The sequence below is a fragment of the Rugamonas sp. FW305-51 genome, from assembly GCF_058786935.1.
On sequence record NZ_JBYSZG010000038.1, the window covers coordinates 11,016 to 57,677 of the forward strand.

At 64.5% G+C, this 46,662-nt stretch carries 47 protein-coding genes; 37 read left to right on the forward strand and 10 right to left on the reverse strand.

From position 1 onward, the window contains the following. Positions 1-104: 104 nt before the first annotated feature. The 5 genes from cphA to AC3WOS_RS21640 all read left to right on the forward strand — a co-directional run bounded on the left by cphA (position 105) and on the right by AC3WOS_RS21640 (position 13,001). Positions 105-2,675 carry a cyanophycin synthetase gene (gene cphA, locus AC3WOS_RS21620; RefSeq protein WP_492718426.1) on the forward strand — a complete coding sequence of 857 codons (2,571 nt, stop codon included), beginning with the start codon at positions 105-107 and terminating at the stop codon, positions 2,673-2,675. A gap of 566 nt (positions 2,676-3,241) precedes the next feature. Continuing rightward, complete coding sequence (locus AC3WOS_RS21625) at positions 3,242-3,895, forward strand: phage tail protein (protein ID WP_492718428.1); 654 nt, start codon at positions 3,242-3,244, stop codon at positions 3,893-3,895. A 142-nt stretch (positions 3,896-4,037) separates the two neighbouring features. After that, positions 4,038-10,205 carry an Ig-like domain-containing protein gene (locus tag AC3WOS_RS21630; protein WP_492718429.1) on the forward strand — a complete coding sequence of 2,056 codons (6,168 nt, stop codon included), beginning with the start codon at positions 4,038-4,040 and terminating at the stop codon, positions 10,203-10,205. A gap of 119 nt (positions 10,206-10,324) precedes the next feature. Continuing rightward, the gene (locus AC3WOS_RS21635; RefSeq protein ID WP_492718430.1) at positions 10,325-11,791 is read left to right on the forward strand and encodes a catalase; all 1,467 of its coding nucleotides are present in this window, start codon (positions 10,325-10,327) and stop codon (positions 11,789-11,791) included. Between the two features lie 136 nt (positions 11,792-11,927). Then, a complete protein-coding gene (locus AC3WOS_RS21640; protein WP_492718502.1) occupies positions 11,928-13,001 on the forward strand; it encodes a patatin-like phospholipase family protein in 1,074 nt (357 codons plus the stop codon). A gap of 24 nt (positions 13,002-13,025) precedes the next feature. Here the strand turns inward: AC3WOS_RS21640 and AC3WOS_RS21645 are convergent, their stop codons facing one another. Further along, the gene (locus tag AC3WOS_RS21645) at positions 13,026-13,916 is read right to left on the reverse strand and encodes a LysR family transcriptional regulator (protein WP_492718432.1); all 891 of its coding nucleotides are present in this window, start codon (positions 13,914-13,916) and stop codon (positions 13,026-13,028) included. Between the two features lie 99 nt (positions 13,917-14,015). Between AC3WOS_RS21645 and scpC the strand changes: the two genes are divergently transcribed. From scpC to pqqD, 14 genes are all read left to right on the forward strand, one after another. Beyond that, the gene (gene scpC / locus AC3WOS_RS21650) at positions 14,016-15,506 is read left to right on the forward strand and encodes a succinyl-CoA:acetate CoA-transferase ScpC (RefSeq protein WP_492718433.1); all 1,491 of its coding nucleotides are present in this window, start codon (positions 14,016-14,018) and stop codon (positions 15,504-15,506) included. A 177-nt stretch (positions 15,507-15,683) separates the two neighbouring features. After that, positions 15,684-16,805 (forward strand): M14 family metallopeptidase, encoded by a 1,122-nt coding sequence (locus AC3WOS_RS21655; protein WP_492718435.1) that lies wholly within the window; start codon positions 15,684-15,686, stop codon positions 16,803-16,805. 2 nt (positions 16,806-16,807) lie between these two features. Continuing rightward, positions 16,808-17,278 (forward strand): CYTH domain-containing protein, encoded by a 471-nt coding sequence (locus AC3WOS_RS21660; RefSeq protein ID WP_492718436.1) that lies wholly within the window; start codon positions 16,808-16,810, stop codon positions 17,276-17,278. A gap of 23 nt (positions 17,279-17,301) precedes the next feature. Then, positions 17,302-17,595, forward strand: coding sequence for a hypothetical protein (locus tag AC3WOS_RS21665; RefSeq protein WP_492718437.1), 294 nt, complete (start codon positions 17,302-17,304; stop codon positions 17,593-17,595). Positions 17,596-17,703: 108 nt separating this feature from the next. Then, complete coding sequence (locus tag AC3WOS_RS21670) at positions 17,704-18,174, forward strand: GNAT family N-acetyltransferase (protein WP_492718438.1); 471 nt, start codon at positions 17,704-17,706, stop codon at positions 18,172-18,174. 28 nt (positions 18,175-18,202) lie between these two features. Next, entirely contained in the window at positions 18,203-18,760 is a 558-nt protein-coding gene (locus AC3WOS_RS21675) for a GNAT family N-acetyltransferase (protein ID WP_492718439.1), read from the forward strand. A 172-nt stretch (positions 18,761-18,932) separates the two neighbouring features. Then, positions 18,933-19,226: a hypothetical protein gene (locus AC3WOS_RS21680; RefSeq protein WP_492718440.1), complete on the forward strand. Its 294-nt coding sequence runs from the start codon at positions 18,933-18,935 to the stop codon at positions 19,224-19,226. A 67-nt stretch (positions 19,227-19,293) separates the two neighbouring features. After that, complete coding sequence (locus AC3WOS_RS21685; RefSeq protein WP_492718441.1) at positions 19,294-20,145, forward strand: aldo/keto reductase; 852 nt, start codon at positions 19,294-19,296, stop codon at positions 20,143-20,145. Between the two features lie 155 nt (positions 20,146-20,300). Next, complete coding sequence (gene pqqE / locus AC3WOS_RS21690) at positions 20,301-21,446, forward strand: pyrroloquinoline quinone biosynthesis protein PqqE (protein ID WP_492718442.1); 1,146 nt, start codon at positions 20,301-20,303, stop codon at positions 21,444-21,446. 103 nt (positions 21,447-21,549) lie between these two features. Beyond that, positions 21,550-22,059 (forward strand): urate hydroxylase PuuD, encoded by a 510-nt coding sequence (locus tag AC3WOS_RS21695; RefSeq protein ID WP_492718443.1) that lies wholly within the window; start codon positions 21,550-21,552, stop codon positions 22,057-22,059. Then, complete coding sequence (gene serC, locus AC3WOS_RS21700; RefSeq protein WP_492718444.1) at positions 22,056-23,141, forward strand: 3-phosphoserine/phosphohydroxythreonine transaminase; 1,086 nt, start codon at positions 22,056-22,058, stop codon at positions 23,139-23,141. Before AC3WOS_RS21695 ends, serC begins: the two co-directional genes overlap by 4 nt. Then, on the forward strand, positions 23,138-23,902 hold the full coding sequence (locus tag AC3WOS_RS21705) for a dihydroorotate dehydrogenase (protein WP_492718445.1): 765 nt from the start codon (positions 23,138-23,140) through the stop codon (positions 23,900-23,902). The genes serC and AC3WOS_RS21705 overlap by 4 nt, the downstream gene beginning before the upstream one ends. 107 nt (positions 23,903-24,009) lie before the next feature. Then, positions 24,010-24,084, forward strand: a complete 75-nt coding sequence (pqqA, locus tag AC3WOS_RS21710; RefSeq protein WP_182155479.1) for a pyrroloquinoline quinone precursor peptide PqqA — start codon at positions 24,010-24,012, stop codon at positions 24,082-24,084. Positions 24,085-24,152: 68 nt separating this feature from the next. Continuing rightward, on the forward strand, positions 24,153-24,428 hold the full coding sequence (gene pqqD, locus AC3WOS_RS21715) for a pyrroloquinoline quinone biosynthesis peptide chaperone PqqD (protein WP_492718446.1): 276 nt from the start codon (positions 24,153-24,155) through the stop codon (positions 24,426-24,428). Between the two features lie 2 nt (positions 24,429-24,430). Here the strand turns inward: pqqD and AC3WOS_RS21720 are convergent, their stop codons facing one another. Both AC3WOS_RS21720 and AC3WOS_RS21725 read right to left on the reverse strand, forming a co-directional pair. After that, entirely contained in the window at positions 24,431-25,078 is a 648-nt protein-coding gene (locus AC3WOS_RS21720; protein ID WP_492718448.1) for a response regulator, read from the reverse strand. A 21-nt stretch (positions 25,079-25,099) separates the two neighbouring features. Further along, on the reverse strand, positions 25,100-26,515 hold the full coding sequence (locus AC3WOS_RS21725; protein ID WP_492718450.1) for an ATP-binding protein: 1,416 nt from the start codon (positions 26,513-26,515) through the stop codon (positions 25,100-25,102). 243 nt (positions 26,516-26,758) lie between these two features. Here AC3WOS_RS21725 and AC3WOS_RS21730 point away from each other — a divergent pair, with 243 nt between their 5' ends. From AC3WOS_RS21730 to AC3WOS_RS21740, 3 genes are read left to right on the forward strand one after another with little or no spacing between them, the layout of a single operon-like run. Further along, complete coding sequence (locus tag AC3WOS_RS21730; protein WP_492718452.1) at positions 26,759-27,202, forward strand: hypothetical protein; 444 nt, start codon at positions 26,759-26,761, stop codon at positions 27,200-27,202. 30 nt (positions 27,203-27,232) lie between these two features. Then, positions 27,233-27,463, forward strand: coding sequence for an addiction module protein (locus AC3WOS_RS21735; protein WP_492718454.1), 231 nt, complete (start codon positions 27,233-27,235; stop codon positions 27,461-27,463). Beyond that, positions 27,460-27,762 carry a type II toxin-antitoxin system RelE/ParE family toxin gene (locus AC3WOS_RS21740; RefSeq protein WP_492718456.1) on the forward strand — a complete coding sequence of 101 codons (303 nt, stop codon included), beginning with the start codon at positions 27,460-27,462 and terminating at the stop codon, positions 27,760-27,762. The genes AC3WOS_RS21735 and AC3WOS_RS21740 overlap by 4 nt, the downstream gene beginning before the upstream one ends. A gap of 161 nt (positions 27,763-27,923) precedes the next feature. Here the strand turns inward: AC3WOS_RS21740 and AC3WOS_RS21745 are convergent, their stop codons facing one another. After that, positions 27,924-29,192, reverse strand: a complete 1,269-nt coding sequence (locus tag AC3WOS_RS21745; RefSeq protein ID WP_492718458.1) for a DUF2863 family protein — start codon at positions 29,190-29,192, stop codon at positions 27,924-27,926. A gap of 208 nt (positions 29,193-29,400) precedes the next feature. On the opposite strand from AC3WOS_RS21745, the gene AC3WOS_RS21750 reads away from it, so the two are divergent. Next, positions 29,401-30,072, forward strand: coding sequence for an RNA polymerase sigma factor (locus AC3WOS_RS21750; protein ID WP_492718460.1), 672 nt, complete (start codon positions 29,401-29,403; stop codon positions 30,070-30,072). Between the two features lie 72 nt (positions 30,073-30,144). Continuing rightward, positions 30,145-30,720, forward strand: a complete 576-nt coding sequence (locus AC3WOS_RS21755) for a ferritin-like domain-containing protein (RefSeq protein ID WP_492718462.1) — start codon at positions 30,145-30,147, stop codon at positions 30,718-30,720. A 167-nt stretch (positions 30,721-30,887) separates the two neighbouring features. Here AC3WOS_RS21755 and acnA read toward each other — a convergent pair whose 3' ends face one another. The 4 genes from acnA to AC3WOS_RS21775 all read right to left on the reverse strand — a co-directional run bounded on the left by acnA (position 30,888) and on the right by AC3WOS_RS21775 (position 36,292). Then, positions 30,888-33,599 carry an aconitate hydratase AcnA gene (gene acnA, locus AC3WOS_RS21760; RefSeq protein ID WP_492718464.1) on the reverse strand — a complete coding sequence of 904 codons (2,712 nt, stop codon included), beginning with the start codon at positions 33,597-33,599 and terminating at the stop codon, positions 30,888-30,890. A 114-nt stretch (positions 33,600-33,713) separates the two neighbouring features. Further along, positions 33,714-34,187, reverse strand: coding sequence for a hypothetical protein (locus AC3WOS_RS21765; protein ID WP_492718466.1), 474 nt, complete (start codon positions 34,185-34,187; stop codon positions 33,714-33,716). Between the two features lie 2 nt (positions 34,188-34,189). Then, entirely contained in the window at positions 34,190-35,191 is a 1,002-nt protein-coding gene (locus AC3WOS_RS21770; RefSeq protein ID WP_492718468.1) for an HpcH/HpaI aldolase/citrate lyase family protein, read from the reverse strand. 111 nt (positions 35,192-35,302) lie between these two features. Continuing rightward, entirely contained in the window at positions 35,303-36,292 is a 990-nt protein-coding gene (locus AC3WOS_RS21775; protein ID WP_492718470.1) for a malate dehydrogenase, read from the reverse strand. 336 nt (positions 36,293-36,628) lie between these two features. On the opposite strand from AC3WOS_RS21775, the gene AC3WOS_RS21780 reads away from it, so the two are divergent. From AC3WOS_RS21780 to AC3WOS_RS21840, 13 genes are all read left to right on the forward strand, one after another. Beyond that, a complete protein-coding gene (locus tag AC3WOS_RS21780) occupies positions 36,629-37,438 on the forward strand; it encodes a GntR family transcriptional regulator (RefSeq protein ID WP_492718472.1) in 810 nt (269 codons plus the stop codon). A gap of 231 nt (positions 37,439-37,669) precedes the next feature. Then, positions 37,670-38,092, forward strand: coding sequence for a succinate dehydrogenase, cytochrome b556 subunit (gene sdhC, locus AC3WOS_RS21785; protein ID WP_492718474.1), 423 nt, complete (start codon positions 37,670-37,672; stop codon positions 38,090-38,092). Further along, a complete protein-coding gene (gene sdhD, locus AC3WOS_RS21790) occupies positions 38,092-38,457 on the forward strand; it encodes a succinate dehydrogenase, hydrophobic membrane anchor protein (RefSeq protein WP_492718476.1) in 366 nt (121 codons plus the stop codon). The genes sdhC and sdhD overlap by 1 nt, the downstream gene beginning before the upstream one ends. 2 nt (positions 38,458-38,459) lie before the next feature. Then, positions 38,460-40,238: a succinate dehydrogenase flavoprotein subunit gene (gene sdhA / locus AC3WOS_RS21795; protein ID WP_492718478.1), complete on the forward strand. Its 1,779-nt coding sequence runs from the start codon at positions 38,460-38,462 to the stop codon at positions 40,236-40,238. Positions 40,239-40,248: 10 nt separating this feature from the next. Further along, positions 40,249-40,959: a succinate dehydrogenase iron-sulfur subunit gene (locus tag AC3WOS_RS21800; RefSeq protein ID WP_492718480.1), complete on the forward strand. Its 711-nt coding sequence runs from the start codon at positions 40,249-40,251 to the stop codon at positions 40,957-40,959. A 76-nt stretch (positions 40,960-41,035) separates the two neighbouring features. Further along, positions 41,036-41,317 carry an FAD assembly factor SdhE gene (locus AC3WOS_RS21805; RefSeq protein ID WP_492718482.1) on the forward strand — a complete coding sequence of 94 codons (282 nt, stop codon included), beginning with the start codon at positions 41,036-41,038 and terminating at the stop codon, positions 41,315-41,317. 105 nt (positions 41,318-41,422) lie between these two features. Beyond that, positions 41,423-42,727, forward strand: a complete 1,305-nt coding sequence (gltA, locus tag AC3WOS_RS21810) for a citrate synthase (RefSeq protein ID WP_492718484.1) — start codon at positions 41,423-41,425, stop codon at positions 42,725-42,727. A gap of 190 nt (positions 42,728-42,917) precedes the next feature. Next, on the forward strand, positions 42,918-43,175 hold the full coding sequence (locus tag AC3WOS_RS21815) for a CopG family ribbon-helix-helix protein (RefSeq protein ID WP_492718486.1): 258 nt from the start codon (positions 42,918-42,920) through the stop codon (positions 43,173-43,175). Further along, positions 43,163-43,450: a type II toxin-antitoxin system RelE/ParE family toxin gene (locus tag AC3WOS_RS21820; RefSeq protein WP_492718488.1), complete on the forward strand. Its 288-nt coding sequence runs from the start codon at positions 43,163-43,165 to the stop codon at positions 43,448-43,450. Before AC3WOS_RS21815 ends, AC3WOS_RS21820 begins: the two co-directional genes overlap by 13 nt. A gap of 202 nt (positions 43,451-43,652) precedes the next feature. Then, positions 43,653-44,075 (forward strand): hypothetical protein, encoded by a 423-nt coding sequence (locus AC3WOS_RS21825; protein WP_492718490.1) that lies wholly within the window; start codon positions 43,653-43,655, stop codon positions 44,073-44,075. Between the two features lie 100 nt (positions 44,076-44,175). Further along, on the forward strand, positions 44,176-44,688 hold the full coding sequence (locus AC3WOS_RS21830; RefSeq protein ID WP_492718492.1) for a hypothetical protein: 513 nt from the start codon (positions 44,176-44,178) through the stop codon (positions 44,686-44,688). Positions 44,689-44,766: 78 nt separating this feature from the next. Continuing rightward, a complete protein-coding gene (locus AC3WOS_RS21835) occupies positions 44,767-45,273 on the forward strand; it encodes a hypothetical protein (RefSeq protein ID WP_492718494.1) in 507 nt (168 codons plus the stop codon). 79 nt (positions 45,274-45,352) lie between these two features. Then, positions 45,353-45,970 (forward strand): hypothetical protein, encoded by a 618-nt coding sequence (locus tag AC3WOS_RS21840; protein ID WP_492718496.1) that lies wholly within the window; start codon positions 45,353-45,355, stop codon positions 45,968-45,970. Positions 45,971-45,973: 3 nt separating this feature from the next. Here AC3WOS_RS21840 and AC3WOS_RS21845 read toward each other — a convergent pair whose 3' ends face one another. Together AC3WOS_RS21845 and AC3WOS_RS21850 are read right to left on the reverse strand one after the other, a co-directional pair. Continuing rightward, positions 45,974-46,393: a type II toxin-antitoxin system RelE/ParE family toxin gene (locus AC3WOS_RS21845; protein WP_492718498.1), complete on the reverse strand. Its 420-nt coding sequence runs from the start codon at positions 46,391-46,393 to the stop codon at positions 45,974-45,976. Then, positions 46,393-46,662: type II toxin-antitoxin system ParD family antitoxin (locus tag AC3WOS_RS21850; RefSeq protein WP_492718500.1), on the reverse strand; the 270-nt coding region annotated here is incomplete at its 5' end. The genes AC3WOS_RS21845 and AC3WOS_RS21850, both read right to left, overlap by 1 nt.

A 46,662-nucleotide genomic window follows, 5' to 3' on the forward strand; every position in this document is an offset into this window, starting at 1 on the left:
GCCCAGGCGCCGCCGGCCGGCACCAGCGATGGTGTCGGCCATCCGGAAGCGGGCCTTCCGGAGCCAGGCGCCACGACGAAAAACACGACAGGATAAGCAGATTTATGGAAGTCATACGCACCCGCGCGCTGCGCGGCCCCAATCTTTGGAGTCATCACACGGCGGTTGAGGCCATCGTATCCTGCACCCCCGAAGAGCAGAACATCGAGTTGATGTCCGGTTTCGAAGCCCGCCTGCGGACCCGCTTCCCGGCCCTCAGCGCGCTGCAGCCCACCGGCCACACGGACGCCGTGCCCATGGCCCACGTGCTGGAACTGGCGGCCCTGTGCCTGCAGGCGCAGGCCGGCTGCCCCGTCACCTTCAGCCGCACCACGCAGACGCTGGAGCCGGGCATCTACCAGACCGTGGTCGAATACACGGAAGAGGCGGTGGGCCGGCTGTCGCTGGAGCTGGCCGTCAACCTGATCAACGCGGCCGTGGCCGACACCCCGTTCGACCTGACGGGCGCGCTGGCCGAGCTGCGCGACCTGGACGAGGACGTGCGCCTGGGCCCCAGCACGGGCGCCATCGTGGCCGCCGCCGTGGCGCGCGACATCCCGTTCCGCCGCCTGACCGAAGGCAGCATGGTCATGTTCGGCTGGGGCAGCCGCCAGCGCCGCATCCAGGCCGCGGAAATGGACAGCACCAGCGCCATCGCCGAATCGATCGCGCAGGACAAGGAACTGACCAAGAAGCTGCTGCACGCAGCCGGCGTGCCGGTACCGATCGGCCGTTCGGTGGCCGACGCCGACGACGCCTGGGCCGCGGCGATGGACATCGGCCTGCCGGTGGTGGTCAAGCCCAAGGACGGCAACCAGGGCAAGGGCGTGACGGTCAACGTCATGACGCGCGAACAGCTGACCAAGGCTTACCACACTGCGCGCGAATTCCGCGACGACATCATGGTCGAGCGCTTCCTGCCCGGTAACGACTTCCGCCTGCTCGTCATCGGCGACAAGCTGGTGGCCGCGGCCCGCCGCGATCCGCCCCAGGTGGTGGGCGACGGCGTGCACACGGTGCGCGAGCTGGTACAACAGGTCAACGCCGACCCGCGCCGCGGCAGCGGCCATTCGACCTCGCTCACCAAGATCAAGTTCGACGACATTGCGCTGGCCCGGCTGGCGCTGCAGGACCTGGAGGCGGACTCGATCCCGTCCAAGGGCCAGCGCGTGATCCTGCGCAACAACGCCAACCTGTCGACCGGCGGCACCGCCACCGACGTCACCGACGACGTGCATCCGGAAGTGGCGGCGCGCGCGGTGGAAGCGGCCCAGATGATAGGCCTCGACATCTGCGGCGTGGACGTGGTGTGCGACGGCGTATTGCAGCCGATCGAAGACCAGCGCGGCGGCGTGGTGGAAGTGAATGCCGCCCCGGGCCTGCGCATGCACCTCTCGCCGTCCTACGGCAAGGGCCGCGCCGTGGGCGAAGCCATCGTCAACAGCATGTTCCCCGAAGGCGAGGATGGCCGCATCCCCGTGGTGGCCGTCACCGGCACCAACGGCAAGACCACCACCGTGCGCCTGATCGCCCACCTGCTGACGGCCTCCGGCCTGCGCACCGGCATGACCAACACGGACGGCGTCTACATCGAAGGGCGCCGTACCGACAGCGGCGACTGCAGCGGCCCGCGCAGCGCGCGCAACGTGCTGCTGCACCCGGACGTGGACGCGGCCGTGTTCGAGACGGCCCGCGGCGGCGTGCTGCGCGAAGGCCTGGCCTTCGACCGCTGCAAGGTGGCCGTGGTGACCAACATCGGCACCGGCGACCACCTGGGCCTGAACTACATCACCACGGTGGAAGACCTGGCCGTGCTCAAGCGCGTGATCGTGCAGAACGTGGCCGAAAGCGGCTTCGCCGTGCTCAACGCGATGGACCCCATCGTGGCCGGCATGGCCGCCAACTGCCGCGGCAAGGTGATCTTCTTTGGCGCCGAACGGGGCCACCCGGTGATCGCCACCCATGTGGCACAGGGCCGGCGCACCATCTACGTCGAGAACGGCCACCTGGTGGCCGTCGAGGGCAAGCAGATGCATCAGGTGGACCTGACCCAGGTGCCCATCACCCGCAACGGCACCATCGGCTTCCAGGTCGAGAACGTGATGGCGGCCGTGGCCGCCGCCTGGGGCGTGGGCATCAGCTGGGAGTCCATCCGCCTGGGCCTGAAGACCTTCGCCAACGACAGCGACAACGCGCCGGGCCGCTTCAACGTGTTCGACTACAAGGGCGCCACCCTGATCGCCGACTACGGCCACAATCCGGACGCCATCCTGGCCCTGGTGCAGGCGGTGGAAACCATGCCGGCCAAGCGCCGCGCGGTGGTGATCTCGGGCGCCGGCGACCGCCGCGACCAGGACATCACGCAGCAGACGGAAATCCTGGGCCGCGCCTTCGACGACGTGGTGCTGTACCAGGACCAGTGCCAGCGCGGCCGGGTCGACGGTGAAGTGGTGGCCTTGCTGCGTGCGGGCCTGGACGGCGCGCCGCGCACCAGCCACATCGCCGAGATCACAGGCGAGTTCCTCGCCATCGACACGGCGCTGGCGCGCCTGCAGGAGGGCGATTTATGCCTGATCCTGGTCGACCAGGTGGAGGAAGCGCTGGCCCACATCGCCCGGCGCATCGCCGAAGCCTGATTGTCGCCGGCACGCAGCACGCGGCCGCTGGCGCACCGGAGTCCCCGGTGCGCCAGCGGCCGTTTTACATCCAGATCCCTCCGTCATTCGAATAAGCTTGCGGCTTGATATTCTGTCGCTGCCGCCCGCTTATTTCCCGCCTTGCGCCGCTCCGATTATTTTGCATCATTCAATATTACTATTTTTATTCCGGCCGGATTAATAACTCCCATCCTGAAATGGCCGGCCTCGATTCATTCCAGCATAATATCGATGCCGTCGCCGCCGTCGCCGTCAGGCATGGCTGGCCTGGGGCGGGAGGCCCGTATTCAAGGGAATTCTTGTGCAATGGAGTATTACTTACTTGCATAATAATTCTCTCGGATTCTCATCCGTTAAATTCGCCAAATCAAATACCTGACATATATATTTTGTTTTTTATGTGCATCATTTTGAATTGCTGTGGCATGATATTTCGGCAGGCGGGGAATATTATTCCAGCTTGCCGCAGTCGCCAGTTGCTGTTTGTTTGCTAGTTATATACCGGGTTTCCCTGTTATACAAATCGAACGAATGAGGAGCACGCAATGGATCCATTTATTGGTCAAATCATCCTGTGGCCGGGCCTGTGGGTACCGGAGGGCTGGGCTTTGTGCGACGGCAGCGTCTACAAGGTCTCCGACTACCAGGCCTTGTTTTCCCTGATCGGCAATACCTATGGCGGCACCAGCCCCAACACGTTCGCCTTGCCGGACCTGCGCTCCAAGGTGCCGGTGGGGACCACGGCCATGAACGGCGTGGGCAAGCAGACCGGCGCCGCCACCGCCACCGTGACGGCGGTGGGCACCGGCAATGTCAACATCGGCGTGGACAACCTGCCCAGCCACACCCACACGGCCACCTTCACCCCCGGCGGCGGCACCTCCTCGGTGAGCATCGCCATACCCGCCGACAGCACCGGCGAGACGGACAATGTGCCGGGCCCGAGCCTGGTGATGGGCAAGAGCATGGTGGGGACGACGCCGGCCAAGGTCTACAGCGCCAATGCGGCCAACACCACGCTCAAGCCATTCTCGGTCAGCGTGCCGGCCGGCGGCGGCACCGTGGTCAACGCCAACACGGGGTCCGGGACGGCGCTGCCGGTCACGGTCAACGTGCCGGTGTCGGTGAGCACCTTGCAACCGGGGCTGGCGCTCAATTACATCATCGCCTTGAACGGCATCTATCCGACCCGCCCCTGAGCCGCCAAGGCCACGCCATGCTGATTGCGGCACGGAGCCGTCCGTGCCGCGCCATTGCCAGACCGTCGCCGTCCGGCTTCCGGGCCGGGCGGCGCAGCCGGTGCGTCTGCGTCACCCGGCCCAACTGAACAGGACTACTGCCATGTATCGTTCGCTAGCCTCTTGCGCCCCCGTCAGCCTGCACTGCGGCCACGCGGGCCATACCCCGCACCGGCAAATCGTTTTCATCGACAGCACGCTCGACGACTTGCAGGTGCTGCTGGACGGGCTCGCGCCCGGCCTGGAAGTGCATCTGCTCGACGGGAGCAGGGACGGGCTGGCCCAGGTGGCCCGCCAGCTGGAGGGCCGGCACGGGGTCGACGCGCTGCACCTGGTATCGCACGGCTCGCCCGGCACGCTGGCCCTGGGCAGCCTGCGGCTCGATGCCGCCACGCTGGCTGGCCGTGGGGCCGAGCTGGCGGCCATTGCCGGCGCCCTCAGCGACGACGCCGATCTGTTGTTGTACGGCTGTCACGCCGGCGCGGGCGCGGGCGGGGCGGCACTGCTCGACGCGTTGGCGCGGGCCACGGGCGCCAGTGTGGCCGCGTCCACGGGACCGGTGGGCGCCAGCGGCCGTGGCGGCAGCTGGCGGCTCGACCGGTATTGCGGCCCGGTCGCCACCCCGTCGCTGGGGGCGGACGGCGCGCTGGAGGGCTATGGCGGGTTGTTGTCGACCTCGACCTTCGATTTTACTGCCGGGGTGTTCCCGGCCGCCGGCATCGGCTCGGGCGCGGCGGTCGGGGGACAGCTCGTGGGCAGCGATACGCTGAGGCTGACGCCCAATGGCGACGTCCTGATCTATGTGGCGACACCGATGGACCTCTACAGCGCCAACTACATCAATTTTTCCGGCAACGTCTACGGGATGACGTTTGACGATATGAATACCACCACCATCACTTTTTCGGTGGATGGCGGCAAAGTGTTCGACCTGACCGGTTTCAGCATCCTGGACTTGACCGCCAACAGCGTCGATCCGACCCTGATGCGGCTCACTACCAACAATAATGATGTCGTGAACTTCTCGTTCATCAGCACCACGGAAACGGCCATCGCGAAGACTTTCTCCGACTCGGTATTGCACGGGGTATCGTCCGTTACCCTGACCCTGCAATCGAACAGCAATCTCGTCGTGGCGCTCGACGATATCAAGCTGGAAAACATTCACTTGCCCGACATCGCGCCCACGTTCGTCGGCGCCACCACCACCCTGTCGATGACGGAAAACGACAGCGCGGCCGGCATTGCAAGTTTGCTGCAGGTGAGCGACACGGACAGCAGCCAGACCCTGACCTGGAGCCAGAGTAGTGCCCCCAGCCACGGCACGCTGGGCTTTACCGGCGCCACGGCCAGCAGCGGCAGTACCGCCATCACCAGCGGCGGCACCATCACCTACGCGCCCGCGGCCGGTTATGCGGGCACGGACAGCTTCACCGTGCAGGTGTACGACGGCATCCTCACGGCCACCCGCACCATCACCGTCAGCGTCACCCCGGCCACGCCGGGCACGCCCGACCTGGCCAGCGCCAGCGATTCGGGCACCAGCAATTCGGACAATGTGCTCAAGGGCGGCAGCATCGCCTTCAGCGGCACCAGCGCGGCCGGCGACAGCAGCAGCGTGGTGCGCGTGTTTCTCGACCAGAACGGCAACCACAGCTACGACGCCGGCACCGATCCCACGGCCACGGCCACCGTCAGCAACGGCAGCTGGACCGTCTCCGGGCTGAACACGAGCGGCGTGAGCGACGGCAGCTACGACGTGTACGCCCAGGTGACGTCGGCCACGGGCGGCCTGACCAGCGCCGCCAGCGGCGCCCTCAGCGTCACCATCGATAACACGGCGCCGACCCAGACCGTGAGCGCCATCGCGCTGTCGGCCGACACGGGCGGCAGCGCGTCGGACGGCATCACGCAGACGGCGGCGCAGACCGTCAGCGCCACGCTGAGCGGCGCGCTGGGCGGCACCGACGTGCTGTATGGCTCGCTCGACAACGGCGCCACCTGGACCGACATCACGTCCATGGCCAGCGGCACGGCCGTCAGCTGGACCGGCGTCACGCTGGCCGGCAGCAGCACCCTGAAGCTGAAGGTGACGGACCTGGCCGGCAACGACGGCAGCGCCGCCAGCCAGGCGTACGTGCTCGACACGACGGCGCCCACGGTATCGGTGGGGATGGGCGATACCGCGCTGAGAATCGGCGACACCTCGCTGGTGACGTTCACCTTCTCGGAAGCGGTGAGCGGCTTCACCACGGCCGACCTGGCGGCGGCCAACGGCGCCGTGAGCGGCCTCAGTACGTCCGACGGCGGCACCACCTGGACCGCCACCTTCACGCCCACGGCCAGTACCGAGGACGCCACCAACGTCATCACGGTGGACAAGACAGGCGTGAGCGACCTGGCCGGCAACGCCGGCAGCGGCAGCACCAGCACGGCCAACTACGCGGTCGACACGGTGCGCCCCACGGCCACGGTGGCGGTGGCCGACACGGCGCTCAAGATCGGCGACACGTCGCTGGTGACGATCACCTTCTCGGAAGCGGTGACGGGCTTCACCACGGCCGACCTGTCGGTGGACAACGGCGCCGTGAGCGGCCTCAGTTCGGGCGACGGCGGCGTGACCTGGACCGCGACCCTGACGCCGACGGCCAGCGTGACCGATGCCACCAACCTCGTCACGCTCGACAACACGGGCGTGAGCGACCAGTCCGGCAACGCCGGCAGCGGCAGCACCGATTCCAACAACTACGCGGTCGACACGGCCCGTCCCACCGCCAGCGTGGTATTGGCCGACAGCGCGCTGGCAGCCGGCGAAACCTCGCTCGTCACCGTCACGTTCTCGGAAGCGGTGACGGGCCTGACCAACGCCGCGCTGACGGTGGCCAACGGCACGCTCGGCACGCTCAGCTCCGCCGACGGCGGCATCACCTGGACCGGCACCTACACCCCCACGGCCAGCGTGGACGACGCCACCAACGTCATCACGCTCGATAACACGGCCGTGACGGATGCGGCCGGCAACGCGGGCAGCGGCACCACCGATTCGGCCAACTACGTGATCGACGGTGTCGCGCCGACCGCCACCATCGTGGTGGCCGACAACGACCTGCAGGGCAGCGACACGTCGCTGGTGACCATCACGTTCTCGGAAGCGGTGACGGGTTTCACCACGGCCGACCTGACGGTGGCCAATGGCGCCGTCAGCGGCCTGGCCTCGTCCGACGGCGGCGTGACCTGGACCGCCACCCTGACGCCGACGCTGGGCGTGGTGGACGCCAGCAATGTCGTCACGCTGGACAACTCGGGCGTGCACGACCTGGCCGGCAACGCCGGCAGCGGCACCACCGATTCCAACAACTACGCCGTCAGCACCATGGTGCCCACGGCCACCGTCACGCTCAGCGACTCGGCGCTCAAGATCGGCGACACGGCCACCGTCACCATCACCTTCTCGGAGGCCGTGACGGGCTTTTCCAATGCCGACCTGACGGTGGACAACGGCACGCTGACGGCCGTCACCTCGTCCGACGGCGGCGTCACCTGGACCACCACTTTCACCCCCACGGCCGGCACGACAGATGCCACCAACATCATCCGGCTCGACAACACGGGCGTCGTCAACGCGGGCAGCATGGCCGGCGTGGGCCACACGGATACGGCCAACTACACGGTCGATACGGTGCGCCCCACGGCCACCGTGACGCTGGCCGACAGCGCCCTGCTGGCCGGCGAAACGTCGCTCGTCACCATCACCTTCTCGGAAGCGGTGGCGGGGCTGACGGCGGCCGACCTGACGGTGGCCAACGGCACCATTTCCACGCTCAATTCGGCCGACGGCGGCACCACCTGGACCGCCACGCTGACGCCCACGGCCAGCGTGACGGACGCCACCAACCTGGTCACGCTCGACAACACGGGCGTGGCCGACCTGGCCGGCAACGCCGGCAGCGGCAGCACGGATTCGGGCAACTACACAGTGAGCACGGTGCGCCCCACGGCCACCATCGCCGTGGCCACCACCACGCTGGGCGTGGGCGCCACCAGCGTGGTCACCATCACCTTCTCGCAGGCGGTGACGGGCTTCGACAACAGCGACCTGACGGTGGGCCACGGCACGCTGAGCGCCGTCGCCTCGAGCGACGGCGGCGTCACCTGGACCGCCACCCTGACGCCGGAGACGGGCGTGAGCGCGGCCGGCAACGTGCTCACCCTGAACGGCGCCGGGGTGTTGAACGAGGCCGGCAACGCCGCCAGCGGCACCATCTCCTCGAACCCGTACACGGTCAGCACGGCGCCGGCGCCGGCCGAACCGCCCGCCGTTCCGAGCACGGTCGATGGCGTGCCCCTGACCACGGTGACCAGTACCGACCCGGCCACCGGGCTGACCAACGCGCAGGTGACGGTGCCGGTGGTGGTGCCAACCCGGCCCGACGATCCATCCACGCCCAACCCCGGGCTGGCCGACATTCCGCTCGGCGTCACGACGCCGGCCGGCCATGTCACGACGCTGACGGTCAGCCTGCCCAGCGGCACCGGGCTGGAGGCCAGCGGCCCCACCACGCTGCTGAGCAATGAGCAGGCGCTGCTGGACCTGATCCGCCGCATCGAGCAGAAGACCGACACCGATTCGCCCGTGCAGCACGACATGACGGGGCAGGGCACGAACTTCCTGCACGATCTGGCCGGCAGCACCTTGCTGCAGACCCAGACCCTGGTGCCCACCGTGGCCAGCGGCAGCGGCCCGCAGACCATCCACATCGACGGCAGTTCCACCACGCCGCCGCCGGGCGGGCCGGCCAACGGCACGGCCATCGGGCTGGTGATCGATGCCAGCCACCTGCCCGGCGGCTCGGTGCTGGAGCTGAACAACGTGGACTTTTCCGCCGTGGTGGGGGCGATCACGCTGCGCGGCGGCGACGGCCAGAACTACGTGATTGGCGACAACGCGTCGCAAAACATCCTGCTGGGCGCCGACGACGATACGCTGTACGGCGGTGGCGGCAACGACATCGTCGGCAGCGCCGGCGGCAACGACCAGCTCGACGGCGGCAGCGGCGACGACATCGTCGTGGGCGGCATCGGCAACGACACGCTGGTGGGCGGCACCGGCAACGACGTGTTGCAGGGCGGACGCAGCAGCCAGGGGGCGTGGCAGTTCTACCTGGGCAGCGACGGCGTCCTGTCGGCCCGCCACCAGACGGCCGTGTTCGCGCCGGACCAGACGGAGTCGCTGGCCCGCTCCGAGCTGAACGGGGCCGACGCCGACCTGGCCTTCCTGAACGCCACGCCATCGCAACTGGCCGATCTGGCGCTGCTGTACCACGCCGCGTTCGGCCGCGCCTCGGACTTGCCGGGCCTGAATTACTGGCTGCAGACGGGGCGGCCCATTGCCGAGATCGCACACGGCTTCCTGCAGTCGCCCGAATGGCTGGCGGAAGGGCTGAGCCAGATGAGCAACGAGGCCTTCGTGCAGCAGCTGTACCAGCAGGCGCTGGGACGCGCGGCCGATGCGGGCGGACTGGCCTATTGGCTCGCCAAGCTGGATGGCGCCGACGCCCAGCCGGCCGCCAGCCGCGACCAGGTGTTGCTGGGGGTGGCCACCAGCGCCGAGCACCGGACGCTGGAAAATGGCAGCGCCGGTCAGCTGGTCGGGAGCGCCAACGTGAGCCACGAGGGCAGCTGGATCACGGGGGCGGGCGACAATCGCCTCGACGGCGGCGCCGGCAACGATGTGCTGGTGGGCGGTGCCGGCACCGACACGGTGGTCTACAGCGGCAAGCTGGCCGACTACAAGCTGCTGCTGGGCAGCGATGGCGCGATCCATGTGGCCGACAAGGGCAACAGCGACGTCGATACCATCAGCGGCATCGAATTGGGCAGCTTTAGCGACGGCACGGTGGACCTGCGCTTTACCCAGGCCGGGACGGCCACGTTGAAGACCGTGGGCTTGCTGTACGAGGCCGTGCTGGACCGCACGGCCGACCTGGCCGGCATGTCATGGTGGCTGGACCTGCACGCCGGTGCCAGCCAGCTGGCGGCCGGCTTTGCCGGCTCCGACGAGTTCAAGGCGCACTACGGTGCCATGGACGACGCCAGCTTTGTCCACGCACTGTATGCCAACAGCGGCCTGGCCGACAGCGCCGCCGGCGGCAGTGCGCAATGGACGGCCTACCTGGGCGGCCATACGCGCGCCGAGCTGGTGGGGGCCTGGGTGGCGCAGCAGGACGTGGCCGACGCCCAGTTCGGCACACAGGGCTTGTGGCTGGTGTGATGCGGACGGGAGGTGTGTCATTTATATTTTCTATCGAGATCATATAAATATATAGCTTTTGTTTATGGTCGATGGTGCATAGACTAGTCCCATTGTTCACCCAGCTGAGGAGCTACGCCATGCGCCATCAACCACCTGTCACCACCGCTTCCGGCATTCCCGTTGCCGACAACCAGAACTCGGCCAGCGCCGGCCCGCGCGGCCCGCTGCTGCTGCAGGATTTCCACCTGATCGAGAAGCTGCAGCACTTCAATCGCGAGCGCATCCCCGAGCGCGTGGTGCACGCCAAGGGCTCGGGCGCCTACGGCACCTTCACCGTCACGCACGACATTTCGCGCTACACGCGGGCCAGGCTGTTTGCCGGCGTGGGCAAGCAGACGGCCACCTTCGTGCGCTTTTCCACCGTGGGCGGCGAGCGCGGCAGCGCCGACACCGAGCGCGATCCGCGTGGCTTCGCCATCCGTTTCTACACGGAGGAAGGCAACTGGGACCTGGTGGGCAACAACACGCCCATGTTCTTCATCAAGGATCCCATCAAGTTCCCCGATTTCGTCCACACCCAGAAGCGCGATCCGCAGACCAACCTGAAATCGGCCACCATGATGTTCGACTTCTGGAGCAAGGCGCCCGAGAGCCTGCACCAGGTGACGATGCTGTTCTCCGACCGCGGCACGCCGGACGGCTACCGCCACATGGACGGCTTCGGCAGCCACACCTACAGCCTGATCAACGCGGCCGGCGAGCGGGTCTACGTCAAGTGGCACTTCAAGACGCGCCAGGGCATCCGCAACCTGAGCGCGGCCGAAGCGGGCCGGCTGGCCGGGGCCGATCCCGACTACGCCCAGCGCGACCTGTTCGGCGCCATCGCCGAAGGGCGCTTCCCCCAGTGGGACGTGAAGCTGCAGGTGGCCACGGAACAGCAGCTGGCCGAGTGGGAAGCGCGCACCGGCTGGAATCCGTTCGACCTGACCAAGGTATGGCCGCATCAGGACTTCCCGCTGCTGCCGGTGGGCGTGCTGGAACTGAACCGCAATCCCGACAACTACCACGCCGAAGTGGAGCAGGCCGCCTTTTCGCCCGCCAACGCCGTGCCGGGCATGGGCTACTCGCCCGACAAGATGCTGCAAGGCCGCCTGTTCGCCTACCATGACGCGCAGCTGTACCGGGTGGGCACCAACCACCAGCACCTGCCCGTGAACGCGCCGCGCTGCCCGTTCCACAACCACCAGCGCGACGGCGCCATGGCGATCCAGAACGGCGGCGCCGCGCCCAACTACGCCACCGTGGCGGCCGAGGGCAGCCATCCGTCCGGCCTGGGCCACGGCGAACCGGCGCTGGCGCTGCATGGCGGCGCCGGCCGCTACGACGGCCGCGGCCAGGAAGACGACACCACCCAGGCTGGCAACCTGTTCCGCCTGATGCCGGCCCAGGCGCGGCAGAACCTGTTCGACAACCTGGCCGGTCCGCTCAGCCAGGTGCCGGCCGACATCGTGCAGCGCCAGCTGGCCCTGTTCGACCGTGCCGATCCGGCCTACGGCGCCGGGGTGCGGGCCGCGCTCGCGGTGCGCGGCGTCAAGCCGGCGTAACGACGGCGTAACGACGGCGCGTCGTGCGCATGGGCCGCCGCGCGGAACTGCACTACAATCGGTATTCCCACTGATTGCAGCGCGCCGCGCGGAGGCCCACGTGAACCGTACTCCCACCCGTCATTCCCATCCGTCCATGCCGGGCCAGGTGGTGCTGGTGCTGCAGGGCGGCGGCGCGCTGGGCGCCTACCAGCTGGGCGTGTACCAGGCCATGCACGAGGCGGGCGTGGAGCCGGACTGGGTGATCGGTACCTCGATCGGCGCCATCAACGCCGCCATCATCGCCGGCAATCCACCCCACCACCGGCTTGACCGGTTGCGCCAGTTCTGGGGCCAGATGGAGCAGAACGCGCTCGGTTTCTCGGCCATGCCGCGCGCGCTGGCCAACCTGGTGACGATGGGGCAGGGCATCCCGGCCTTCTTCGAGCCCAACTTTTCCGCATGGTGGGGGCCGGAGGCACGGCTGGGCGTGGAGCAGGCTGCCTATTACCGCACGGCGCCGCTGCGCACCACGCTCGACACGCTGGTCGACTTCGACTACCTCAACGGCAAGCACACGCGCTTGACCGTGGGCGCCGTCAACGCCCGCACCGGCGCCATGCGCTATTTCGACAGCCGCAGGGAGACGCTCAACGCCTCGCACGTGATGGCGTCCGGCGCCATTCCGCCCGCCTTTCCGGCCGTGCGCATCGATGGCGAACCGTACTGGGACGGCGGCATCTATTCCAACACGCCCATCGAGGCCGTGCTGGACGACGAGCCGCGCCGCAGCTCCGTGATCTTTTCCGTGCAGGTGTGGAACCCGGACGGCAGCGAGCCGCAAAGCGTGCTCGAGGTGCTCGACAAGCACAAGGAGATCCAGTACGCCAGCCGCGCCGGCAACGTCGAGCAGCAGCGCAAGCTACACCGGCTGCGCCACGTGATCCGCCAGCTGACGCTGCACCTGTCGGACGAGGCGGCGGCCGCACCCGAGGTGCGCGAGCTGTCCGCCTGGGGCTGCGGCACCACCATGCACATCGTCGCCCTCAAGGCGCCGCGCCTGGGCGGCGAGGACCACACCAAGGACATCGACTTCAGCGCCCAGGGCATACGCCAGCGCTGGCAGGCCGGCTACGAGGACACCCAGCGCTTCATCGCCCTCAAGCCGTGGGAGGCGGAGGTCGACCCCATCGAGGGCGTGGCCATCCACGAGCTGCCGCCGGCGCCCTGAGCGGCGCGTTGCTCTGCCGCGGCATCAGGGCGTGGGCGCGCCCAGCACCTGGCGGCACACGTCCAGCCACGCGCGCGCCGCGTGCGACAGGTAGCGCCCGTTCCACACGTGGGCCACCTGCCACTGCAACTGCGGTTCCACCAGTTGCAGCGTATCGAGCCGGCCGATGGCCAGCCGGTGGATGAACGGTTCCGGCAGCAGGGCCACGCCCATGCCGGCCGACGCCATCGCCACCAGCCAGTCCCACTGGCCGCTCTGGGCCGCCACTTGCGGCGTAAAGCCGGCCTCGCGGAACGCCGCGCGCAGGCTGCGGGTGAGCGCGAAATCGTCCTTGAGCAGCACCAGTGGCATTCCGGCCAAGGCCTTGAAGGGCAGCGTGGCGCGCTGCCTGGGAAAGGTGCCGCTCGCCGCCAGCGCCCAGATTGGATAGCTGGCAATCTGCACCGTCTCCAGCGCCAGCGCGGGATCGGCCGGCAGCACCGTCATGCCGATTTCCAGTTCGCCGGCCGCCACCTGGCGCTCGATGGCCTGGCCCGTGCCTTCCTGCAGCGTCAGCACGATGTCGGGGTGGCGCTGGCGGAACGCCTTCAACACGGGCGTAAACAGCAGGTTGATCATGGGCGGGATGCCCACCGTCAGGCTGCCGCTTCTGGCGGCCTGGGTGTCGCGCAGTTCCAGGTTGAGCTGGCGCATGGTGGCCAGCATGTCCTCGCCGCGCGCGTAGACCACGCGGCCCGTGTCGGTCAGCGACAGCTTGCGGCCGTCGCGCACCAGCAGCTGGGCGCCCACCTCGTCCTCCAGCTGGCGCACCATCTTGCTGATGGTGGACTGGGTCACGTGCAGCGACTCGGCCGCCAGCGTGAAGCTGTTCAGCCTGACCGTTTCGACGAAGTAGCGCAGCGCGCGGATATCCATGAAAATTCCGAATGAATTGAGGGAAAATAAGTCATAAAGTGCATGCAAGGCCAATTCTATACTCGATTGCATTCAACTTAGAAGATCGAGGAGCACAGCATGTATGAAGACCGCATCCGCCGTCCGGCGCTGATGGAAAAACTGATGACGGCGCAGCAGGCGGCCCGCCTGTTCTGCAACGGCATGACCGTGGGCATGAGCGGCTTTACCCGCGCCGGCGACGCCAAGGCGCTGCCGCTGGCGCTGGTGGAACGCTCGCGCCAGGAAGCGCTGCAACTGACGCTGGTGACGGGTGCCTCGCTGGGCAACGACAGCGACGGCCTGATGGCCAGCGCCGGCGTGGTGGCGCGCCGCATGCCGTTCCAGAGCGACGCGGTACTGCGCCGCAAGATCAACAACGGCGAAGTGATGTTCATCGACCAGCACCTGTCCGAGACGGCCGAGCAGCTGCGCTCGGGCGACCTGCATGGCATCGACATCGCCGTGATCGAGGCCGTGGCTATCACGCCCGACGGCGGCATCGTGCCTACCATGTCGGTCGGGAACAGTGCCAACTTCGTGCAGCAGGCGCGCCAGGTGATCGTCGAGATCAACTTGAGCGCGCCGCTGGCGCTGGAAGGGCTGCACGACATCTACCTGCCGGCCGAGCGGCCGCACCGGGGCGCCATCCCCATGATCACGCCGTGGCAGCGCATCGGCTCGAGCACGATCCCGGTCGATCCGTCGCGCATCGCCGCCATCGTCATCACGGACAGTCCGGACAGCCCGTCCAACGCGCTGCCGCCGGACGCGGAGACGGACGCCATCGCGCGCCACGTGATCGCCTTCCTGGAAGGGGAAGTCAAGGCCGGGCGCATGGGGCCGGAGCTGCTGCCGCTGCAGGCCGGCATCGGCACCATCGCCAACGCCGTGCTGCATGGCCTGGTCGATTCGCCGTTCCGCAACCTGACCATGTATTCGGAGGTGCTGCAGGACAGCGCGCTGGAGCTGCTCGATTCGGGCCAGCTGGCCATGGCGTCGGCCTCCTCCATCACGCTGTCGGCGGCCATGCACGACAAGTTCATCCGCGAGCTGGAACACTACCGCCAGCGCGTGATTTTGCGGCCGCAGGAGATCAGCAACCATCCGGAAGTGGTGCGGCGGCTGGGCATCATCGCGCTCAATACGGCGCTCGAATTCGACATCTACGGCAACGTCAACTCGACCCACGTGGGCGGCACGCACATGATGAACGGCATCGGCGGCTCGGGCGACTTCGCCCGCAACGGCGCGCTGTCCATCTTCGTCAGCAAGGCGGCGGCCAAGGGCGGCAAGATTTCCAGCGTGGTGCCCATGGTGTCCCACGTCGACCACACGGAGCACGACGTGGACGTGCTGGTGACGGAGTGGGGCCTGGCCGACCTGCGCGGGCTAGCCCCGCGCGAGCGCGCGCCGCGCATCATCGAACACTGCGCCCACCCCGAATACCGTCCGCAGCTGCGCGCCTACTTCGAGCAGGCCTTGCTGCGCGGCGGCCAGACCCCGCACGTGCTGGAGCAGGCCCTGTCCTGGCACACGCGCTACCGCGAGCAGGGCGACATGCGCGCCTGACCGCGATAGTCTTGGCGGCGTCGCTGCGGCCCGGCATGGAATAAATGCCGGGCTTTTTCCGTTTTAGCAGTTGAATATTCAGTCATTGATGAAATCCGCCCCCGTGCGCCACTTTGAGAATTGCGATAAAACGCGGAAAATAGCGCCATCGGCAACTCCAACCCTACGGAACCAGCAATGACCATCAAAATCAGCCAAAACTTCGACTCCGGCGCCATCGAGGTGCTGCGCGCGGACAGCGCCGCCGCCATCGAACTGAACCTGCGCCAGGACTCGCACGCCGACATCCACCAGTGGTTCCACTTCCGCCTGCAGGGCGCGCGCGGGCAGGCCTGCACCATGAAGTTCCTGAATGCCGGCACGGCCACCTACGCCAAGGGCTACGAGGACTACCAGGCCTGCGCCAGCTACGACGGCGAAAACTGGTTCCGCGTGCCGACCTCGTTCGACGGCCAGGTGATGACCATCCGCCACACGCCGGAGCTGGACAGCGTGTACTACGCCTATTTCGAGCCGTACTCGTTCGAGCGCCACCTGCGCCTCTTGGGTGAAGTGGCCGAGAACCCGCTGGCCCGCGTGCTGGACCTGGGCAGCACGGTCGACGGCCGCGACATGAACCTGGTGGTGATCGGTGACCCCAAGGCGGAAAAGAAGATCTGGTTCATCGCCCGCCAGCATCCGGGTGAATCGATGGCTGAATGGTTCATCGAAGGCATGATCGACGCGCTGCTGGACGACGCCAACCCGATCGCCCGCAAGCTGCTGCAGCGCTGCGTGTTCTACATCGTGCCGAACATGAACCCGGACGGCTCCGTGCGCGGCAACCTGCGCACCAATGCGGCCGGCGCCAACCTGAACCGCGAGTGGATGACGCCGACCGCCGAGCGCAGCCCGGAAGTGCTGTACGTGAAGCAGAAGATGCACGAGACGGGCATCGACATGTTCTTCGACATCCACGGCGACGAAGCGCTGCCGTACAACTTCGTGGCCGGCAATGAGATGCTGACCAACTTCACGGAAGGGCAGCGCGCCTCGCAGCAAGCGTTCATCGACCGCTACAAGCAGGCCAGCCCGGACTTCCAGGACAAGTACGGCTACGCGGCCAGCAAGTACAAGGAAGACATGCTGACCCTGGCGTCGAAATACGTGGGCCACCACTTCGGCTGCCTGTCGCTGACGCTGGAAATGCCGTTCAAGGACAACGCCGACCTGCCCGATCCGCACGTGGGCTGGAACGGCGCGCGCAGCAAGGCGCTGGGCGCGGCCATCCTGCAACCTATCCTGCTGTCGCTGGACTGAGCATGGGCGTCGAGATCGAACGCAAGTTCCTGCTGCAAGGCGACGGCTGGCGCAGCCTGGGCCAGCCCGTGCTGCTGCGGCAGGGCTATCTGTCCTCGCACAAGGAGCGGGTGGTGCGGGTACGCATCGAGGGCGGCCAAGCCATGCTGACCATCAAGGGCCGCACGGTGGGCGCCAGCCGCGGCGAGTGGGAGTATCCTATCCCGCTGGCCGATGCAGCCGAACTGCTCGACGGCCTGTGCGAGCAGCCGCTGATCGAAAAGTACCGGACCCGCATCGCCATCGGCGGCCACGTGTGGGAAGTCGATGAATTCCTGGGCGCCAACGCGGCCCTGGTCGTGGCAGAGATCGAACTGGGCAGCGAGGACGAAGCGTTCGACAAGCCCGACTGGGTGGGCGAGGAAGTGACGTCGGACGTGCGCTACCTCAATGCCAACCTGATACGCCATCCCTACACGAGCTGGCAGGCCTGAACGTTTTGTACTAGGCTGGAGGGATGGACGAACGGCTTACCGCGCTTGAGACGCATTTCAACGCTATCCTGCCTACCTTGGCGACCAAGGCAGATCTGGAGGCGTTGCGTGCCGACATACACAAATGGATGGTTGCCACCGTCATGGGCCTGTTCATTGGATTTGCCGGTCTATTCATTGCGATGGGCAATATTCTGAAGCCGACCGTGCAGGCGCCCGTAGCAGCGCCGGCGGTCGCGCCGCAGGCGACTCCCCAGTCGGTGCCGCCTGTCATCATCTACAACATCCCCTCCGATTCGCGCCAGCCGGCCAAATAGCCCGGGCTCCCGGCGCCGCCGCGCCCGCTGACACCCACCCCAACCCGGGTTGTCAAAATGATGTAACATCTTACCAATATTTCCAGAGACCCAGATACCGAGGACGCGATGCAAATCGAATTGGATGACCTGAGCCGCCCTGCAGTGCACGCGCTGCTGCAAGCGCATTTGGACGCCATGCACGCCAACTCGCCCCCCGGCAGTGTTCACGCTCTCGACCTGGGGGCGCTCAAACAGCCGGACATCACGTTCTGGACCGCGTGGGAAGACGGCCAGCTGTTGGGCTGCGGCGCGCTCAAGCAGCTGGACGCCGATCACGCCGAAATCAAGTCGATGCGCACCGCCGCCAGCCATTTGCGCAAGGGCGTGGCCAGGGCCATCCTGGAGGTGATGCTGATGGAGTCGGTCAAGCGTGCGTATCGCTCGGTCAGCCTGGAAACGGGCCGTGGCGCCGCGTTCGCGCCCGCGCACACATTGTACGAAAGCTTGGGCTTCACCCGTTGCGGTCCGTTCGGTGCGTACGTCGAGGATGACTTCAGCGTGTTCATGACCAAACGGCTGCACGGGGCAATCGAATAAATCAAGGCGTATTCTGCGTGAAAACGGGATGGTTGACTGGCGGCTGATTTTCCATTCCAGCGAACGCACGCAGGCGCCGCCGGACAAACCTACTGGACCCCTTGAATTGAACGAAAATTTCGAAATCCAAAGAGCAGGCGGCGACGATGCGCAGGAGCTCGCAGTCATGGTCGGCGAGCTGCTGGCCGAGATCATGCGTACCATCGGCACCCAGGCATTCAACTTCCATCTTGCCGAAACCGTCTCCAGGCTGCGCGATTTCCTCGACCGCGAAAAGTATTTTGTCTTTGTCGCTCGTAGCGAGGCGGGGCTGCCGATAGGGTTTATTGCCCTTTACGAAAGCTATGCGCTGTACGCCGAGGGGGCTTTTGGCACCATCCCTGAACTTTACGTGCGGCCCGAGTACCGCACGGGCGGACTCGGCCTGCGCCTTGTGTCCCAGGCTAAGGCTTTCGGGCAATCGCGCGGCTGGACACGGTTGGAGGTCACCACGCCGCCGCTACCGCAGTTCGACAGGACGCTGGCATTTTATGAACGCGAAGGGTTTGCCATCAGCGGCGGCCGCAAACTGAAGGTGAACCTGTGAACGGTGGACCTGGCGATCCCGCCTGGCCTTTGAAGCAAGGATAGTTTCTGGTCCCACGCAAGCGCATGGTCGAGTCCTGGAAAATGGAGCAAACAGGGTGCGATCCGTAAATTATCCAATTGCCGGAACTGACCCCGCTGGTAAGTCCCAGCCATCTCAATGGAGAAGAAAGATGAAAATTCAAATTTCGCGTTTTTCGCCACATCAAAACGGCAAGGTCTTCGCAGCGCTCATGGCGCTCAGTTCGCTGATCTTTGCCGTGCCCATGGCCGTGGTCATGTCCTTTATTCCGGCGGGTATCGATCCGCATGGCAATCCGATTCCCCAGCCACCGGTCGCGATGTTCCTGGTTTTCCCAGTCGTCTATTTTGTCATGGGTTATGTGATGATCGTCATCGGCTGTGCGTTCTACAACTTCATGTTCAAGTACCTGGGCGGCATTGAATATGAAACACACGAACAATAAGCCCGGCCCGGCCTGCAAGCCAGAGCTGCCGGCACCGCGTTCCAGCATATAGCAAAAGGATTTCACCATGGATTATGTCACGCTGAATAACGGGCTCAAGATGCCCAAGCTGGGGTTTGGGGTATTCCAGATCCCCGACCCCGCCGAGTGCGAACGCTGCGTGCTCGACGCGATCGCGGCCGGCTACCGGCTGATCGATACGGCCGCCTCCTACCGCAACGAAGAGGCCGTCGGCAAGGCCGTCCGGAACAGCGGAGTGGCGCGGCAGGAGCTGTTCATCACGAGCAAACTGTGGGTGCAGGACACGGGATACGAGCGCACCACGCAGGCCATCGACAAGGCCCTGCAGCGCCTGCAGCTCGATTACCTGGACCTGTACCTGATCCACCAGCCGTTCGGCGACGTGCACGGCGCCTGGCGCGCGATGGAAGACGCTTACCGCGGCGGCAAGCTGCGCGCCATCGGCGTCAGCAACTTCTACCCCGACCGGCTGATGGACATCATCGCCTTCAACGACATCGCGCCTGCCGTCAACCAGGTCGAAATCAACCCCTTCTTCCAGCAGGCCGACAGCGCCGCCTTCATGCGGGCCAACGGCGTGCAGGCCGAGGCGTGGGCTCCTTTCGCCGAAGGCAAGAACAATCTGTTCCAGAACGGGCCGCTCAATCGCATCGCGAAGAAGTACGGAAAATCCGTCGGCCAGGTGGTGCTGCGCTGGCTGATCCAGCGCGATATCGTGGCCCTGGCCAAGACCGTGCGGCGCGAACGCATGGCCGAGAACCTCGACGTGTTCGATTTCAGCCTCGACGAGGCGGACATGGCCGCCATCGCCACGCTGGAAACGGGCACCAGCAGCTTCTTCTCCCACCGCGACCCGGCCATCGTCAAGTGGATGAGCGAACGCCGGCTGGATCTGTGAGCCGGCCGGCTGCTAGCTAAAATCGCTAGGCCCGACTGCGGACTATCGCGAGCCCCGGTTCCCTGCTTTCCGGTATTGCCGCCGCGCGCGGCGCCCGATAATTGGTGCCTGGTCCGGATGTTCCGGATCGCACCGATCTGGAAAGGGCCTGCGCCATGCCACAAACACCGACCGCATTGCGTCTCGACGGCCAGGGCAAGCCGCTGTGGCTTGCCCTGGAACTCACCTACCGCTGTCCCCTCAAGTGCTCGTGGTGCAGCAACCCGCTCGATTTCGAAGACTACACCCAGCGCGAACTGACGACCGACGACTGGCGCCGCGTGATGCGCGAGGCGCGCGCGCTGGGTGCGCTGCAGGTCGGCTTTACGGGCGGCGAACCGCTGCAGCGCCGCGACCTGGAAGAACTGGTGGCCTACGCCGAGCAGATCGGCCTGTACAGCAACCTCATTACTTCCGGCGTCGGCCTGTCCGAGGCCCGCCTGCTGGCCCTGAAACAGGCGGGCCTCAAGCAGATCCAGCTGTCCATGCAATCGACCGACGCCGCCCTGACCGATGAACTGGTGGGCGCCAAGGCGCACCAGGTCAAGCTCGACGCGGCGCGCCGCATCAAGGCGCTTGGCATGCCGATGGTGCTCAACATGCCGGTGGGCCGCCAGAACATCGGCCACGTAGGCGCCATGATCGCGTACGCGGCCAAGCTCGGCGCCGAATACCTGGAACTGGCCAACCTGCAGTACTACAACTGGGCCCTGATCAATCGCGACGAACTCATGCCCAGCCTGGCCGCGTTGCGCGCGGCCGAGAAAGTGGTGCAGGAATGGCGCGCCCGGCTGGGCAAGCAGATGGCCATCTACTACGTGATCCCCGACTACTACGAGGGCCGGCCCAAGGCTTGCATGAACGGCTGGGGCGCCATCCACCTGACCATCGCGCCGGACGGCGTGGCGATGCCGTGCCAGGAGTCGCGCTCCGTGCCCGGCCTGGATTTCATCTCCGTGCGCGACCGGCCGCTGGACTGGATCTGGAACGAGTCGCCGCTGTTTCGCAAATACCGCGGGCTGGACTGGCTGCCCGAACCATGCCGCAGCTGCGACGAGCGCGAAAAGGACTTCGGCGGCTGCCGCTGCCAGGCCTTCCTGCTGACTGGCGACGCCGGCAACACCGACCCGGCCTGCGACCGCTCGCCGCACCACCACCTGATGCAGGCGGCCGTGCACAGCGCGACCCGTCCGCTGCGTTTCCGCAAACCGCTGGTCAAGCGCGCCGCCGGCGTGATGTCCACCGCCTTCATGGAGGACTAGATGCGCTGCCCCTACGATCACGCCCTTGCCACCCTGCTGTGCGGCGCGCTGTTGACGGCCTTGCTGGTGGCGCTGCTGCGCTACGGCTGGCTCTGAGGCCGCCATGGATGCCGAATTTTTCGCCCTCGCGCTGCGCTGGCTGCACTTCCTGGCCGGCGTGGTCTGGGTCGGCCATAACTATTCGAGCGTGGTGCAGCGCCCCGTCTATGTGCCGCTGCAGGCGTCGGACCTGAACGGCGACGCCAGCCCCCGCTTCCAGGCCATGCTCAACCGCGAACATGGGGTGTTCCGCTGGGCCTCGGTGATCACCTGGAGCGCCGGCCTGCTGATGTTGTGGCAGCGCGGCGCGCTGCCCTATGCCTTGCGCCTGCAGGGCGGCCAGGCACCGATCGGGATCGGCATGTACATCGGCACGCTGATGATGCTCAACGTCTGGTTCGTGCTGTGGCCGCATCAGCAAAAGGTGCTTGGCCTGGTGCCGGCCCCGGTGGCCGAACGGCTGCGCTGCGCGCGCATCAGCCACCTGTCCTCGCGCACCAACACCATGCTCTCCGTGCCGCTGCTGTTCTTCATGGCGGCGGGCGCGCACGGCGGCCTGGCACTGGCCGGATGAATGCCGCCTACAACTTCGCGGCCGGCCCGGCCCAGTTGCCGGCCGCCGTGCTGGAACAGGCGCGCGAGCTTTGGTTTGCACGGGCCGACGACGGCAGCAGCGCGCTCGAGCGCCCCTTCACGGGCGCCGCGTTCGGCGCCGCGCTGGCGCTTGCGCGCGCGCGCCTGGCCGCGCTGCTGGCGGTGCCGGACAATTACCACATCCTGTTCCTGGCCGGCGGAGCGACCCAGCAGTTTTCCATGGTGCCGCTGAATCTGCTGGGCGACGCCACCCGCGTGGCCTATGCCGATTCCGGCCACTGGTCGCAGCGCGCGATGGCGGAGGCGGGCCGCTACGCCGCCGTCACCGTCGCGGCCCGCTACCATGGTGCGCAGGCGCTGGCGGCGCCGCCCCTGGGCCGCTGGCAGCTGCCGGCCGGCTGCGCCTATTGCCACATCACGCCCAATGAAACGGCCGACGGTATCGCCTATCCGGCGCTGCCCGACTGCGGCACCGTGCCGCTGGTGGCCGACATGACCTCTTGCCTGCTGACGGCGCCGCTGGAGGTGGCGCGTTACGGCCTGGTGTACGCGGCGGCGCAGAAAAATTTCGGCATTGCCGGCATGACGGTGGTGATCGTGCGCGACGACCTGCTGCGGCGTCCGGCCCCGCTGGCGCCGTCCGCATACAACTACCGGCTGCAGGCCGCGCAGGGCAGCCGCGTCAACACGCCGCCGATGCTGGCCATCGAAATGGCGGGCATGATGTTCGACTGGATCGCGCAGCAGGGCGGCTTGGCCGCGATGCAGGCCTGCGGCCAGCGCAAGGCGGCCTTGCTGTATGGTGCGATCGACGGCAGCGGTGGGTTTTTCCGCGCGCCCGTGGCGCCCGGCCATCGTTCCCCCGTCAACGTGCGCTTCGAGCTGGCCGAGCCGGCGTTGACGGCGCGCTTCCTCGCCCATGCCGCGCAATGCGGGCTGCACAACCTGGGAGGACACAGCCAATTCGGCGGCTTGCGCGCCAGCCTGTACAACGCCATGCCGGAAGCGGGCGTGCACGCGCTCATCGGCTGCATGGCCGACTTCATGCGGAGGCTGGGATGAACGGCTGGTTGCGCGCCCTGCGCGAGCGCCCCGGACTGGCCGGCGGCATCGATCGCGCCGGCAGCCGCGCCGCATCGCTGCTGGCCTGCGGCTTTGCCGGGGTCGAATTCGGCACCGCCGCGCCGTTGCCCGGACCGGGCGGCCAGCCGGGCGTGGCGGCGCTGGTGCGGCGGCTGGACACCGTGATTGGCCTGCCGGGCAGGGCGCGGATCGGCATCGGCCTGGGCATGAACGGGGACGTAGCGCTGGACGCGCTGGGCGCGCAGTGGCTGGCCGGCATGCGCGCCGCCTGGCCTGTGGCCGATTACCTGTGCTTCAACCTGAGCGCGGCCGCCTATCGCCCGTTGTTGCAGCCGGAGTACGCGGCACTGGTGGGCGCCGCGCTGGCCACCGTCGCCGGCGAGCGCGCCCGGCTCACGGCCGTCACCGGCCGGTACGTCGGTTTCGCACTGAAGCTGCCGCTCGATGCGCCGCAGGTGAGCGCGCCGGCGCAGGGGGCGCTGACGGCCGGCTTCGACGCGCTGGTGGCGGTCTTGCCCGACCATGCGGCGCGCCTGGAATGGCTGCATGAGTGGGCCCATGCCATCGATGGCGGCGCGGCGCTGGTCGCCGTGGGCGGCATGCGCCGCGCGGCCGATGTGCGCGCGGCGCTGCGGGCCGGGGCCGACGGCATCCAGGTTCATCGCGCCTTCGTCGAACAGGGCGCCGCCTGCCTGGCGCCGTTGCTGGCCGGGCTGGCGCGGCCGGTTGCTATCTCATGATTATCGCGAGGCGCATCTGGCTGGGCGCCGTTGGCGCGCCGGCGCCGGTGCTGTGATACTCATTGCAGGTACAGCACTTCGCTGACCATCCATCGAGGAGATACACAATGAACTGGGAAACCCCTGCCTACTGCGAAATCCGTCTGGGCTTTGAAGTGACGGCTTACGTCTACACGCGCTAAGCGTTTCGGGAAGCGGCGCAATGCCGCTTCTTCCGCTTATTCTTCCTGTTTTTTCTTGCGAGCGCCTCATGTCACTGTCTACCAACGCCATCCCCCGGCTGGCACCGCACTATGTGTTCCGCTGGGAGGAAAGCCAGGCCGCCTGGCTGCTGCTCTATCCCGAGGGCCTGGTCAAGCTTAACGGCTCGGCCAGCGAGATCATGCAACGCTGCGACGGCCAGCGCGACGTGGCCGCCATCGTGGCCGAGCTGCAGCTGGCCTATGCCGATCCGTCGGGCGAGGTCGAGCGGGGCACGCTGGCCTTCCTGGAAGTGGCCTGCGACAAGGGCTGGCTGCGTGCCTGACGCTACACGGCCAGCAAGCCGCTGTGCAGCGCCACCATCGTCATTTCGGCTGCGTTGCTGATATTGAGTTTTTGCTTGATGTGGTAAAGGTGGGTGCCCACCGTGCTGGGGCTCAGGTGGAAATCCTGCGCCACCGCGTTGACCGAGCGGCCTTGCGCCAGCTGCAGGAAGACCAGCATTTCCTTTTCCGTCAGGGCGCTGGCCGGGTCGGCATCGCCGCTCAGGTTGGCCAGCGCGACGGCCTGCGCCAGTTCCGGATCGAGGTAGCGCCGTCCCTGGCCGACTTGCCGCACCGCCCGTACCAGCTCGTCGGGCTGGCAGCGCTTGCTCAGGTAGCCCAGCGCGCCGGCCTTGAGCGCGCGCATCGGCACAATGGTTTCGTGATGGGCCGACAGCATCAGCACCCGCGCGCCCGGGTGGCGTGCCAGCAGGCGCGCCAGCGCCGCCAGGCCGCCCATGCCGGGCATCGAAATGTCCATCACCAGCACGTCCGGCGGCGCCTGCTCGTACATGGCGAGCGCGCTCTCGCCGCTGTCCGCCTCCTGCACGAGGGTGGCGCCGGCGCCTTCGAGCAGCAGGCGGAAACCCATGCGCACGATGGCATGGTCGTCGGCCAGCAGGACAGTCAGATTGTTCAATACCGTATTCATGGTGTTCCTTGTCGGTCCGATTCAGATCGCCTGGTCCAGCTTGATGCCGTACGCGGGCAGCCTTGCGCGCAGGTGCACCCCATGCCCTGGCCGGCTCGTGATGGACAGCTCGCCCTTGAGCGCGAGCACCCGTTCGCGCATGCCGCGCAGGCCAAAGCCGTCGGGCCGGCCAGCGGCGGGCGGCAGGCCGCGTCCGTTGTCGGCCAGCGTCAATTCCAGCCAGTCGCCGTCAAGCTGGCGGCACAGCCGCAGCGCCACCCGCACCTGCGCCGCGTCCGCGTGGCGCGCCACGTTGGTCAGGCCTTCCTGCAGGACGCGCAGCAGCGTCGTGGTCAGCGTTTCGTCCACCTGCAGGCTGTCGTCGCACAGCGCGACCTGCAGTTCCACCTGCGGGTAATGCTGCTGCCACAGCGACAGGTGGCGTTGCACGGCCTGGCCCAGGCAGGCCGCGTCGCCGCGCGGCGGACGCAGTCGCTGCAGGATGTGGTGTATGCCTTGCTGCATGTCGTTGGTGACGGCGACGATGCTTTGCGCGTGGCCGTGCAGCGCGGCTTCGGCAGCCGTGCGCTGGACGATGGCGCCGGCCAGCGCCCGCACGGCCGTGATGCCCTGCGCCAGTTCGTCGTGCAGCTCCCGGGCGATGCTACGCCGCTCGTGCGCGAGCCGGGTGTGCATCAGTTGCGCCAGGTCGCGTTCGCCGTACAGGCGCACGTTGTCGTTGACGGCTTCGTTGAGGCGGTCGGCCATGCCGTTGTAGGCGTGCGCCAGCAGGTTCAGTTCGTGCGTGGCGTAGACGGGCAGGCGGCGGTCGAAGTGGCCGCGTCCGGTGCATTCGAGCGCGTTGCGGATCTGGTCGAGCGGCGCCAGGGTGCGGTCCAGCAGGCGGCGGGTGGCCAGGAACAGGAGCGCCAGCAGGGCGCCGGCCCACAGCGTCATCGTCAGCGCGCTGTCCCACGCGTCCACGGTGGCGCGCGAGGCGTCGGGGGTGAGCACCAGCGTCAGTGCGCCGGCGGCGATGTGGCGTGGCGGCACGCGCGGGTCGAGCAGGGCGGCGAACCAGGCCGGCGCATTGCGTCCCGCCTTGTAGCGCGACGCGGGCGACACATACAGCGTATGGCCGGCCGCGTCGTAAGCGCTCAGCGCATTGGCGCGGATGCGGCCGGCGGCGCGCAGCCGTTCCAGCAGCCATGCGCTGGCGGCCGCGTCGGGGCCGGCGTCCAGTTCACCGGAAAGGACGGTCAGCCATTGTTCGCAAACCCGGGTGCCGGCCGTGATTTCCTCGTCGATGCTGGCGCGCGTGGCCTGCAGCCAGAGCGCCCCCAGCGCCAGCGTCAGGCAAGCCGACACCGCCGTCAACAGCAGGCTGATGCGGGTACGTAGGCTCAGCTGTCCTATCCGTCCCAGTCCGGTCGCCATCTTTGCTGTTGCATAGGCCATCTCGATCTCCTTGCTGGAAGGACGAGAGCAAGAAACATACCGTCTGCTATCAGGAAGGGCGGGGCAGCGCTTGTGCCAATTCGTACCAGGGCCTTGTTCAGTTCTGAAACGTTGGCCTGCTCGCGGATTCCATGGCCGGTTTGCCAGATGCGATTGGGCATGCTAAATTTGAATGGTTTTTTGATAATGTTGGCGCGCAGCGGAATCAGACCGATTGCGCCGGTTCTTCAAGCTGGGAGGCATATGCAGAAGTTGAGAGCGGGATGGATTTACCTGGCTGGGGCGATCGCGCTGGCAGGCGTTGTCATTCACGTGGCAGCAATCATCGGTGGCGTCGCTTGGTACACTTACTTTAACGCGCCGCCAGGCATCGTCGAATCGGCCCGACTTGGCACCTGGCTGGCGCCCGTTGCCACGGGCGCGATCGCAGCTGCGATGGCGTTATGTGCGCTGTATGCATTTTCCGCGCTGGGTCTGGTCCGCCGCTTGCCGCTGATGCGGCTGGCGCTGTTCTGCATCGCTGCTGTCTGCCTGTTGCGCGCGATGCTGTTGCCGCTGTTGGCCGTCAGCCATCCTGAGTTGCGCAACACGTTCGAAATTGTCGCGGCCATCGTATGGGGTCTTGCCGGTGTGGGATACGCGGCCGGATTCCGCTTTGCTCAGTCATTCGGCCAGCGATCGGTATAATCTACAGGTGTCTGTTTCACGGAGGTTGTTATGCATGATCCAGTCAATGAACTAGCACAGCGTGGCATGGCGCTAACGACTGAAGAGCGCTTTCGCCTGGTTGAGCTGTTGTTGGAGTCCCTGCACGAGTCGCCCGTTACAGAAATCGAGGAAGCATGGCACCTTGAGATTGAGCGCCGTTTGGCTGAGCATGATCGCGGAGAGACCAAGAGCATCCCGGCAGAAGATGTCTTTTCCAAAGCACGACATATTGCCCGGTGAGAAAACCCCGTTTTCTGCCTGCGGCTGAGGTGGAACTGCTAAAGGAGGTTGCCCATTACTCGGCCGCCGGGCGGGGCTTGGGCGTCAGGTTCGAACTAGCCGTTGAAGGAGCGGTAAGATTGGCGGTTGCCAACCCTGACGGCGGAATTCCTTTGTCCAATGGTATCCGCAGCAGACTGGTGAAAGGCTTTCCCTTTAGCGTAGTCTATCGGGCCAGCAGTACAGAAATCCTCATCGTGGCGGTGGTCCATCACCGTAGAAAACCCGGATATTGGTTAAGTCGCATCGCGGGGCGTTAAGTTGCGCTAGCGAGCGAATGAGCGGGAATGAAAAACAATTCCACCATAATAGGCCCGCGAACCAGGTCTGCAACCCGGCACGGTTCAACGGCTCATCTGTGATATTTAACAAAAAGCCCCCGCCGGATGGCGAGGGCTTTTTGCTTTTTGCAGCCTGTGGATCAGTGGAAGTGCTCGGTGCCCGTGGGCGCGTCTTCCGGCATTTCCGCGTGGGCCAGTTCGCCCGTGGGGTCGGCGAACAGGGGGGCGCCGCAGTCGTCGCAGAACTCGACCACATAGCGTTCGCTGTGCTTCTTCACCACCGTCACGCCGGCTTCGTTCAGGCAACGCACGATTTCGTCCACCGGCGTCACCGGCTTGTCCAGCAAGCCTTCGGCGCCGGCCTGGCCCGGACCTTCGGGTGGGGTGCCTTCCTCATCCTCCTGGCCGTACAGCGGCCACACCACGCCGTAGATCACGTCCGGCGTCTGGCGCTGGGTGAAGCCGATGCGGTATTCGTCGATCTGGCCATCGGCCGACTCTTCGCCGAAACCGGCGATCACGGCGCGCAGCTCGGACGGTTCCACCCCCAGCGTGTGCGTCAGGTAGTGCACGGCGGCGCGGATCGAGACCGGGCGGATCAGCTTGTCCGCTTCGCGGCAAGCCATGTAGTACGCTTCCGGCAACAACAATTCGATGCCGCAGCCGGGCAGCAGGCGCGCCACGGTGGGCATGGCCTGGTTGCGCCACTGCTCCAGCGCGGTGGCGCGCTCGGCGCTGAAGTTGGCCTGGTTGGCCGGCATCTGCCAGCGGAACAGGGGCGCGCCCGCCGGCGCCACCACGGCCACCAGCAAGTAGCGGGTGTCGGCCAGGAAGGGCGCCGTTTCCGGTATCTTGCTCTCGGCCTTGAGGGTGGAACCCTTGAGCGCGGCCTGGCCCAGCTTGAGCGTCTTGCCGTAGGTTTCCACGTGGGTACGCGGCAGCTGGTCGATCGAGTACAGCGTGGGCGACATGGCCATCTGCGTGCCATCGGCCAGCAGGTGGGCCGAGAAGTGGGTCGACAGGGTGGCCAGGATGTCGGCCGGGATGGCGCCCGAGGCGATGGCGAAGCGGGTCCAGGCCAGGATGGGGGCGGCCACCAGCAGCACGTCGTACTGGTGCGGCACGCCTTCCACGTCCTGGCTGATGGCGACGGACTCGCTGACCGCCTCCACGCCATCCATCAGCACGTCGTAGGCGTTCAAGTCTTCCTTGAACAGACTGCCCAGCGTGGTGTCGATGGTGTCCTGGTGGCCGGTCTTGAGGAGTTTCTGGAGCTGCGCATCGAGGCTGTGTTCCCAGGCCCGCTCTTCGATACGGCTGGCCGCCTGCCCCACTGCCTGGGCATAGGCGACGAGGCGTTGGCTCTCGGCAGACAATTTATGGGATGAATCTTTTGATGGACGACGCATAGCGCAATAAAGCTCTCGATAAAGTGAAAAAAGCGGATTAAATACCTGTCAGGCAGATGATAACCCTTATCCCCCGTATTGTAGTGGATTCGCTGGATAATCCGGCAATAGTACCCGGCCCCGCAAGAATTTGCAGGAAGCGGGGAACGCGGCGGCCGTGCCGTGCATCTAATGCGGCATAACAACCAAGCTGACAGGAAACACCATCATGCAGCCAGAACTGAAACCGCCGTCGCCGGAGGTGTCCGATGCCGAACTGGCCCGGCGCGTGGCCGCCGGCGAACGCGACGCCTTTACGATGCTCATGCGGCGCTACAACCGCAGCCTGTACCGGGCCGCGCGCAGCATCCTGCGCGACGACGCCGAGGCCGAGGATGCGCTGCAGGACGCTTACCTGCTGGCCTTCCGCGCCATCGGCCAGTACCGGGCCGACGCCAGACTGGGCACGTGGCTGACCCGTATCGTCGTCAATGAGGCGCTGGCCCGCGCCCGGCGCGGCCGCCGGCGCGCCGAGGTGATCCAGCTCGACGGCGCGGCCGAACCAGGGGAGGAACAGAACATGACGAGCGGCGCCCACGAATCGCCCGAAGACGCTGCCATGCGGGCCCAGATGCGCCGGTTGCTGGAGCAATCGATCGACCAGTTGCCCGACGCCTTCCGCACCGTGTTCATGCTGCGCGCGGTGGAGGAGATGAGCGGTGAAGAGGTGGCCGCCTGCCTCGATATTCCCGAGGCCACGGTGCGCAGCCGCTTCTTCCGCGCCCGCAGCCTGCTGCGCACGGCGCTGGCGCAGCGGGTCGACGTGGCGCTGGAAGACGCCTTCGCCTTCGACGGCGAGCGCTGCGACCGCATCGTGGCCGGCGTGCTGAAGCGGCTATAACGGTCCCCATATTTTTCGGCAGGTCGCAGCAGCGTCCGGCCGCCCGTAGCACCTTTATCAAGGAGAACCGCCATGTCTTTCTTTACCACCAATAACGACGACGCCACCAGCCTGCGGCGCCTGTTCCTGGGCCAGTCCGGCCTGCTGCTGTCGGGCGCGGCCGTCGCCCTGCTGGCCGGGCGTGATGCGCTGGCGGCCAAGGGCGCTGCCGCCACCCCGTCCGACGTGCAGATCCTGAACACGGCGCTGGGCGCGGAGCTGGAGGCGATCGCCGCCTACCAGCTGGGCGCCGAAAGCGGCCTGCTGCTCAAGCCCTCGCTGGACCTGGCGCTGACGTTCCAGGGCCATCACAAGGCGCACGCCGGCATCCTGGCCGCCACCGTCGCCAAGCTGGGCGGCAAGCCGGTGGAGGCCAAGGCCAAGTACGACTTCCCGGTCGAGGCGTTGAAGTCGCAGACGGACGTGCTGCGCTTCGCGGCCAAGCTGGAGCAGGGCGCCGTCAGCGCCTACCTGGGCGCCGTGCCGCTGTTCCGCGACCGTGAACTGGCCAAGGCCGCCGCCAGCATCCTCGGCGACGAGGCCATGCACTGGGCCGTGCTGCGCAACGCGCTGGGCGAGGAACCGGTGCCGGCCGCCTTCATGGCCTGAGCCCCTTACCGCTGCTTGCCGTCGCCGCCGCGCCAGCGCGCGCAAGGCGATGGACAAGACAGCGGACAAAGCGGCGGACCAAGCAGCGGTCAAACTCGCAGACAAAACCGCGGACGAAAAAAATGCCGGACAAGTCCGGCATTTTTTTGTCTGGCGAACAGCGCTGCTTAAGCAGCAAGCAGCTGACGCAGCACGAATGGCAGGATACCGCCATGCTTGTAGTAATCGACTTCGATCGGGGTGTCGATGCGCAGCAGCAGCTGCACTTCCTGGCTCGAGCCGTCGGCGCGGTGGATCACCAGCGTCGCTTGCTGTTGCGGCTTGATCTCGCCTTCCAGGCCCTTCAGGTCGAAGGTTTCCTTGCCGGTGATGCCCAGCGATTCCACGCTGTCGTTGCCCAGGAACTGCAGCGGCAGCACGCCCATGCCCACCAGGTTGGAGCGGTGGATACGCTCGAACGAACGGGTGATCACGGCCTTCACGCCCAGCAGCTGGGTGCCCTTGGCGGCCCAGTCGCGCGACGAGCCGGTGCCGTACTCTTCGCCGCCGAACACCATGGTCGGCGTGCCTTCGGCCACATACTTCATGGCCGCGTCGTAGATCGACATCTGTTCGCCGGACGGCTGGTGGATCGTGATGCCGCCTTCCACGGCGGAACCGTCGGCCTTGGCCGGGATCATCTTGTTCTTGATGCGCACGTTGGCGAAGGTGCCGCGCATCATGATCTCGTGGTTGCCGCGGCGCGAGCCGTAGGAGTTGAAGTCGGCCTTCATCACGCCATTGGCCAGCAGCCATTTACCGGCCGGGCCGTCTTCCTTGATCGAGCCGGCCGGGGAGATGTGGTCGGTGGTGATCGAGTCGCCGAACACGCCCAGCGCGCGCGCGCCCTGGATGCCGGTGGCGGCCGCTTTCGGCGTCATCTCGAAGCCGTCGAAGAACGGCGGCTCGGCGATGTAGGTCGATGCCGGCCAGTTGTAGACCTGGCCTTCGGTCGAGGACACGTCTTCCCACAGCTTGCCCGGATTGCCCTTGACGTCGGCGTAGTTGGCCTTGAACACTTTCGAGTTCATGGCGAACTTCATCAGCTTGGCGATCTCGGCCGAGGTGGGCCAGATGTCGCCCAGGTACACGTCCTGGCCGTTCTTGCCCTTGCCCACAGGCTGGGTCATCAGGTCGACCGTCATGTTGCCGGCGATGGCGTAGGCCACCACCAGCGGTGGCGAGGCCAGGAAGTTGGAACGGATGTTCGGGTGGATGCGCGCTTCGAAGTTACGGTTGCCCGACAGCACGGCCGAGGCGACGATGTCGTTGGCCGAGATGGTGGCGTTCAGTTCCGGGGTCAGGTCGCCGGCGTTGCCGATGCAGGTGGTGCAACCGTAGGCGGTCACGCCAAAGCCCAGCTGTTCCAGGTAGGGCAGCAGGCCGGCGGCCGTCAGGTACTCGGTCACCACGCGCGAGCCGGGGGCCAGCGAGGTCTTGATGTGCGGCGCCACGGTCAGGCCCGCTTCCACGGCCTTCTTGGCCAGCAGGCCGGCGCCCAGCAGCACGCTCGGATTCGACGTGTTGGTGCAGGAAGTGATGGCGGCGATCAGCACGTCGCCGTTCTTGACGTCCACGCCATTGCTGGTGGTGTAGGTCTTGCCCAGGTCGTCGGCCTTCTTGTTGAAGCCGTTTTCGGTGGTCGGCTTGGAGAACAGCTCGATGAAGTTGTTGCGCACGTTGCCGATTTCGATACGGTCTTGCGGACGCTTGGGGCCGGCCAGCGAAGGGGTGACGCTGGTCAGGTTCAGTTCCACCACGCGGGTGTAGTCGATCTCGCCGGCCTTGGGCACGCCGTACAGGCCCTGGGCCTTGAAGTAGCTGGCGAAGGCAGCGATTTCTTCCTTGCTGCGGCCGGTGCCTTCGAAGTATTCGATGGTGGCGTCGTCGACCGGGAAGAAGCCCATGGTGGCGCCGTATTCCGGTGCCATGTTGGCGATGGTGGCGCGGTCGGTCAGCGACAGCGTTTCCGTGCCTTCGCCGAAGAACTCGACGAACTTGCCGACCACTTTTTCCTTGCGCAGCAGTTCGGTGATGGTCAGCACCAGGTCGGTCGCGGTGCAGCCTTCGCGCAGCACGCCCGTCAGGTTGACGCCGATCACGTCCGGGGTCAGGAAGTAGACGGGCTGGCCCAGCATGCCCGCTTCGGCTTCGATACCGCCCACGCCCCAGCCGACCACGCCGATGCCGTTGATCATGGTGGTGTGGGAGTCGGTGCCGACCAGGGTGTCGGGGTAGTAGACGCCGTCGGCGGCCTTGTGCACGCCGCGGGCCAGGTATTCCAGGTTGACCTGGTGCACGATGCCGAAGCCGGGCGGCACCACGCCGAAGGTGTCGAATGCTTGCATGCCCCACTTCATGAACTGGTAGCGCTCGTTATTGCGCGAGAATTCCAGCTTCATGTTCAGGTCCAGCGCGCCCTTTTCGCGGAAGTGGTCGATGGTGACCGAGTGGTCCACCACCAGGTCGACCGGCACCAGCGGCTCGATCTTCTTGGCGTTGATGCCCATCTTGTTGGCCACGTTGCGCATGGCGGCCAGGTCGGCCAGCAGCGGTACGCCGGTGAAGTCCTGCAGCACCACGCGGGCCACGACGAACGGGATTTCATCGGTGCGCTCGGCGGTGGCGCCCCAGTTGGCCAGCTGCTTGACGTGTTCTTCGGTCACTTTCTTGCCGTCGCAGTTGCGCAGCACCGACTCCAGCACCACGCGGATCGACACCGGCAGGCGGGAGATGCTGGCGCCCAGGCTCTTTTCCAGGGCCGGCAAGGAGTAGAACTTGCCTTTCTTGCCGGCTGAGATGTTGAAATCCTTAAGCGTGTTCAGAGTGTTGCGGGACATGACCTCTCCTTTATTGGGTATCGTCTTATTCGGTTCGGGGAAAGCGGTACTACACGGCGCCGGCGACGGCGCCGTCAGGTGAAAACGTATTGCCGATGCAAAAACGACAGCTGCTTACAGCTTGGCGTCGGCGGCCGGCGCGGCCAGGCTGACGGACTTGCTCTGTTCGGCGTTGCGGCACTCGTTGGCCAGCTGGTGGCCGCCTTTCGAGTCCAGCAGCATGCTCTTGGCGGGGATGCCTATCCACACCAGGCCCAGCAGCTTGTTCTCGAAGCGCTGGGCGCCCGTGGTGGTGCCCACGCGGGTCAGGCGCAGCAAGCGCTTCTTCCAGCGCAGGGCGATGTGGCCGTCGTCGGCGTCGTTCTTGTACAGGGTGACCTTGTTGCCCAGTTCGCAATCGAAATCGACCACGGTCGAGCCCGTGACGGATGGTTCGTCCGCTTCCTCGTCACCCGTCTTGGGGGCGGCGGCTTCGGCCTTGCTGACCTTGTGTTTGGCGGGCTTTTTCACCTCCGCCTGGGTGCTGGTGGCCAGGGTGAGGGAAGCGAGCGCGAGGCTGCATGCCAGGAAAAGTTTGGAAATGGACATGGTTATGCCTCCTTGTTAGGGTCGTTGGGACCGGTGTTGATCATGGCGGCCACCGACTCGGGCAGGGTCAGCCCGGCCAGTTTGGCCCGTTGTAGAACTGTCCAATAATATCGGTAGCTGGCGCGGTCATGCAAGCGTCCGTTCAACGAGATCGGCCCCCATTGTACCTGGGCCGCCTCGTGCAGGATGGCGGCCGCCTCGTGCACTTCCGACACGCGCGGCGTGAAGGCCTTGATCACGGGCTTGATCTGGCTGGGATGGATGCTCCACATGCGGGTATAGCCGAATTCGACCGCCGCGCGCTGGGCGTCGTTGGCCACCACGGCCGTGTCCTTGATTTCCGTCGTCACGTTATGCGACGGCACCTTGCCGTGGGCGTGGCAGGCGGCCGCGATCTCCAGTTTGGCCCGCACCACCAGCGGATGGGCGAACTGGCCCGGGGTGCGCATGGCGTTGCCGGGCACGGCGCCGTAATGGGCCGACACGAAGTCCATGATACCGAACGACAGGCACTCGACCTGGGGCAGGGCGGCGATGGCATGCACCTCGTGCAGCGCGCCATGGGTTTCGATCAGCACGTGGATCGGCAGGCCGCTGCGGCCGGCCGCCTTGGCGTGGCGGTTGACGAGGGCGATGGCGTCCTTGGTTTCGCGCACACTGTTGACCTTTGGCAAGACCAGATAGGCCAGCTTGGGCGCGGCGGCGCAGATGATGGCCACGTCCTGTGCGAAGTGGGGGCTGCCCACGTCGTGCACGCGGGCGCCGATGCGGTGGTAGCGGTTGTCGTCGGAGGCCAGCAGTTCGGCCACCAGGCGCGCGTGCGCTTCCTCGTTGCCGGCGCTGGCGCCGTCCTCGCAATCGAGGGTGATGTCGAACAGGGGGCCAAGTTCTTGCTGCAAGGCAATCGATTTACGCATCAGCTTCTCGGAGCCGGCGTAGTGGTCGCATACCGGCAGCAGCAGCGGCTGGCGATTGCCCTGGAATAAAACCTCGGATGGATGCATGCGGTCAGTCGGGGAGGAAATGGCGGGGTCGGAATGCACAACCGCCGCGCTGCTCTGGGCAGCGCGGCGGTTGCGGCGGATCGGTGCGGAGACCGGGTCCACGGGAGACGATTATGGCAGCAGGTGCTTGACGCCTTCGCGCTCTTCGGTCAGTTCTTTCAGGGTCAGGTTGATGCGCTCTTGCGAGAAGGCATCGATTTCCAGGCCTTGAACGATCTTGTATTCGCCGTTTTCCGTGGTGACAGGGAAACCGAACACGGTGCCTTCAGGGATGCCGTAGGAACCGTCCGAAGGAACACCCATGGTGGTCCACTTGCCGGCCGTGCCCAGTACCCAGTCGTGCACGTGGTCGATGGCGGCGTTGGCGGCAGAAGCAGCCGACGACAGGCCGCGCGCTTCGATGATGGCGGCGCCGCGCTTGCCCACGGTTGGCAGGAACACGTTGGCGTTCCATTCCTGGTCGTTGATCAGTTCCTTGACAGCCTTGCCGCCCACGGTGGCGAAGCGGTAGTCGGCGTACATGGTTGGCGAGTGGTTGCCCCACACGCACAGCTGCTCGATGTCCTTGACGGCGGTGCCGGTCTTGGCGGCCACTTGCGACAGGGCGCGGTTGTGGTCCAGGCGCAGCATGGCGGTGAAGTTCTTCGCTGGCAGCGAAGGAGCCGACTTCATGGCGATGTAGGCGTTGGTGTTGGCAGGGTTGCCCACCACCAGTACCTTGACGTTGCGCGAAGCGACGGCGTCCAGCGCCTTGCCTTGCACCGTGAAGATCTGGGCGTTCGCTTCCAGCAGGTCCTTGCGCTCCATGCCTGGGCCGCGGGGACGGGCGCCAACCAGCACGGCCACGTCGGCGTCCTTGAAGGCCGTCATCGGGTCGGAGTGGGCGGTCATCTCGGTCAGCAGCGGGAAGGCGCAGTCGTCGATTTCCATCATGACGCCTTTCAGCGCTTTCTGGGCTTTCTCGTCATTGATTTCCAGCAGTTGCAGGATCACTGGTTGATCCTTGCCGAGCATGTCGCCGTTGGCGATGCGGAACAGCAGGGCGTAGCCGATCTGGCCGGCGGCGCCGGTCACTGCAACACGCATTGGGGTTTTAGCCATGATGAATCTCCAAGTTGGGAATGAAAACGTTCTGTCGAAGCTGGACCTACGCTTGTCCGGGAAAACAGTAATGATACCAAAACCAGCGTCATGTACGGGCCAGAGTTGCAGTCGTGCCCGCCAGGAGATGGCGGGGCGCGGCGGCGGTCGGGCGTTGCTTTTCGGGATGCCTGGGACGGTGAGCTGGGGCGCCGGCACAGGTCCTGAAAACGCTAGCCTGGCGAGTGTAGGCGCGTCCGATGCTTCTGTCAATCCTATCTTATGTCTTATATAAGACACATAACTTGGAGTGGTTTTGCTGGACGGCCAGGGGTATTTGTGGTGAAATCGCGGTCTATGAATCCCGTCCCGCCCAACCAGAATCCAAACAGCGCAGCCGCCAGCGGGGCGGCCGGCACGGCCGTGAGCCCGGCGCCGGCAACGGGCAGTTCGCCCACTTTTTCCCCACTGTACCAGCAAATCAAGGCCCTCATCACGCAAAGCCTGCAATCGGGCGAATGGAAGCCGGGCGAACTGATCCCCAGCGAGGTGGAGCTGGCCAACCGCTTCAAGGTCAGCCAGGGTACGGTGCGCAAGGCCATCGACGAGCTGGCCGCCGAGAACCTCGTCATGCGGCGCCAGGGCAAGGGCACTTTCGTGTCCACCCACCACGAGGCGCGCGCCCATTTCCGCTTCCTGCGCCTGATGCCCGACGAAGGCGTGCCGCATTATCCCGAAAGCAAGATTATCGAAGTCAAGCGCATCCGCGCCCCGGCCGACGTGGCCCGGCTGCTGGACCTGAAGACGGGCGACGCCCTGATCTTCATCAAGCGCGTGCAATCGTTTGACGGCGTGCCCACCATCGTCGAGGAACTGTGGCTGCCCGGCCAGACCTTCAAGGGCCTGACGGCGGAACGGCTGATGGAATACAAGGGGCCCATGTACGGCCTGTTCGAGTCCGAGTTCGGCACCCGCATGATACGGGCGGCCGAGAAGATCCGCGCCGTGTGCGCCGACCAGGCGGCCGCCGAGCTGCTGGGGATCGCCGCCGGCACGCCTTTGTTGTGCGCCGAGCGGGTGTCGTTCACCTACGGCGATAAACCGGTGGAACTGCGGCGCGGCCTGTACCTGACGGCGCACCACCATTACCAGAATGAGCTGAATTAAATTTGGCCGATAGAAGCGAGACAGGGGCGCCGTCCGCGGCGCCCAACCGGTGGAACATGCCAGAAGTTGGCATTGTTTAGCTGATAATACGATGAACTACGGAAAGTAGCAGCCGGACAGTGTTGCAAAACACTATTTTTGTTATATGTAGCAATAGATATTGGTGGTAGCTGCGAAATAAGCGAAAATCGCAGTCTCACTATTTTTTGTAAGCTTAAGGGAGGTCTTGTTATGTCTGAAGCCGTAAGGGAAGCGCCTAAAAAGGAACGGCCCGAATTCCGCAACATCCATGTGACGGAATTGTCTAACTACCGCTTGCCTTTGGCCGGGGTTGTATCCATCCTGCACCGCATCAGCGGCTTCATGATGTTCCTCCTGCTGCCATTCGTCCTCTATCTGTTGGAACTGAGCCTGCGCTCGGAAATCTCCTACGCCTACTTCCAGGGTATCGCCTCGCAGCCCTTGGTCAAGCTGATCATCCTGGCGCTGGTGTGGGGCTACATGCAGCACTTCTGCGCCGGCGTACGCCACCTGTTCATGGACCTGCACTTCGGCCTGGACAAACTGTCGGCCCGCAAGTCGGCCGCCACCGTACTGGCAATCAGCCTGTCCCTGACCGCCCTGGTCGCCCTCAAATTGTTTGGAGTTTTCTGATGGCACGAAATAACGTCGGACCTAAGCGCCTCGTCGTGGGCGCTCACTACGGCCTGAAAGACTGGCTGGCGCAGCGCATCACCGGCATCCTGATGGTGGTGTACACGGTCACCCTGCTGGTGGCCTTCCTCACCGGCAGCAACTTCAGCTATGAAGGCTGGGCCGGCCTGTTCGCCCAGCAGTGGTTCAAGCTGTTCAGCGCCGTGACCCTGTTCGGCCTGTTCTACCACGCCTGGGTTGGCGTGCGCGACATCTGGATGGACTACGTCAAAGCCGTCGGTCTGCGCCTCACCCTGCAAATCGCCACCATGCTGTGGCTGATCGCGTGCGCGTTCTACGCAGTGCAAATTCTCTGGAGTGTTTAATCGTGGCAGCAATCAAATCTGCAATCCCAACCCGCCGCTTTGACGCGGTAATCGTCGGCGCCGGCGGCTCCGGCATGCGCGCATCGCTGCAGCTGGCCGAAGCGGGCCTGAACGTGGCCGTGCTGTCGAAGGTGTTCCCGACCCGCTCCCACACGGTGGCAGCGCAGGGCGGCATCGGCGCCTCGCTGGGCAACATGGCCGAGGACAACTGGTTCTGGCACATGTTCGACACCGTCAAGGGCGGCGACTACCTGGGCGACCAGGACGCCATCGAGTTCATGTGCCGCGAAGCACCGAAGGTCGTCTACGAGCTGGAACACTTCGGCATGCCGTTCGACCGCAACCCGGACGGCACCATCTACCAGCGTCCGTTCGGCGGCCACACCGCCAACTTCGGCGAAAAAGCCGTGCAGCGCGCCTGCGCCGCGGCCGACCGTACCGGTCACGCCCTGCTGCACACGCTGTACCAGCGCAACGTGCGCGCCCGCACCCACTTCTTCGTCGAGTGGATGGCGCTCGACATCATCCGTGACGCCGAAGGCGACGTGGTCGGTGTCGTGGCCCTGGAAATGGAAACGGGCGAATGCATGATCCTGGAAGCGAAGACCACCATCTTCGCCACCGGCGGCGCCGGCCGTATCTTCGCCGCCTCCACCAACGCCTTCATCAACACCGGCGACGGCATGGGCATGGCGGCACGCGCCGGCCTGCCGCTGCAGGACATGGAATTCTGGCAGTTCCACCCGACCGGCGTGGCCGGCGCGGGCGTCCTGATCACCGAAGGCGTGCGCGGCGAAGGCGGCATCCTGATCAACTCGGAAGGCGAGCGCTTCATGGAACGCTACGCACCGACCCTGAAAGACCTGGCGCCGCGCGACTTCGTGTCCCGCTCGATGGACCAGGAAATCAAGGAAGGCCGCGGCTGCGGTCCAAACAAGGACCACGTGATGCTGGACCTGCGCCACATCGGCGCCGACACCATCCAGAAGCGTCTGCCTTCGATCCTGGAAATCGGCCACAAGTTCGCCAACGTGGACGCCACCAAGGAACCTATCCCTGTCGTGCCGACCATCCACTACCAGATGGGCGGTATTCCGACCAACATCCACGGCCAGGTCGTCACCCCGAACGGCGACGGCACCCAGAAGATCGTCAACGGCCTGTACGCGATCGGCGAATGCGCCTGCGTCTCGGTGCACGGCGCCAACCGCCTGGGCACCAACTCGCTGCTGGACCTGGTGGTGTTCGGCCGCGCGGCCGGCAACCACGTGGTGGCCTCCAACCTGAAGCAGAAGGAAAACAAGCCGCTGCCGAAGGATGCCGCCGATTACGCCATGGGCCGCCTGAACAAGCTGGAAACGTCGACCGGCTCGGAAAAAGTGCAGGGCGTCGCCAACGACATCCGCGCCACGATGCAGAAATACTGCGGCGTGTTCCGTACCGACGACCTGCTCAAGCAGGGCTACGACGAAATCATGAAGCTCGACGAGCGCCGCAAGCACGTCTCGTTCAAGGACAAGTCCAAGGTCTTCAACACGGCGCGCGTGGAAGCGCTGGAACTGGACAACCTGATCGAGACGGCCAAAGCGACCATCACCTCGGCCGTGGCCCGCAAGGAATCGCGCGGCGCCCACGCGCACAGCGATTTCCCGAACCGCGACGACGACAACTGGATGAAGCACACCCTGTGGTTCTCGGAAGGCAACCGTCTGGATTACAAGCCGGTGGTCACCAAGCCGCTGACGGTCGATACCTTCAAACCGAAACCACGTACTTTCTAAGGGTCAGAACATGGCACGCACTCTCAAATTCAAGATTTACCGCTACGATCCTGACCAGGATACCAAGCCTTACATGCAAGACCTGACGGTCGAGCTGAAGGACACCGACAAGATGTTGCTGGACGCACTGCAGCGCATCAAGTCGGACGTGGACGATTCGCTGGCCCTGCGCCGCTCCTGCCGTGAAGGCGTGTGCGGTTCGGACGCCATGAACATCAACGGCAAGAACGGCCTGGCCTGCACCACCAACCTGAACGAGCTGACCGAGCCTATCGTGCTGCGTCCGCTGCCTGGCCTGCCCGTGATCCGCGACCTGATCGTGGACATGACCCAGTTCTTCAAGCAGTACGACTCGATCAAGCCGTTCCTGATCAACGACTCGATCCCGCCCGAGAAAGAGCGCCTGCAGACCCCGGCCGAGCGCGAAGAGCTCGACGGCCTGTACGAGTGCATCCTGTGCGCCTGCTGCTCGACCTCGTGCCCGTCGTTCTGGTGGAATCCGGACAAGTTCGTCGGCCCGGCCGGCCTGCTGCAAGCCTACCGCTTCATCGCCGACTCGCGCGACGAAGCCACCGGCGCCCGTCTGGACAACCTGGAAGATCCATACCGCCTGTTCCGCTGCCACTCGATCATGAACTGCGTCGACGTTTGCCCCAAGGGTCTGAACCCCAACAAGGCCATCGGCAAGATCAAGGAATTGATGGTACGCCGCGCCATCTAAGCGGCAAAGCAGGACCCCTTGCGGGCGGCGCCGGCCGCCGCCCGCTGTAGTACTCGCTGCAAGGTGCGAAATCAACATGACAGTCCCGAATACCGCTGCGCATCAGTCCGACCCGGCCAACCGCGCGCGCCTGCGCTGGCGTGCCCGCCGTGGCCTGCTGGAAAACGACATTATCCTGACCCGTTTTCTCGATGCGCATGAAACCGAATTGACCGACGAGGAAGTGGACGCATTCACGCGGCTCCTCGATTTGTCGGACAATGCCCTGATGGATCTGGTGCTGGCTCGAAAGGAGCCGGAAGGCGAAGTCGATCTGCCGCATGTGCACGCACTGCTGCAGCGTCTGCGCCAAGCTTGACGGCCGGTCCGGTCACGCCGCGCACGATGTGGCGCCCGCCTGCCTGCATGTCCAGAATTATTTGCCTTTTTTAATTTGCCTCATCTCTCCAAGAAGGAAGAGTCCATGAACACCTCTGAAAACAAAGCTACCCTATCGTTCTCCGACGGCAGCCCATCGATCGAGTTCCCTATCTACCAGGGCACCGTGGGTCCGGACGTGATCGACATCCGCAAACTGTACGCCGGCACCGGCAAGTTCACCTACGACCCGGGCTTCATGTCGACCGCCGCCTGCAACTCGTCGATCACCTACATCGACGGCGACAAGGGCGAGCTGCTGTACCGCGGCTACCCGATCGAGCAGCTGGCCGTGAACGCCGACTTCATGGAATCGTGCTACCTGCTGCTGAACGGCGAACTGCCTAACGTCGAGCAGAAGAAACAATTCGTCGACACCGTCACCAAGCACACCATGGTGCACGAGCAGATGCAATTCTTCTTCCGCGGTTTCCGTCGCGACGCGCACCCGATGTCGGTGCTGGTCGGCACCGTCGGCGCGCTCGCTTCGTTCTACCACGACTCGCTCGACATCAACGACCCGCATCACCGCGAAGTGTCGGCCATCCGCCTGATCGCCAAGATGCCGACCCTGGTCGCCATGTCGTACAAGTACTCGATCGGCCAGCCGTTCGTCTACCCACGCAACGACCTGTCGTACAGCGCCAACTTCATGCGCATGATGTTCGGCAACCCATGCGAAGAGTACAAGGTCAACGACGTGCTGGTGCGCGCCCTGGACCGCATCCTGATCCTGCACGCGGACCACGAGCAGAACGCTTCGACCTCGACGGTGCGTCTGTCCGGTTCGTCGGGCGCCAACCCGTTCGCCTGTATCGCTGCCGGTATCGCCTGCCTGTGGGGCCCTGCCCACGGCGGCGCCAACGAAGCGGCCCTGAACATGCTCAAGGAAATCGGCACCGTCGACAAGATCCCTGAGTTCATCGCCAAGGTCAAGGACAAGAACTCCGGCGTCAAGCTGATGGGCTTCGGTCACCGCGTGTACAAGAACTTCGACCCGCGCGCCAAGCTGATGCGCGAAACCTGCCACGAAGTGCTGAACGAGCTGGGCCTGCACGACGACCCGCTGTTCAAGCTGGCCATGGAACTGGAAAAGATCGCCCTGAACGACGAATACTTCGTGTCGCGCAAGCTGTACCCGAACGTCGACTTCTACTCGGGCATCGTGCAGTCGGCGCTGGGTATTCCTGTGTCGCTGTTCACCGGTATCTTCGCCATGGCCCGCACCATCGGCTGGATCGCCCAGTGGAACGAAATGATCTCCGATCCAGAGCAGAAGATCGGCCGCCCACGTCAGCTGTTCGTCGGCTCGACCACGCGCGAAGTACTGCCGATCGACAAGCGCGCGTAAGCGAGGCTGTCAGGTAGGACCAAAAAGCGGGCTGCGGCCCGCTTTTTTTATTGGCGACGTGACACTATTGCGAGAGTGCGCAGATAGACAGCGAGCTATCGCAAGAGCATTGGGTCCGAATGTGCTAACGTTTGCTTTCCGGTGCGCGCAGATTTGGAGCTGAGAGATGGACACACTATCGGAAGGTGCCGTGACGATCGAACTGGATCCGCAGCTTGCATCGCGCGTGACCCAATTGGCAACGGCCCGCAACGTCAGCGCGGATGCGCTGGTGGCCGAAGCGATTTCCGACTACCTGCGGCGTCAGGCGTTGATTCAAGCGGGGACGGATGCCTGGCGTCATTACCAGGAAACCGGCCTGCATGTGACCGGGGAGGAAATCGACGCCTGGATCGCCAGGCTGGAGGCCGGTGAGGACGATGCCGAACCTCCGCCATGTCACGTGTGATCTGGACGGCCGAGGCCGCCTCCAGTCTGCGTCGCACATATCACTTTCTGGCCGCGAAAGACTCAGCGTTGGCCAAGCGCGTACTGCGCACGATACACCAGCAAGCCAATGTGCTAATTCTTCATCCGCGCCTGGAGCACCCGCTGGATGGGACCATTCCTCCCCGGTTCGAATGGGTGATTCGCTTCGGCAGCAGCGGTTATGTCCTCCACTATTTGGTTGCGAACGGCGATATTGTCGTTTTGGCGCTCCGCCACCAGCGCGAAAAGGGCTGAGTTTTACCGACAGAGCGCTGCCCCTGTCGACTGGCCAGTTTTCACGATTAGGTGTTTCTGGCAGTCTGATCCACCAATCTTGCGCTACCTCTGCCGCACCGTGACAAACCGTGAACTTTGCATGCAGGCAAGATGTTATCCTGACCGTCGTCGGCTGGATTCGGCCAAATGCCGACATTAGCTCAGAATCAAAGGGGAACACTTGAAACGTCCTATATCTATTGCTGTAGCTTTTCTGCTGACAAGTCAGGCCTATGCAGAAGCTTCTCGTGATGACATTCAACAGGCGTTCCAGCACGCGACCTTGGCGTCGATGTTTTCCCTTAAGGCTAGGGCGTGCAACTGGGATAGTGGAGGCATTGACTGGGACGAGCTCCGGACATATTCGGTGGCTCTTGCTTTAACCAGCAACGAAGTGGGGAAGCAATTGAACACGCAACAAACGACTGCAATTGTCTCTCGAATTAGCACTCCTTCTTCACTGGAACTTCAGCAGTCTCTTGTGGAGAAATCGGTCGCGAATGGAGTATGTAAAGACGCATCGATTTCGACGAATGAGCAGCTTTGGCGCCAGACCGTAGAGCTTGCAAAGGCATTGAAGGGGCGCGAAGAGCCCAAACCCTAGCAAATGCCTCTTGTCAGCCGAAAGTCGCCGGTCATGGTCGTATTGAACGTAGAATCAGAGATTTCCTGTCTATTAATATCCTTGAAAATTTAAGGTTGACATGCTGCGCTATGTTTTTTTGATTGCACTCTTTATATTAATGCCCGGAAAGACGGCTCCATTGTCCCTGGTAGTTCCTGGCGAAAAATGGGCGCTAAGATTCGAATCGCCAGAGTTGACGAAAATTAAAGAGGCGAGTGACAGCAATGGCTATACATACGCTGGCACTGCTGACCGCATGAACCTTTCGCTATTTGTTGAAAAACCCAGCTGTTCTGGCGGAGATGCGATTCAGAATATCTATAAATGCTTTGGTGAAAAAATTCAGCGCGTGCCATACATTGTCAATGGATCAATTGCAGCATATGAGGCACCAGATGGTCTTCAGGTCACGTATCTAATGCAGGTTCCCTCAGGTGACAAGTCCTATCGAATGTTTAATTTGCATTTCCTCTTTGCGCGCAATGGGAAATGGGGTGATTTACACATATCTGTGGTCCAACCTTCAAAATCAGACCTTGAAATCGTTAAGTCCTTGGTGAAGTCGCTGACGATTGTTGAGGCGAAAGAGTAAGTTAAGTTTAGTGAACTTCCGTCACCGGCCACAAGCAGCCGGTCAAATTTAGTATCCATTCTTGGTGCAGCAATTCATATGAAACCTGTTGAGCAATATTCCTTGCTAGCGCTTCCCGCTTGGTACCCATCTAGGGAGTACAAGCGGAGATTGGTTCGCGATGGACATCCAACCTGGGCCGTGGTGAGTGGGGATGAAATCGCAGCTCAATTCTGGTGCGATGGTTTCACTATTGTTGTGACGAACTACGACTACTTTGACGGTGTGAGCAATTGGTTCCATCTAGTCGACAATGAAGGCAAGATTCGAGACGTCGTTACCACCCCTGATTATTTCGGTTTCGTTCAGAACGTTGAAAGTCACGCCGAACGCGAATTGAATTTTGGGTTTTACGGTACAAATGACCAATGGCGCTTGTGTCTGCACGAAAAACCAATTTGGTCTTTCCGAATCCGGGAGCTAAGTTCACGGGCGAACCGGTTTTTATTTTCTAGAAGGCGCCTCATGCTAACCTGTACGAAAGGCGAACCTTGGAGTTTCACGCCGCCCGAGCCGGACCGAGCAGCGGAGGTTATTGCTTCGTAACGCCGGAGTTGAGCTTGACACTGGCGTCTCAGGCAGAAGTCGGCCAACAGCGGACTCATATTGAATAGCATCTGAAAAAATGGAAATAGAAGAGCTGAATTTGGGAGATGTTTTTCAACCTGAGTGGGACGCCCGCCCAATTCGCGTGCTTGCTTTCGATAATGAACAGGTAATGTATGATTCCTGGTTACCGCATGCGTCTAAGTGGGGAATAGACTCGTTAAGTCAGCGCGTCTCGTATTATCGGATTCGAACCTCGTTCTTATTGAACAAGGCCTCGTACCTCCGGACTGAAATATATACTGAACAAGAACGTGCAGTTCATCGGCCCGATTTGCCATTTTCTTTCGCAAGAATCGATGACATTGAATGGCCAATGACTTGTCCTGCATCGGCGCTTGACTTCCCAAAATTGCACTCGCAAGCCGCCAGCGGGGAAAAGGTGGTACTTGACGCGCCACGAATTTACCTAGAGCCATTCGGGCCGAAAGGTGGTCCCAAACCGAGTGCATTAATTACGGCGGAAAATGGGATAAGATTCACTGTCGAAGAGATGCTTTGGCATGCTGCTAGGCTTCAATTTCAACATCTGCGAGATGAGAAAATTACTGAGGGCGTTGGAATCTATCGCTCGGGTATTCAACGGGGCCTACCGTCATATTATGTTTGGGGCGCAAAGAGCCGCATGGGCATATAAAACTCAGAGAAATGATGACAGTCCGTTTTGGGGCGGTAGCGGACTGGGAGCCACCGCAAGAACGAGCCTGCGTTGGCCAAGCGCGTGCTGTGCACAATCATGGTGTTTCTGATAGTGTGGCCCACCAATCTTGCGCGCTGTGAAGTACCCGAATGATGGGCACGCCGTCCACGCGACGCAAAAAAAAATCAGGAGGCGATCGAAGTCCCGTATGCGCCATTTCCGCATACCGGCCAACATGGGGTGCGTCAGGGGCAACGGGGCGCCGATGAGAGGTTGTCGAAGTAGCTCCTGGAAGCTGGCCTCGGCACTGCTGAGAAACCGCTCGGCCACGGATTCACTAGCGTTCTCCGCCAGATATACATAGTGCTCGACCAGATCGCGCCGAGCTGCAGCCCGCTTCGTTATCCGGCGCGTAGCCATTATTTCTTCCGTGTCGCTAACGTCGCCTGCGCCTCCGCGCGGATACTGCCCCAGTCTGCGGACGTCAAGGGCGTTTCTTCGCTATGCACTCCGTCCAGCAACAAGGTCTCGAGCTGTTGTTCGGCGAGTTTCTTTTCGTCTGCGCGTATTAGTTCTCGCACGTACTCGCTGGCGTTGCTGTAGCGGCCCTTGGCGACTTGCTCGTCAACGAACTGCTTCAGGGGAGCGGGCAGTGAAATATTGAGGTTACTCATGGGGGGGGGGGGCAC

Bases quoted from the DNA above. Each gene is read 5' to 3' on its own strand.
- AC3WOS_RS21730 (WP_492718452.1), top strand. From the start codon at position 26,759: ATGCAGAAGTTGAGAGCGGGATGGATTTACCTGGCTGGGGCGATCGCG.
- AC3WOS_RS21830 (WP_492718492.1), top strand. From the start codon at position 44,176: ATGCTGCGCTATGTTTTTTTGATTGCACTCTTTATATTAATGCCCGGA.
- pqqD (WP_492718446.1), top strand. From the start codon at position 24,153: ATGTCACTGTCTACCAACGCCATCCCCCGGCTGGCACCGCACTATGTG.
- AC3WOS_RS21680 (WP_492718440.1), top strand. From the start codon at position 18,933: ATGAAAATTCAAATTTCGCGTTTTTCGCCACATCAAAACGGCAAGGTC.
- AC3WOS_RS21670 (WP_492718438.1), top strand. From the start codon at position 17,704: ATGCAAATCGAATTGGATGACCTGAGCCGCCCTGCAGTGCACGCGCTG.
- AC3WOS_RS21720 (WP_492718448.1), bottom strand. From the start codon at position 25,078: ATGAATACGGTATTGAACAATCTGACTGTCCTGCTGGCCGACGACCAT.
- AC3WOS_RS21750 (WP_492718460.1), top strand. From the start codon at position 29,401: ATGCAGCCAGAACTGAAACCGCCGTCGCCGGAGGTGTCCGATGCCGAA.
- AC3WOS_RS21755 (WP_492718462.1), top strand. From the start codon at position 30,145: ATGTCTTTCTTTACCACCAATAACGACGACGCCACCAGCCTGCGGCGC.
- sdhD (WP_492718476.1), top strand. From the start codon at position 38,092: ATGGCACGAAATAACGTCGGACCTAAGCGCCTCGTCGTGGGCGCTCAC.
- AC3WOS_RS21660 (WP_492718436.1), top strand. From the start codon at position 16,808: ATGGGCGTCGAGATCGAACGCAAGTTCCTGCTGCAAGGCGACGGCTGG.
- scpC (WP_492718433.1), top strand. From the start codon at position 14,016: ATGTATGAAGACCGCATCCGCCGTCCGGCGCTGATGGAAAAACTGATG.
- AC3WOS_RS21640 (WP_492718502.1), top strand. From the start codon at position 11,928: ATGCCGGGCCAGGTGGTGCTGGTGCTGCAGGGCGGCGGCGCGCTGGGC.
- gltA (WP_492718484.1), top strand. From the start codon at position 41,423: ATGAACACCTCTGAAAACAAAGCTACCCTATCGTTCTCCGACGGCAGC.
- cphA (WP_492718426.1), top strand. From the start codon at position 105: ATGGAAGTCATACGCACCCGCGCGCTGCGCGGCCCCAATCTTTGGAGT.
- serC (WP_492718444.1), top strand. From the start codon at position 22,056: ATGAATGCCGCCTACAACTTCGCGGCCGGCCCGGCCCAGTTGCCGGCC.
- AC3WOS_RS21735 (WP_492718454.1), top strand. From the start codon at position 27,233: ATGCATGATCCAGTCAATGAACTAGCACAGCGTGGCATGGCGCTAACG.
- AC3WOS_RS21685 (WP_492718441.1), top strand. From the start codon at position 19,294: ATGGATTATGTCACGCTGAATAACGGGCTCAAGATGCCCAAGCTGGGG.
- AC3WOS_RS21770 (WP_492718468.1), bottom strand. From the start codon at position 35,191: ATGCATCCATCCGAGGTTTTATTCCAGGGCAATCGCCAGCCGCTGCTG.
- AC3WOS_RS21655 (WP_492718435.1), top strand. From the start codon at position 15,684: ATGACCATCAAAATCAGCCAAAACTTCGACTCCGGCGCCATCGAGGTG.
- AC3WOS_RS21645 (WP_492718432.1), bottom strand. From the start codon at position 13,916: ATGGATATCCGCGCGCTGCGCTACTTCGTCGAAACGGTCAGGCTGAAC.
- AC3WOS_RS21805 (WP_492718482.1), top strand. From the start codon at position 41,036: ATGACAGTCCCGAATACCGCTGCGCATCAGTCCGACCCGGCCAACCGC.
- AC3WOS_RS21635 (WP_492718430.1), top strand. From the start codon at position 10,325: ATGCGCCATCAACCACCTGTCACCACCGCTTCCGGCATTCCCGTTGCC.
- pqqE (WP_492718442.1), top strand. From the start codon at position 20,301: ATGCCACAAACACCGACCGCATTGCGTCTCGACGGCCAGGGCAAGCCG.
- AC3WOS_RS21625 (WP_492718428.1), top strand. From the start codon at position 3,242: ATGGATCCATTTATTGGTCAAATCATCCTGTGGCCGGGCCTGTGGGTA.
- AC3WOS_RS21840 (WP_492718496.1), top strand. From the start codon at position 45,353: ATGGAAATAGAAGAGCTGAATTTGGGAGATGTTTTTCAACCTGAGTGG.
- AC3WOS_RS21695 (WP_492718443.1), top strand. From the start codon at position 21,550: ATGGATGCCGAATTTTTCGCCCTCGCGCTGCGCTGGCTGCACTTCCTG.
- sdhC (WP_492718474.1), top strand. From the start codon at position 37,670: ATGTCTGAAGCCGTAAGGGAAGCGCCTAAAAAGGAACGGCCCGAATTC.
- AC3WOS_RS21725 (WP_492718450.1), bottom strand. From the start codon at position 26,515: ATGGCCTATGCAACAGCAAAGATGGCGACCGGACTGGGACGGATAGGA.
- AC3WOS_RS21845 (WP_492718498.1), bottom strand. From the start codon at position 46,393: ATGGCTACGCGCCGGATAACGAAGCGGGCTGCAGCTCGGCGCGATCTG.
- AC3WOS_RS21780 (WP_492718472.1), top strand. From the start codon at position 36,629: ATGAATCCCGTCCCGCCCAACCAGAATCCAAACAGCGCAGCCGCCAGC.
- AC3WOS_RS21820 (WP_492718488.1), top strand. From the start codon at position 43,163: ATGTCACGTGTGATCTGGACGGCCGAGGCCGCCTCCAGTCTGCGTCGC.
- AC3WOS_RS21705 (WP_492718445.1), top strand. From the start codon at position 23,138: ATGAACGGCTGGTTGCGCGCCCTGCGCGAGCGCCCCGGACTGGCCGGC.
- AC3WOS_RS21800 (WP_492718480.1), top strand. From the start codon at position 40,249: ATGGCACGCACTCTCAAATTCAAGATTTACCGCTACGATCCTGACCAG.
- AC3WOS_RS21675 (WP_492718439.1), top strand. From the start codon at position 18,203: ATGGTTGACTGGCGGCTGATTTTCCATTCCAGCGAACGCACGCAGGCG.
- AC3WOS_RS21745 (WP_492718458.1), bottom strand. From the start codon at position 29,192: ATGCGTCGTCCATCAAAAGATTCATCCCATAAATTGTCTGCCGAGAGC.
- AC3WOS_RS21835 (WP_492718494.1), top strand. From the start codon at position 44,767: ATGAAACCTGTTGAGCAATATTCCTTGCTAGCGCTTCCCGCTTGGTAC.
- acnA (WP_492718464.1), bottom strand. From the start codon at position 33,599: ATGTCCCGCAACACTCTGAACACGCTTAAGGATTTCAACATCTCAGCC.
- AC3WOS_RS21665 (WP_492718437.1), top strand. From the start codon at position 17,302: ATGGACGAACGGCTTACCGCGCTTGAGACGCATTTCAACGCTATCCTG.
- AC3WOS_RS21765 (WP_492718466.1), bottom strand. From the start codon at position 34,187: ATGTCCATTTCCAAACTTTTCCTGGCATGCAGCCTCGCGCTCGCTTCC.
- AC3WOS_RS21775 (WP_492718470.1), bottom strand. From the start codon at position 36,292: ATGGCTAAAACCCCAATGCGTGTTGCAGTGACCGGCGCCGCCGGCCAG.
- AC3WOS_RS21630 (WP_492718429.1), top strand. From the start codon at position 4,038: ATGTATCGTTCGCTAGCCTCTTGCGCCCCCGTCAGCCTGCACTGCGGC.